Annotated in this window: 47 protein-coding genes and 1 pseudogene (2 of these 48 cut by a window edge); 17 read left to right on the top strand and 31 right to left on the bottom strand. The window is 45.3% G+C overall.

Features of this window, described 5'->3' with window-relative positions:
- The 6 genes from ATB78_RS07570 to pstS all read right to left on the bottom strand — a co-directional run.
- On the bottom strand, nucleotides 1–1,709 hold the start of the coding sequence (locus ATB78_RS07570; protein ID WP_155647778.1) for a DUF11 domain-containing protein. Its footprint begins 8,830 nt before the window's first position; only the first 1,709 of its 10,539 coding nucleotides appear in the window; the start codon lies at nucleotides 1,707–1,709; its stop codon lies off the left edge, out of view.
- Between the two features lie 382 nt (nucleotides 1,710–2,091).
- Nucleotides 2,092–2,817 (bottom strand): SDR family oxidoreductase, encoded by a 726-nt coding sequence (locus ATB78_RS07565; RefSeq protein ID WP_061008275.1) that lies wholly within the window; start codon nucleotides 2,815–2,817, stop codon nucleotides 2,092–2,094.
- Between the two features lie 125 nt (nucleotides 2,818–2,942).
- A complete protein-coding gene (gene pstB, locus ATB78_RS07560) occupies nucleotides 2,943–3,803 on the bottom strand; it encodes a phosphate ABC transporter ATP-binding protein PstB (protein WP_179946998.1) in 861 nt (286 codons plus the stop codon).
- Nucleotides 3,800–4,636, bottom strand: coding sequence for a phosphate ABC transporter permease PstA (gene pstA, locus ATB78_RS07555; RefSeq protein WP_061008274.1), 837 nt, complete (start codon nucleotides 4,634–4,636; stop codon nucleotides 3,800–3,802). The genes pstB (ATB78_RS07560) and pstA (ATB78_RS07555) overlap by 4 nt, the downstream gene beginning before the upstream one ends.
- Complete coding sequence (pstC, locus tag ATB78_RS07550; RefSeq protein WP_045417344.1) at nucleotides 4,633–5,562, bottom strand: phosphate ABC transporter permease subunit PstC; 930 nt, start codon at nucleotides 5,560–5,562, stop codon at nucleotides 4,633–4,635. The genes pstA (ATB78_RS07555) and pstC (ATB78_RS07550) overlap by 4 nt, the downstream gene beginning before the upstream one ends.
- 51 nt (nucleotides 5,563–5,613) lie before the next feature.
- Entirely contained in the window at nucleotides 5,614–6,648 is a 1,035-nt protein-coding gene (pstS, locus tag ATB78_RS07545; RefSeq protein ID WP_038893623.1) for a phosphate ABC transporter substrate-binding protein PstS, read from the bottom strand.
- Nucleotides 6,649–7,017: 369 nt separating this feature from the next.
- Between pstS and ATB78_RS07540 the strand changes: the two genes are divergently transcribed.
- Nucleotides 7,018–8,412, top strand: coding sequence for a HAMP domain-containing sensor histidine kinase (locus tag ATB78_RS07540; RefSeq protein ID WP_061008273.1), 1,395 nt, complete (start codon nucleotides 7,018–7,020; stop codon nucleotides 8,410–8,412).
- Complete coding sequence (locus ATB78_RS07535) at nucleotides 8,409–9,038, top strand: response regulator (RefSeq protein ID WP_061008272.1); 630 nt, start codon at nucleotides 8,409–8,411, stop codon at nucleotides 9,036–9,038. The genes ATB78_RS07540 and ATB78_RS07535 overlap by 4 nt, the downstream gene beginning before the upstream one ends.
- 89 nt (nucleotides 9,039–9,127) lie before the next feature.
- Here the strand turns inward: ATB78_RS07535 and ATB78_RS07530 are convergent, their stop codons facing one another.
- The 8 genes and pseudogenes from ATB78_RS07530 to ATB78_RS07495 all read right to left on the bottom strand — a co-directional run bounded on the left by ATB78_RS07530 (nucleotide 9,128) and on the right by ATB78_RS07495 (nucleotide 17,616).
- Entirely contained in the window at nucleotides 9,128–9,688 is a 561-nt protein-coding gene (locus ATB78_RS07530) for a sugar O-acetyltransferase (protein ID WP_020197144.1), read from the bottom strand.
- Nucleotides 9,689–9,824: 136 nt separating this feature from the next.
- Complete coding sequence (locus ATB78_RS07525; RefSeq protein ID WP_061008271.1) at nucleotides 9,825–11,165, bottom strand: HlyD family type I secretion periplasmic adaptor subunit; 1,341 nt, start codon at nucleotides 11,163–11,165, stop codon at nucleotides 9,825–9,827.
- The gene (locus ATB78_RS07520; RefSeq protein ID WP_061008270.1) at nucleotides 11,140–12,858 is read right to left on the bottom strand and encodes a type I secretion system permease/ATPase; all 1,719 of its coding nucleotides are present in this window, start codon (nucleotides 12,856–12,858) and stop codon (nucleotides 11,140–11,142) included. The genes ATB78_RS07525 and ATB78_RS07520 overlap by 26 nt, the downstream gene beginning before the upstream one ends.
- 61 nt (nucleotides 12,859–12,919) lie before the next feature.
- Nucleotides 12,920–13,504 carry a calcium-binding protein gene (locus ATB78_RS07515; protein WP_039986917.1) on the bottom strand — a complete coding sequence of 195 codons (585 nt, stop codon included), beginning with the start codon at nucleotides 13,502–13,504 and terminating at the stop codon, nucleotides 12,920–12,922.
- 202 nt (nucleotides 13,505–13,706) lie between these two features.
- Nucleotides 13,707–14,363 (bottom strand): LuxR C-terminal-related transcriptional regulator, encoded by a 657-nt coding sequence (locus ATB78_RS07510; RefSeq protein WP_005441041.1) that lies wholly within the window; start codon nucleotides 14,361–14,363, stop codon nucleotides 13,707–13,709.
- A gap of 230 nt (nucleotides 14,364–14,593) precedes the next feature.
- Nucleotides 14,594–15,262 (bottom strand): LuxR C-terminal-related transcriptional regulator, encoded by a 669-nt coding sequence (locus tag ATB78_RS07505; protein WP_061008269.1) that lies wholly within the window; start codon nucleotides 15,260–15,262, stop codon nucleotides 14,594–14,596.
- A 177-nt stretch (nucleotides 15,263–15,439) separates the two neighbouring features.
- Nucleotides 15,440–15,640: a chromosome segregation ATPase gene (locus ATB78_RS07500; protein ID WP_009704926.1), complete on the bottom strand. Its 201-nt coding sequence runs from the start codon at nucleotides 15,638–15,640 to the stop codon at nucleotides 15,440–15,442.
- 59 nt (nucleotides 15,641–15,699) lie between these two features.
- A pseudogene (locus tag ATB78_RS07495) lies at nucleotides 15,700–17,616 on the bottom strand (methyl-accepting chemotaxis protein).
- Between the two features lie 317 nt (nucleotides 17,617–17,933).
- Between ATB78_RS07495 and ATB78_RS07490 the strand changes: the two are divergent.
- Genes ATB78_RS07490 through ATB78_RS07465 form a run of 6 tightly spaced genes read left to right on the top strand, consistent with a single transcriptional unit; the run spans nucleotide 17,934 to nucleotide 24,803 of the window.
- Complete coding sequence (locus ATB78_RS07490) at nucleotides 17,934–18,890, top strand: MoxR family ATPase (RefSeq protein WP_061008268.1); 957 nt, start codon at nucleotides 17,934–17,936, stop codon at nucleotides 18,888–18,890.
- A gap of 14 nt (nucleotides 18,891–18,904) precedes the next feature.
- On the top strand, nucleotides 18,905–19,831 hold the full coding sequence (locus ATB78_RS07485) for a DUF58 domain-containing protein (protein ID WP_061008267.1): 927 nt from the start codon (nucleotides 18,905–18,907) through the stop codon (nucleotides 19,829–19,831).
- A 43-nt stretch (nucleotides 19,832–19,874) separates the two neighbouring features.
- Nucleotides 19,875–20,351: a DUF4381 domain-containing protein gene (locus tag ATB78_RS07480; RefSeq protein ID WP_009704929.1), complete on the top strand. Its 477-nt coding sequence runs from the start codon at nucleotides 19,875–19,877 to the stop codon at nucleotides 20,349–20,351.
- Nucleotides 20,344–21,348 carry a VWA domain-containing protein gene (locus ATB78_RS07475; protein ID WP_009704930.1) on the top strand — a complete coding sequence of 335 codons (1,005 nt, stop codon included), beginning with the start codon at nucleotides 20,344–20,346 and terminating at the stop codon, nucleotides 21,346–21,348. Before ATB78_RS07480 ends, ATB78_RS07475 begins: the two co-directional genes overlap by 8 nt.
- On the top strand, nucleotides 21,341–23,152 hold the full coding sequence (locus tag ATB78_RS07470) for a VWA domain-containing protein (protein ID WP_061008266.1): 1,812 nt from the start codon (nucleotides 21,341–21,343) through the stop codon (nucleotides 23,150–23,152). Before ATB78_RS07475 ends, ATB78_RS07470 begins: the two co-directional genes overlap by 8 nt.
- Before the next feature lie 4 nt (nucleotides 23,153–23,156).
- Nucleotides 23,157–24,803 (top strand): BatD family protein, encoded by a 1,647-nt coding sequence (locus tag ATB78_RS07465; protein WP_061008265.1) that lies wholly within the window; start codon nucleotides 23,157–23,159, stop codon nucleotides 24,801–24,803.
- Between the two features lie 81 nt (nucleotides 24,804–24,884).
- Here the strand turns inward: ATB78_RS07465 and ATB78_RS07460 are convergent, their stop codons facing one another.
- The 5 genes from ATB78_RS07460 to ATB78_RS07440 form a co-directional block, all read right to left on the bottom strand.
- Nucleotides 24,885–26,951, bottom strand: coding sequence for a GGDEF domain-containing protein (locus ATB78_RS07460; RefSeq protein WP_020197854.1), 2,067 nt, complete (start codon nucleotides 26,949–26,951; stop codon nucleotides 24,885–24,887).
- A gap of 372 nt (nucleotides 26,952–27,323) precedes the next feature.
- Complete coding sequence (gene pstB, locus ATB78_RS07455; protein WP_005441058.1) at nucleotides 27,324–28,073, bottom strand: phosphate ABC transporter ATP-binding protein PstB; 750 nt, start codon at nucleotides 28,071–28,073, stop codon at nucleotides 27,324–27,326.
- 60 nt (nucleotides 28,074–28,133) lie between these two features.
- Complete coding sequence (gene pstA, locus ATB78_RS07450) at nucleotides 28,134–28,997, bottom strand: phosphate ABC transporter permease PstA (protein WP_005441059.1); 864 nt, start codon at nucleotides 28,995–28,997, stop codon at nucleotides 28,134–28,136.
- A 22-nt stretch (nucleotides 28,998–29,019) separates the two neighbouring features.
- A complete protein-coding gene (gene pstC, locus ATB78_RS07445; protein ID WP_020197853.1) occupies nucleotides 29,020–29,952 on the bottom strand; it encodes a phosphate ABC transporter permease subunit PstC in 933 nt (310 codons plus the stop codon).
- 98 nt (nucleotides 29,953–30,050) lie between these two features.
- Nucleotides 30,051–30,872 (bottom strand): phosphate ABC transporter substrate-binding protein, encoded by an 822-nt coding sequence (locus ATB78_RS07440; RefSeq protein WP_005441064.1) that lies wholly within the window; start codon nucleotides 30,870–30,872, stop codon nucleotides 30,051–30,053.
- A gap of 333 nt (nucleotides 30,873–31,205) precedes the next feature.
- On the opposite strand from ATB78_RS07440, the gene ATB78_RS07435 reads away from it, so the two are divergent.
- A complete protein-coding gene (locus ATB78_RS07435) occupies nucleotides 31,206–32,849 on the top strand; it encodes a methyl-accepting chemotaxis protein (protein WP_033006382.1) in 1,644 nt (547 codons plus the stop codon).
- A gap of 102 nt (nucleotides 32,850–32,951) precedes the next feature.
- On the opposite strand, the gene ATB78_RS07430 is transcribed toward ATB78_RS07435, so the two are convergent.
- The 7 genes from ATB78_RS07430 to ATB78_RS07405 all read right to left on the bottom strand — a co-directional run bounded on the left by ATB78_RS07430 (nucleotide 32,952) and on the right by ATB78_RS07405 (nucleotide 43,486).
- Nucleotides 32,952–33,524, bottom strand: coding sequence for a DUF1566 domain-containing protein (locus ATB78_RS07430; protein ID WP_006741924.1), 573 nt, complete (start codon nucleotides 33,522–33,524; stop codon nucleotides 32,952–32,954).
- Nucleotide 33,525: 1 nt separating this feature from the next.
- Nucleotides 33,526–34,959 (bottom strand): DUF1566 domain-containing protein, encoded by a 1,434-nt coding sequence (locus ATB78_RS07425; protein ID WP_061008264.1) that lies wholly within the window; start codon nucleotides 34,957–34,959, stop codon nucleotides 33,526–33,528.
- Between the two features lie 25 nt (nucleotides 34,960–34,984).
- A complete protein-coding gene (locus tag ATB78_RS07420; protein WP_061008263.1) occupies nucleotides 34,985–37,237 on the bottom strand; it encodes a proprotein convertase P-domain-containing protein in 2,253 nt (750 codons plus the stop codon).
- A 9-nt stretch (nucleotides 37,238–37,246) separates the two neighbouring features.
- Nucleotides 37,247–39,388: a TonB-dependent hemoglobin/transferrin/lactoferrin family receptor gene (locus ATB78_RS07415; RefSeq protein ID WP_061008262.1), complete on the bottom strand. Its 2,142-nt coding sequence runs from the start codon at nucleotides 39,386–39,388 to the stop codon at nucleotides 37,247–37,249.
- Nucleotides 39,389–41,401 (bottom strand): prolyl oligopeptidase family serine peptidase, encoded by a 2,013-nt coding sequence (locus ATB78_RS07410; protein WP_061008261.1) that lies wholly within the window; start codon nucleotides 41,399–41,401, stop codon nucleotides 39,389–39,391.
- Between the two features lie 383 nt (nucleotides 41,402–41,784).
- A complete protein-coding gene (locus ATB78_RS29830) occupies nucleotides 41,785–41,958 on the bottom strand; it encodes a hypothetical protein (protein WP_179946997.1) in 174 nt (57 codons plus the stop codon).
- Nucleotides 41,959–42,142: 184 nt separating this feature from the next.
- Complete coding sequence (locus ATB78_RS07405) at nucleotides 42,143–43,486, bottom strand: DEAD/DEAH box helicase (protein WP_061008260.1); 1,344 nt, start codon at nucleotides 43,484–43,486, stop codon at nucleotides 42,143–42,145.
- A gap of 422 nt (nucleotides 43,487–43,908) precedes the next feature.
- On the opposite strand from ATB78_RS07405, the gene ATB78_RS07400 reads away from it, so the two are divergent.
- On the top strand, nucleotides 43,909–44,157 hold the full coding sequence (locus tag ATB78_RS07400; RefSeq protein WP_005441096.1) for an Lpp/OprI family alanine-zipper lipoprotein: 249 nt from the start codon (nucleotides 43,909–43,911) through the stop codon (nucleotides 44,155–44,157).
- A 26-nt stretch (nucleotides 44,158–44,183) separates the two neighbouring features.
- Here ATB78_RS07400 and ATB78_RS07395 read toward each other — a convergent pair whose 3' ends face one another.
- From ATB78_RS07395 to ATB78_RS07380, 4 genes are read right to left on the bottom strand one after another with little or no spacing between them, the layout of a single operon-like run.
- Nucleotides 44,184–45,110 carry a L,D-transpeptidase family protein gene (locus tag ATB78_RS07395; protein ID WP_005441098.1) on the bottom strand — a complete coding sequence of 309 codons (927 nt, stop codon included), beginning with the start codon at nucleotides 45,108–45,110 and terminating at the stop codon, nucleotides 44,184–44,186.
- Nucleotides 45,111–45,116: 6 nt separating this feature from the next.
- Nucleotides 45,117–46,532: a deoxyribodipyrimidine photo-lyase gene (phrB, locus tag ATB78_RS07390; RefSeq protein ID WP_061008259.1), complete on the bottom strand. Its 1,416-nt coding sequence runs from the start codon at nucleotides 46,530–46,532 to the stop codon at nucleotides 45,117–45,119.
- Nucleotides 46,533–46,555: 23 nt separating this feature from the next.
- Nucleotides 46,556–47,359, bottom strand: a complete 804-nt coding sequence (locus ATB78_RS07385; protein ID WP_061008258.1) for a MerR family transcriptional regulator — start codon at nucleotides 47,357–47,359, stop codon at nucleotides 46,556–46,558.
- The gene (locus ATB78_RS07380) at nucleotides 47,349–48,299 is read right to left on the bottom strand and encodes a DUF523 and DUF1722 domain-containing protein (RefSeq protein ID WP_020197886.1); all 951 of its coding nucleotides are present in this window, start codon (nucleotides 48,297–48,299) and stop codon (nucleotides 47,349–47,351) included. Before ATB78_RS07380 ends, ATB78_RS07385 begins: the two co-directional genes overlap by 11 nt.
- A 398-nt stretch (nucleotides 48,300–48,697) precedes the next feature.
- On the opposite strand from ATB78_RS07380, the gene deoD reads away from it, so the two are divergent.
- The 4 genes from deoD to ATB78_RS07360 all read left to right on the top strand — a co-directional run bounded on the left by deoD (nucleotide 48,698) and on the right by ATB78_RS07360 (nucleotide 54,167).
- Entirely contained in the window at nucleotides 48,698–49,408 is a 711-nt protein-coding gene (deoD, locus tag ATB78_RS07375) for a purine-nucleoside phosphorylase (RefSeq protein ID WP_005441106.1), read from the top strand.
- A gap of 68 nt (nucleotides 49,409–49,476) precedes the next feature.
- Nucleotides 49,477–50,946, top strand: a complete 1,470-nt coding sequence (locus tag ATB78_RS07370; protein ID WP_061008257.1) for a hypothetical protein — start codon at nucleotides 49,477–49,479, stop codon at nucleotides 50,944–50,946.
- A 169-nt stretch (nucleotides 50,947–51,115) separates the two neighbouring features.
- Nucleotides 51,116–52,600, top strand: a complete 1,485-nt coding sequence (locus tag ATB78_RS07365) for a hypothetical protein (protein WP_061008256.1) — start codon at nucleotides 51,116–51,118, stop codon at nucleotides 52,598–52,600.
- Nucleotides 52,584–54,167, top strand: a complete 1,584-nt coding sequence (locus ATB78_RS07360; protein ID WP_045479721.1) for a GGDEF domain-containing protein — start codon at nucleotides 52,584–52,586, stop codon at nucleotides 54,165–54,167. Before ATB78_RS07365 ends, ATB78_RS07360 begins: the two co-directional genes overlap by 17 nt.
- 119 nt (nucleotides 54,168–54,286) lie before the next feature.
- Here ATB78_RS07360 and ATB78_RS07355 read toward each other — a convergent pair whose 3' ends face one another.
- Nucleotides 54,287–55,177 carry a DMT family transporter gene (locus ATB78_RS07355; protein WP_061008255.1) on the bottom strand — a complete coding sequence of 297 codons (891 nt, stop codon included), beginning with the start codon at nucleotides 55,175–55,177 and terminating at the stop codon, nucleotides 54,287–54,289.
- 146 nt (nucleotides 55,178–55,323) lie between these two features.
- On the opposite strand from ATB78_RS07355, the gene ATB78_RS07350 reads away from it, so the two are divergent.
- From ATB78_RS07350 to ATB78_RS07340, 3 genes are all read left to right on the top strand, one after another.
- A complete protein-coding gene (locus ATB78_RS07350) occupies nucleotides 55,324–55,710 on the top strand; it encodes a DUF3302 domain-containing protein (RefSeq protein ID WP_005438987.1) in 387 nt (128 codons plus the stop codon).
- Nucleotides 55,710–56,840: an HlyD family secretion protein gene (locus tag ATB78_RS07345; RefSeq protein WP_005438989.1), complete on the top strand. Its 1,131-nt coding sequence runs from the start codon at nucleotides 55,710–55,712 to the stop codon at nucleotides 56,838–56,840. Before ATB78_RS07350 ends, ATB78_RS07345 begins: the two co-directional genes overlap by 1 nt.
- Before the next feature lie 310 nt (nucleotides 56,841–57,150).
- Nucleotides 57,151–57,671, top strand: the 5' portion of a protein-coding gene (locus ATB78_RS07340) for an ECF-type riboflavin transporter substrate-binding protein (RefSeq protein ID WP_005432209.1). The gene runs 28 nt beyond the window's last position; 521 of the gene's 549 nt are visible here — the first part of the coding sequence; it begins with the start codon at nucleotides 57,151–57,153; the stop codon falls past the right edge of the window.

Here is a 57,671-nt window from a genome sequence, read left to right as displayed (position 1 = left end):
GGAGCCAAATCGACTTTTAGGTCAATGTCGTCGGTGGTCCAAGCGCCATAGTTAAAAGAGCCGTAGTTAGAGCCTTCGCCACGGCTATCCGCAACTTCAAGTTTCCATTCAGAAAAAGCAGATCCAGACGAACCATCAACTTGCTCAGTAACGTTACACGCAAACTTGTCTAGCACGATGACATCATTGACAAAGTATTTCGAATCCGCGTTCGAGATTTCGATGTCGTAAACCACTTCATTCTCACCAGAAACACCTGGCACATACGTCGTGTCTTTAGTTCGCTTGTTTCGTTTAATTTGGCTCGATGATGAATCGAGAACATCTTCCGTGTTTAGCGTATTTGCAAGCACGCCAGCTGAATCAGCGCCGCCTTCGTCGTTAAGAACTTTCGCCTCCAACTGAGGGATCTTACCGATAGAAACGGGACTTGCATGCACCACAATGGAATAAACGATCTCTTCACCAGGGTAGATAGACACTTTATCATCGAGTGATTTGTCGGTTTGCTTGCCCGATGCTTGTAGCTCAGAGAGGCTGTTCGAGCCAATTGATACCACTTCATTGGTCCAAGTCGAGTACGGGTTACCCGTTGTGTCATCGGCATTTTTGTCGTTGCTGATGTCGTTGCCTAGATCCGACTTCAACGAGTCCATCAACTGCTGAACAGTGTAGTTGTGAGCGATACCTGCACCTGAAGCGTTACGCACTGTGATGGTGTATGAGAAATCTTCGCTAACAAGGTAATCATCCGTTTTGTTGAGCGAGTGCGAGAGTGTGACATCAGCGTCTTTTGGCGGCGTTGTGATACCACCGGCTGATTGGTTGTCGTCACGTGTTTTTGCTTCAGCGCTGTCATTGATGATGTCGCCGACCAACGTTGAATCGATTTGACCTCGAATGGTGTAGGTAACCGAACCACCAACTGCGATAGATACATCCTTCGCATCCAAGTTGTCGCTTGTTGAGAACGTCCCCGCGTTACTCCCTGATCCCGAAGTAGAAGCACTGTTCGAGACAGACGTAAAAGCTGGAATCATTGCACCATTGATGTCTTCGGCCTCAATATCGGCCACAAGGTCGGTAACAGTCATACCTTGGATTTTTGCAGAGCCTGTGTTCGATACTTTTAGGGTGTAAACCAGAGCCTGCCCTGTGCCATATTTATCAACCGACGCAGAAAGATCGATGCTGTGTTCATACACCACTCTCTGGTGGGTAGTTGTGTTTGAATCTTCTCGTGAAAGCGCACCAGAGCGAACATTGGCAACGTTGTTAATATCGCCCGCCGCCTGCTCAGAAACGGTTGCTTTGATGGTGTAAGACACCGTGCCGTTATTGCGAATTCGAACATCAGTGGCAGTTAGGTTGCCATTTCTGTCGTAGTCACCAGCAGAAGATAGAAAAGAAGCGGACGCGGAGATCTCTGCGCTTTCAAATGCATTCACTGAACCGCCGGAATCACCGGAAGTCATGATGTTCATGATCTCATCATTGACCTCTAACCCAGAAAGTATGGAACCAGAGGTGTTGGTTAAGGTCAACGTGTATTCAATCTGGCTGCCGTTGTCGTATTGGCCACTTACTGGTGACAACTGGACATCAAGCCCGGCTATATCCGCTTTCGCAGGCATAGCAATCAATACCATTAGGAACGACAAAAACGCACCACCTAGGGTGCGAATCAAACGACTAAAATCTTTCGACATGCTTACTTCTACTACCCAAATCAGCTAGTTAAGGAGAATTAAGATTAATTAAGGCGAATTAATCAGCAGAAAAGTTTAGCGAAGCGAATGTGATTACAGTCGGCATCTTTTGAGCGAAGAGTTTTTTAAATGCCTATTACGACCATGAAGAAAAACAATATGTAAGGCAGGATTTAAGGGGGGTAGCATTCAAAGCATTGATATATCGCTACAACTCGCCAAATCAGAACCAATGATTTTATAACTCTTTAGTTGATAAAAACTTATAAAATCGGTCAATAAGCAATCAATTTAAAATTGGAAAGGGAAATTTTTTGTTGACATGAAAGACTAGGAACGCGCTATTTCAGAGCATTCCTAGTCGATAGAAATGGGGCTTTTCTTAATCTAGCAAGCTGTCTTGGTAAATCATTTTTTTACTCATTCCGCCATCAACGACCAAGTTATGGCCATTAATGAAGTCATTCTCTGGGTGCGTTAAAAAAAGACACGCATTAACAATATCTTTTGCTTTCCCGACTCGACCTGATGGATGCTGCTGATGATCAAAGCTATCAAGCTCACCATACCCTTCAACCTGAATCCAACCGGGGCTAACCGCGTTGACGGTAATTGGCGTATCTGACAACGAAATGGCCATCGATTGTGTCATAGAGACCACGCCACCTTTTGATGCACCGTAAGCATCCCAACCAGATTCATTTTGATTCCAGCGCGTAGAAGCAATGTTGATGATTCGTCCATAAGGCTGAGTATGATTCAAAGCGATAAATCGTCGGGAACAAGCAAACGCGCCTTTGAGGTTAACGTCAATCACACGTGAAAACTCTTCAAAAGTCAGCTGCTGAATGGGTTTGTTAAAGTTGGCGATCGCACCATTGTTGATGAGAACATCAACTTTGCCGTACTTTCCTTGGATCTCATCAAAAGCCTGTTCAATCTGCTCTGGTCGCCCTAAATCAACGAGGTGAAAATCCATATCTGAATTCTTATTAGGCGCAATGTCTAGCACGATAACTTTTGCTTGTTGCTCAAGGTAGGCAAGAGCAAGATGTTGACCGATACCTTGGCTACCGCCAGTAATAACGACCACTTTATCTTTATACATACAGAGTTCTTAATTGTTTTTAATAACCCCAATTTTAGAGCTCAAACGCATAAAAAAATAGGCACGATTCTCGCAAAATCGTGCCTAAAGAGTGCTGAGTCAACAGCCGCTATTGTTGTTATTGGTTATCCAAAATCACCAGAGATGTATCGCTTAGTACGATCATTATCTGGGCGGTGGAAAATTTTATCGGTCGTGCCATATTCTTCTAACTTACCGAGGTACATAAAGCCGGTGTAATCAGAGATACGCATCGCTTGCTGCATGTTATGCGTAACGATGACAATGGTGTATTTTTCGCGCAGTTCAGTAATCAAGGTTTCAATCGCTGCAGTCGCAATTGGGTCAAGCGCAGAAGTCGGTTCATCCATTAGGATTACTTCAGGCTCTAGAGCAATCGTGCGTGCGATACATAAACGCTGCTGCTGACCACCAGATAGGCCATTTGCATCAGCATCCAGCTTGTCTTTCACCTCTTCCCATAAATGCGCGCGTTTTAATGCAGACTCAACACGAGCTTTGATTTCTGCTTTGCTGAACGTACCTTGGATTTTTAGACCAAACGCCATGTTCTCGTAAATCGACATTGGGAATGGTGTCGGTTTTTGGAAAACCATACCGACTTTAGAACGCAACTCATTAACATCGGTGTTGTTAAAGATGCTTTCGCCATCCAACAGGATTTCACCTTCTGCATACTGATGACCGTACAAATCGTAAATTCGGTTCAAGGTACGAAGAAGCGTGGATTTGCCACAACCCGATGGGCCAATAAGTGCTGTCACACGGTTTTTGTAAATCGGCATGGATACCGATTTCAGTGCTGCATCTGCGCCTTTGTTGTAGTAAAAATTTAAGTTTTGAATATCCATACGATGAGTCAGATTTGCTGTCACATCGTTGGTATTAATGCTGTCTACCAAAGTGCTCATAATAGGTCCGTTCATGTTGTTTGTAGTGACTGGGTTTAAAGTTGCCGTGTTCATGCTCTTCTCGCTTTAAATAGCTGCGGCAACGAGGTCGCCAGTACGTTAACAATCAAAATAAAGGTCGTGACAATCAGTGCGCCAGCCCATGCTAGCTCCTGCCACGATGTGTAAGGACTCATCGCAAACTGGTAAATCGTTACTGGCAAGTTTGCCATCGGTTTGCTCATGTCCGTGGTCATAAAACTGCTGTTTAGCGCAGTAAACAGCAAGGGTGCTGTTTCGCCCGAGATACGTGCGATAGATAATAGAATCGCGGTAATAATACCCGGTGCGGCAGCTCGATAACTCAGTTGGGTAATCACGCGCCATTTAGGTGCGCCTACGCCACTGCCTGCTTCTTTGAGTGTTGGTGGAACAAGACGAAGCATCTCTTCTGTTGATGCCACAATCACTGGCAATGCAAGGACCGCGAGTGCAATTGCCCCCGCCCAACCCGAGTAACCACCAGTTGGAACCACAATCAAAGCGTAAACAAACAGACCGACGAGAATTGATGGTGCGCTCATTAGCATGCCGTTAAGGAAGCGCAAAGACTCCGCGATCTTGTTGTCTTTACTTGCCTCAGCAAGCCAAGTACCAGCCAGAATACCAATCGGTGCTGCGATTAAAATGCCCAAACCAGTCAGCATCAAGCTACCAATTAGAGCATTTTTCAAACCACCTTGGCTCCCAGGGCCAGGAGTCAGTTCGGTGAAGGTAGCCAAACTCAAGCCCTTCACACCTTCACCAACAAGCGTGTACAAAATACTGGCAAGAACAAAGACTCCGAATGCGGCTGACAAAGAACAAAACGCTAAGAAACTAAAGTTCTTTAATTTTCTAGTATTCATGATGACTTCCTTAGTAAACGTCGAGCAAAGCCCATCACGAAGAAAGTGATAATAAAGAGCACAACGCCAAGCCCAATAAGTGAAGCGATATGAATTGGGTCTGTCGCTTCATTAAATTGCTGAGCAATCGTCGATGAAATTGAGCTCGCTGGCATAAAGAATGAGAACTCAATACGACTCGCACCACCGATAACAAAAGCCACCGCCATTGTTTCGCCAAGTGCTCTCCCCAGACCTAAGATGCCAGCACTCACCGTTGCATTTTTCACTTTTGGGATAAGAACTTTGGTGATCACCTCAAATGGTGTCGCACCTGTTCCATACGCCGCTTCACGAAGAACATCAGGAACCGATTTAAGTGCGTCACGCGTCAATGACGTCATGATTGGCAGAATCATAAATGAAAGGATAATGCCCGCCGCTAACAAACCGATACCAATCGGTGGCCCATTAAACCAGCTACCGATCAAAGGAATATCAACTAAATGCATGCCTGCCCACATTTGGAACCCTTCAGAGAACCAAGGAACAAAAACAAACAATCCCCACATACCATAGATAATGCTTGGTACGGCAGCGAGTAGCTCAATGGCTTTACTCACTGGCTGACTTAGCCATTTAGGTGCTAGTTCAGCGAGGAACACTGCCGTACCTAACGCGATAGGTGCAGCAATAACAATAGCGATGAAAGAAGTAACAAGTGTGCCGTAAATTGCAGAGGCAGCACCAAATTGACCATTAATAGGATCCCAAATATCTCTAAATACAAAGCCAAGGCCAAATTCTTTAAAAGCAGGCCATCCACCTTCAATTAGTGATAATAAAATACCAGTTAGAGTCACAAAAATTAATAAAGCACTCGCGAAACTCAATTTATTAAAAACCGAATCACCATTTACTTTATTTTTAATAGCTAATGTAGTCATAATATTTTATTCAGTTGTCTGGTGAACATATTCCCCAGACAACTTAATGAATTATTGAATAATCGCTTGGCCGTCTGATTTCAAACCATTTTTCCAAGTTTCGTTAACCATGTTAACTACCTTGCTTGGCATTGGGATGTAATCTAACTCTTCCGCAAGCTCACCTTGCTCATAGCTCCACTCGAAGAACTTCACGATTTCTTTTGCTTTGTTCGCATCCGATTGGTCTGTGTGCATTAGGATGAACGTAGCTGCCGTCATTGGCCAAGAATCAGCACCTGGCTGGTCGTTGAGTAGCAGGTGGTAACCTGGTGCATTTTCCCAATCAGCATTCGCTGCAGCAGATTGGAAAGTGTCCATACTTGGGTTTAGGAACTTGCCTTCTTTAGATTGCATTTGTGTGTAAGCAAGGTCGTTTTGCTTAGCAAATGCGTATTCCACATAACCGATCGCACCGCGAGTACGGTTTACAAAGTTTGCGACACCTGCATTACCGTTACCGCCAATTGTTGTTGCTTTCTTTGGCCATGTGATGTCTTTACCAACACCAATAGACTCATGCCATTCAGGGCTTACGCGGTCTAGGTAATCAGTAAAGTTGTAAGTCGTACCAGAACCGTCCGAACGGTGCACTACGTAGATAGGTTGGTTTGGTAACTCCACGCCTTCGTTTAGCGCTGCAATCGCCGGATCATTCCAGTTCTTGATATTGCCTAGGTAGATGTCAGCAAGCACTTTACCTGTTAGCTTAACTTCACCAGCATCGATGCCAGGGATGTTTACTACAGGAACAATTGCCCCCATCACCATTGGGAACTGAATCATGCCCTCTTTGTTCAACTCTTCAATAGTCAACGGCGCATCTGTCGCACCAAAGTCTACTGTGTTTGCTGTGATCTGACGGATACCACCACCAGAGCCAATCGCTTGGTAGTTGATCTGAACGCCCGTTTCCTTTTGGTACTGCTCAGCCCACTTCGCATAAATTGGATGAGGGAATGTCGCACCAGCGCCATTGATCGTTGTTTTGGCAGCAACGCCAAATGATGCTGCAACCAGAACTGAAGACACTAGAGCTGATTTCATGAATTTCACAATATATCTCCGATATAATTTAGCGATTAAGTTGGGCTAATAAAAAGCAACATCTAATTAGCCCAGATTAGTTTTAGTGTTCAAGTAAAACTAGGTATTGAAATAAATCCAACAATCAATCGGTGCTCACCAATCGACGGGGGCAGATTAGAAATTCAATATGACAGTTTTATTAAACATCGAAACTAAAGCGCACCATGTGAATAACAATTATCTCGGCAGAATTAATTATGATAAGAAAACTTCACACAACTTTTATAAAGTAAGTGAAGATGTAAAAGGATATGTATGCAATGCACCATAATAAGATTGCAAATATTAAATATTGATGAAGGGTACGGAGTCATTTAGACTCAAACCATGGACATGTTACTCATCTTTAAGATCTACCTCTTCTATGGCTTAGCTTTCTTCGCCATCTTTTTTGCCATTCTTTTTCGAGACTTACGCAAAAGCCGGATCGCTATCGCTTCTGCTTTACCTATTCTTGCATTATTTGGGTTCATTCACGGTTTCCACGAATGGTCAGAACTTTACTTGGTCATGTATGAGCATGAGTTCACGCTCACCAAGGGAATAGAGACTTTTAAGGTATTCAAGCTCTGGTTCTCATTTATTGCGCTTGGCGCTTTTGCATGGAAGATGCTGGATCTCACGGACTGGAAGTACATTAAAGCCATCAAATATGGTGCACTCACTGTTCTTACCTTGTTTGTTATCAGCTTAATCGTTCGGTTCGGAAGTAACGAGTACGCAATTTACATTCACAACACCGCAAACCAAGTCCGATGGATATTCGGCTTAGGCGCTGGCGCCATCTCTGGGTTAGCAATGATGAGCTACGCGAACATCCTAGAAAAAGAAGGTCATGGCGCATCACTCCCATTTAAGTTAACCGGCCTTGCTTTGATCGCTTATGGCATTGCGGCAGGTGTACTGACCTCCGATTTAGGGCTTTGGGTGCTTGGCGTCAGAATGGTTTGTGCCATTTGTATTTTATGCACCTTATGGATCGCACTGCGCGTGTTTGATGATGAAAAAAGCAAACAACTTGAAAGTAACATTCAACTCTCTCAACAAGATGCCAAACTTAAAGAGCTTGGTGAACTGACTTCCGCGGTCGCCCATGAAATCAAAACACCGCTTTCCAGCGCAACAATGAGTTGTGATTTGTTGGAGAAACATTTACCAGACAACGAGGCCAGTCACAGGCATCTAGCACGTATTCGTCACGGCTTAGAACGTGCTGCAGAGATCAGCCATGAAGTGTTGAATTACGCTCACCATAAGCCAATCCAACGCGAAGTGGTCTCTTTGAAAAAGATTGTGGACCAAGCACTTTCCTTAAACCAATACCGCTTAGAGGGTTTCATTGTAAGTACTTCCCTCGATAACACGCTTAATGTCTTAGGCGATGCAGGCCAACTAGAAGAAGTGGTGACCAATATCATCGGCAATGCGATTGATGCTAGCCAAGAACACAAGCAACTCTACATAGAAACGTATCAAGACAAACTGGTGGCGATTCTCTCCATTTCCGACTGGGGAACTGGCATGCCACTAGACAAAATTGCCAAAGCGAAAACACCTTTCTACACCACAAAGCCAAGGGGGGAAGGCACAGGTATGGGATTGGCAATCAGTAATCAAATTATCTTACAACACGGTGGCGAGCTAAACTTGAGGAACTCAAAGAAGAGTGACCACATTACTGGCTTAACAGTTGAAATCCGCTTACCAAGGAATATTGAATGACACTAAAACTCTTACTTGCAGAAGACGATGTTGAATTGCGAGAGGTCCTCATTGAGGCATTAACCTTGGAATCGTTTGAAGTGGTCGCGTGTGATAACGCTGAAGATGCGCTGGATATTGCCAGCGAGCAACATTTTGACTTAGCTTTGTTTGATGTCGTGATGACAGGCATGACAGGGATTCAAGCCCTTTCTGCCCTAAGACGTCTACATCCAAACATTGGTATCATCATTACTACCGCTTTCGCTACTGTTGATGTCGCTGTCGATGCGATGAAGAAGGGTGCTGATGAATTTCTTACTAAGCCCTTCAACCTTGCTGCATTGTCTGTCACGTTAAAGCGTGTCCACGCAGAGCGGTCACCAAAGTCACCGCTTGATGAAAGAAAGCATGACCAGATTTTTAGTGCGCTATCCAACCCGATTCGTCGCTCGGTTATAAAGCAGCTCAAGATCCATCGAAAAATGAAGTTCATGGACCTCTGCCGTGTGGTTGGTATTGAGGACCACACCAAGTTCAACTTCCACCTAAAACAACTGGTCAACAGCGGTTTGGTTATTAAAGAAGATGGGCGAATTTACTCGCTGACAGAGCAAGGGCAACAGGTTCACTCCAGCATGCTTTAACACACCTTTAAAATGCATAAAAAGCCGACTGAATGTCGGCTTCTTAATTTTAATTCGCTGTCCCGTCCACAGATAAGTAACCAATTGGATTACTTTTGTTCGATTGGACGAATCACTTTACATGGATTTCCAGCAGCAACAACGTTTGGTGGCACATCTTTCGTAACAACACTGCCCGCACCAATCACCGAGTTTTCACCGATAGTCACACCTGGGCAAACAATCACGCCACCACCTAGCCAGACGTTATCGCCAATCGTAATCGGCGTGCCAAACTCAACGCCCTCTTCTACACGGCCTTTAACATCCAAAGGATGCCCCGCAGTATAAATCTGCACATTAGGGGCAAATAGAACATTGTCTCCAATATGTACTTCTGCCACGTCTAGTACGACACAGTTAAAGTTCGCATAGAAGTTCTTTCCTAGTTTGATGTTTGAGCCATAATCGCATCGGAAAGGCGGTTCTAAATACGCCCCTTCAGAGTCAGGAATAAGCTCGTCAATTGCACTACGCCATTCCTCAGTATCTGGAATGCTGTTGTTGATTTTCTGCAGTACTTTTCTGCATTCAATACGTGCTTGGTAAAGTTCTTTATCCCATGCATTGTATGGCTCACCAGCCAACATTTTTTCTTTTTCTGTTCTCATTGTTCACGTCATCTCACACAAAATAAAGGCGCATCAAAACACATCCCAATCTCACAAAATGTGACCTCGTTAATGGATCATTTATTTACGTTATTTACGTGCGTTCAATGATGAGATTTCGAACAGAAGTTATCCATTAGTCTTCTCGGAATGCGCGATTCATACTCTCGGTTAATGGTTTAACAAGGTAACTCAGCGGTGTTCTTGGCTCTGATAGAATCAACACTTCAGCGTTCATCCCAGAAGTCAACCGATGCTTCGCAACGTCCTCTTGAGCTAAAGCAATACGGGCAAGATAAAAATCATCTTGGTTTTGCTCTGAGAGCTTATCCGCGGAGATAGTTAATACGGTGCCATCGAGAGGTGCTAGAGTTCTTGCATTCAGAGCCGTTAAACGAACTTGAGCATGCTGACCTGGCGTAATCAAATCGATGTCTTGTGGGCTCACACGAGCCTCCACCAACAGCTTGTCATCTTGAGGAACGAGCTCAAGCAAGGTCTCGCCCGAGCCAATCACCCCCTTTTCAGTAAATACTTGCATGTTCACGACTCTGCCGGAGATTGGAGCGACAATCGCTGTTCTTGCGACGACATCTTTTGCAGAACCATACTCCTCTTTGATCGAAACAAGCTCTGTCTTAGTGTTACGCAACTCTTCGACAATTTGATTGAGTCGCTCGAGCTTCAATTCTTCGATTTTTGCTTGGTTTTCATCTAATCGCTTGGCCACGGTCAAAGATTGACGATCCAATTGGCTGAGCGTACTGCGGACTTCTGCGGCAAGACGTTTAAGCTGAAGTAGAGCTGACTTTCCTGAAAAGCCTTTTTGTACTAACGCCTGATTACTGGCAATTTCTTCCTCAATGAATTTCAAGCGCTCACGTTCGATTACTTTCGTTGCATTGAGGTTATCCAATTCCAAATTCGCGCCTGAGATGCTCTGTGCAATGATGTTTAGTTTGCTGTCGAAAAAGCGCTTTCTCGCCTCAAAGATCTTACGTTGTACCGATTTCGCTTCAGCAACAATCTCTGCGTTTTTAATCGTCTCGATATCTTGCGCCCAATTAATCTCAGGTAATTCATCGAGTTCGGCATTCAATCGATTTTCTTTGGCTAGAGTATGAATGTACTGACCACCAAGAGAATCTAATTTTGCATTTGCTTGACGCTTCGAAAGCTGGATAAGTAACTGTCCTTTTTCGACCAAGTCACCTTCTTGAACGTAAAGCTTTTCAATAATGCCCCCCTCCAAATGTTGAATCTCTTGGCGCTTACTCAATACAGATAAATCACCGTAAGCGATAGCAGCACTCTCTAGTTTTGAGGTGGCAGCCCAGTAGCCTAATCCGCCCAAGAATAAACTCAACGTCAACACAACGAGTAGAATGGGACCTTTAAGTTTAAGCTCGGCCGTTGGCATAAAACGGAAAACGCTTTCCGCCGTCAGTTTGTTATCGGTTGGCAGTTGATTGCTCATTTCGCACCCTCGGTATATCTGTTCTTTCTTCTCCCATTAGGCGCTTTAACACCTCATCTCTCACTCCATACAATTTGACGCGACCTTCAGCGAGATACAGTAATCGGTCCATCTGGCGCAACGTACTTGGGTTATGAGCGATCACAATGACAGTGGCCCCTTCCGACTTAAGGTGTGCGATCAAACGCTGATACGACGCTTCACCCTCCCCATCAAGGTTCGCATTGGCTTCATCAAATACAACAACGGATGGATTGCCGTAAACGGCGCGAGCCAGAGCAATACGCTGACGCTCTCCACCTGACAATCCACGTCCATTTTCGCCAATGACAAAATCATAGCCTTTGTTTTTCTTGAGGATAAGCTCGTGACAACCGGCTAACTGAGCGGCTTGAATGACTTTTGCAGGGTCTTCATCTTTAAATCGCGCGATGTTATCTCTAATCGTCCCCGGAAACAGTTCCACTTCTTGCGCGAGATAACCAAAGTGGGCTCCTCTATCTTCAGATGCCCACGAAGAAACCTCCATCCCATCTAGAGTAACCTTGCCCGCGAGCGGTTTGATGTTACCGAGAAGCAGTCTTGCAAAGGTCGACTTTCCTGTACCAGAGGGACCAATTACCCCCACGGAGACACCGGGAGGGATTGATAAAGAGATGGATGATAAAACAGGCTCTGTCGCGCCAGGGTGACGATAAGCTAAACCCGTAAATTCAAAATGTCCTTTCGGACGAGGCAGGGGCATGTCCGATTCATCTTGTTTAACAATCCTATCAATTTCCCACAACCGCTTATAAGCATTCCTAGCAGACATCGCACTGCGCCATGTTCCTATGGCTTGTTCCATTGGCGATAACGCTCTGCTCATCAAAATGGAACTGGCAATCATGGCGCCTGCAGTAATCTCGTGCTGGATCACCAACCATGCACCTCCTCCTAACAAGCATATTTGCAACGAACCACGAACAAACTTTGAAAAATTAGCGAGATAGATCGACTTCCCCGTCACCGTCTGTTCTAACAAGTTGGATTCGTTTGCTTTCGCGTACCATCGTTCTAAGAACGCATTCATCATCCCCATTGCGACAATCGAGTTTGCGTTTTGAGTGGCGATTTCAGCGTGATTGATATGCGAAATTGAGCGAACTTCACTCTCTTGTAACACCTTTCTTGTCACCAATTCATTGATGATTCCAAGGCTAAATAGAACAATCGAACCGCCTAAAGCAATGTGACCTAAAACAGGATGCAACAAATAAACGAAAAGGATAAAAACCGGCGTCCAAGGCGCGTCCAACAAAGGATAAGGTGCCTGACTACTTAAAAAACTCTTGATGTTTTGTATATCCCTCAATACTTGGGATGTGTAGCTTTTACCAGTATGGGTTTGATATTGGATACTACGCTTGAGCATAAATGCCGACAGTTTTGCATCCAGCCAATAGCCAAATGACTTACTCATTTGCGCACGAGCAATTTCTATCAAAGACATCGTAAGTAATGCCGCAAGGACAATCACGGTCAGTAAGAAAAGTGTATCGATTGAATAAGAAGAGATAACGCGGTTGTACACTTGGAGCATGTACAGAGGAATAGCAAGTACTAATAAATTTATGAATAAACTAAAACCAACCAGCAAGCCTATGAGCGTGCATAGTTTTTGTTTAACTTCTTTGAAAACCGTTTGTTGCACGATTATTTCCACATATTTTTATACATTAGGCGCTAGACTCGCTAGCGCCCAAAAAGGTGACTTAGATAATGAATAAGTCGCTGCCGTATGAGTTGATGTCCTCTTGCGTAACACCAATCAATTTAACCGTTAGATCCGCGCCATCAGTAAAGACAGCATTGCCTTTAGCGTCGTAAGTAAAGGTCAGATCGGCATATGACGTAACAGAATCACTAATGATATGCAGTGAATCTTCACCAATAGTGAAATCAACGACTTTCGCTTCGCCATGACCGCCAAATTTGTCGGTAAAGATAAACTTGTCTGCGCCACTGCCACCAACCATTACGTTGTCGCCAGAACCCGCAACCAGTAAGTCATCACCAGTACCACCGTTTAGCTTGTTGTCACCCAGCAAGCCGAGCAACAAATCGCTACCCGTACCACCGCCGAGATAGTCATTACCTGTGCCAGCCATTAGAATGTCGTCACCTGCACCACCGGTTAGACGGTCATTTCCCGCACCTCCGACAACGAAGTCGTTACCACCGCCGCCAACGAAAGAATCGTTGCCGCCAAAACCGATAAATACGTCATTGCCACCGTCAAAGTCAGCGACCTGATGGTTATCACCCGCATCACCGTAGTAAGTGTCATTTGTGCTCATTTTATGTCCCTCTTGGCTTTCTATTTGAATAGACCTTTTGTGTCTGAACTAACTCCAGCAGACTCGAGAAAGTCTAATAAACAAAAGCATAAGAACGAGTTTGAATATGGATTGATATTTCAAACTAACAATTTTATTAGCACATAAAAAACTGGTACTTTTAGATATAAAAGGCACTTAAAACATAAGGTTAAATCTAGTACTACAGGTTTCTTTTCGCCCAACTTGTGGCTTGCGTTCGGTTTTTAACTTCTATTTTTCGGAATATGTTGTAAAGGTGAGATTTGATGGTGTGCTCACTAATAAATAGTGAATCTGCTATTTCCATATTAGAACCACCATCTTTCAACATTTGAAGAACTTGAACCTCTCGTCGTGTTAATTCGACTTCTTCTGCTGGCTCAATCGAGTAGGTTGATTCCTTACCTTTATAATAAGTTAATAGCTGTTCCAGCAATCTTCGCGATAACCAATTATCACCATCAATAATGGCCTTTAAGCCTTGGCACAATTTGTCCATTGAATCACTAGGGCCAAAAATACCTTTAACATGTGGCCATGATGCTAATTCTTCAGTATCGAGCTCATGTCCTAAATTCAACATTATTGTCCCTAATACTTTTTCATTATCTTTTAAGTAAACTAAAGTATCAGATGGTGTATCTACTGAAAAATCTACCAATAAGAAATACTGTTCTGGAATAAGCTCATGGTAGCTTGGGTTTTTACTGTCGATAATTGTAATTTTGGTTTCTGTATTTCTAGAAAGCATCTCCTTGAAGTTTTCACTCTGCAGGCTTTGTTGAGTGATCATTAGGATCTCAGGCCTATCAATATTCTGTTCCATAATGTTTCTCATACTTTCACTAACTTAACACTCTGAATTTAATAACTATTAATCAGCACCTAATCTCATATCTAAGTGCTAGACGATAGAGTAGATTTATTTGCTACTTTTTTAAATTGCAAATTCGTTAAATTCATAAACAAAAAAAGTGTTTCTCATAAAAGAAACACTTCTTACATACAAATAATTTATACAAGATCTGCATCGCAATTTAACTTGCTTCGACCTAATTCACTTACTTTTTATACCGCTATCGACAATCCAGAAATATTTTCTTTCGCCCAAATTAATGCTTGCACTCTATTTTTTACGTCAATCTTCTTAAAAATGTTGTGGAGATGGGTCTTAACAGTATTTTCACTCACAAATAGCTGTTCTGCGATTTGTTGGTTCGAAGCCCCCATAGATAAGAAGGTGATAATTTGCTGTTCACGCTTAGTCAAAATTGCGGACACGCTCTTATTAACTGGTCTGCTGTGCCTGCGTAAATGAGTTATATATTGCTGCGAAAACTTGCGGCTAAACCACATGTCACCCTGTAATACTTTGCCAATTCCGACCTGTAACGTAGTAATGTCATCCGACGTGTAGAATATTCCCGCTAGCGTTTGCCATACAAAAAGCTCTTCTGTCGAGATGGTCTTATCACAGTTTAGAAGTACTTCAATCGAATCTTTTAGCTCTGCCTTTTTAAACTCCATATAACGGGAGAACACTTCATCAGTTATCACACTGTAATCTAATAGAATTGCAGGTACGGGTAAGGCTGGAACGGTGTAATCGGCGAGCTTTTCAGGGGCAATCAGGCTGACGTTGATGTTGAGTTTGGTTTCAAGGACATCTTTCAACAAAGAAGACTGCAAACTATCCTCAGTAATTAAAATTACGTTCCCTGTATCTCTATGTGCCATCTCGTTTGCAGTCCTTAGTCATTTTGTTTGAAATAAGCAATAGATTTAGTTAGAGCGGCAGTATTGTCAAGTATGAAAAAAAGTAGTAACAACTAATAACTTATTGATTAGTAAATAGTTGCAAGGCATGAGTTAAATGGCGGGTATTAAAAAAGGGAGTATGAAACTCCCTCTTTATTAGTGCACTGGCACCGAACTTTTCTGATTGAACTTACCAAAGTATTGCTCAAGGATTTCTGGTGTCAGCTTTCCTTCAGCCTCTAGCTTTTTAAGCTCTGCTACGATTTCCTGTTGTTCTTCAAGAGATGGCAGCTTTACCTCTGGCTCGTCACCAGCTTCTTGTGAGATCAGTTCTAGTTCTTTTTCGAAATCATTCATAGTACTTACCTAAAATATCGAGTCATTAAACTTGTAAACTAGCCCTATTCTATCCAACTCTACAGCTTGAAGCTACCAACCATCTTATCTAGGCGAGATGACAGCTCTTGTAGATCTCGGCTTGCTCCAGCCAATTCTTCTGCTGTGGCTGTTGTCATCTCATTGATAGCGTTAATTTCTTCAATGTTTTGGTTGATAGTGTGAACCACTGTCGATTGCTCTTCTGTTGCTGTTGCAACTTGGGTATTTCTATCTGAAATATCCGCAATACGCTCAGAGATATTCATCAGAACGTCAACCGCTTCATCTGTTGATGCCACACCTTCAAACGTTACCGCTTTACCAGCTTCCATCGCGGTCACTGCGTCTTGAGCGTCACTTTGGAGTTGGTTGATCATCTTCTGAATCTCTTCAGTTGAATCTGCAGTACGAGATGCGAGATTACGCACTTCATCCGCTACCACTGCAAAGCCTCGCCCTTGCTCACCCGCGCGAGCCGCTTCGATCGCTGCGTTCAGCGCAAGTAAGTTGGTTTGCTCAGAGATATCGCGAATCACGTCCAAGATAGAGCCAATGTCTTTGGTGGTAGTTGCCAGTTGCGTCACTACCATGCTGGTCGTTTCTACGTCATCAGCAAGACGACTAATCACTTCCTTCGCTTGCGTTACGACTTGGCGACCTGTCTGTGTGTTGTCAGATGCTTGGTTTGCCGTATCCGCCGCTGTTGCTGCGTTTGAAGCAATCTCACTGATTGTCGCACCCATTTGGTTAATTGCTGTCACGACTTGGATCGTTTGGTCACGTTGTTCTTGGCTGTTGTCATGAGTCGAAGTCGCTTTGCTAGATACACTATCCGCAGCCTCACTTAACGCACCACTGGTTAGAGACACTTCTTTCATGGTTGCATGGATCTTCTCAATAAAGCCATTAAAGCCTTTTGATAGCTGAGCGATCTCGTCGTTACCCTTGATTTCAATACGTTGAGCAAGATCGCCCTCACCTTCACCAAGATCGGTAAAGCGATCTGCAATTTGACGAATTGGGTTAGTAATGCTGTTTGCTAGCAGAACACCCATTGCGATGAAGATCAGCGCGACGATGGCTGTCGTGAACAACATTTTCTCTGCGGTTGCATCAAGATCAGCAAAAACTTCACCGACAGGTACAACACCAACGACAAACCAATCCATCGAAGGTACATACAAGCTAGACACGAACATGTCTTGGCCTTCAAACTCTGTTGTCACTAGATTGAAGTGACCTTTGTTAAGTAGCTGAGAAGCTTCACGTCCAAACAATTGGCTGATAGAGGTTTTGTTTTTACCTTGCTGACGGTGGATCTGGATATCACCTTTGCTATTGGTCAGAAAAACATAGCCTGTTTTCTCAATCTTAAAGCCATTCAGTAGCGACACCATATCATCCATCGACTTCGACAAACCTGACATCGATACGCCATTCACATCTTGGTAGTTAGTGAACATTTTCACGTCGCCATTCGCTTCTTGGAAAACGCTTACCGATGTGTTTTGACCGGAAGACGTAAAACCAAAGAACCACGCATCTTGCGAACGATTAAGTTGGCGCAAGAAGCCATTTTGGTTCCAGTAGTATGCTGTTTGTCGGTTTGCTACCGAAGCGTCGTTCAACTAATATTGGGACTTCACATTGTTAAGCTGTTGAACAAGTTGCGCTTCTACCATTGGGTTACGATCTGTCGTCGAGAGCGCTTCAATGATGAATTCGTTTGTGGCAAGTTGCTTTGCCGCTTGCTGCATTTGTACAACTTCACGGTCAATTTCAGTATTAATCTGCTGCAACATTGCAGGTAATTCGATATCGATTAATCGATGACTTAGCACTTCACGTGCGTGTCGCTGTGCCATGACACCGACAATGATGGTAGAAGCGAGCACGGCAAAAGTAATACCGATGACAACCTTCTGTTTGATACTCAGGGAGTTAAGTTTCAACATATCTGGACCTTTAAAAAGAATCACTCGTTATCTGTATTCTGAACAGGATAAAACTGGATGCATAACAACTCGTTATGCACGGCTTGAAACTTATATCGGCCTTCCCCTACAAAACTAGAGAAAATTCTCACAAATTAATGCAAATGTGATGTAACAGACTGTCGAACAAGGTAATTCACGGTTTTCAATGGCTTGCAATCACTTTACTCGCCCCAATATTGAAAAGATAAATTACACGGACGTACTGGAACTTTTCCCCTTGAGAAAGTGACCAATACTCAAAACAAGAATCATATGGATACCAGAGAGTCCAAAAAATGCACAAAACAAACTTCGAAACTCTTAAAAGTTACTTAGAGTCTCAGATCATTGGTCAGCATGATCTGGTAAAACAGTTACTTATTGCTCTACTTGCCGATGGGCATATCTTGGTTGAAGGTCCTCCAGGATTGGCTAAGACCCGTGCGGTGAAATCTCTATCGGATTGTGTGGAAGGTGATTTCCACCGTATTCAGTTCACACCAGACCTACTGCCAGCCGATTTGACGGGTACCGATATCTTCCGTCCAGAAACGGGCGAATTTACTTTCCAGTCTGGTCCTATTTTTAACTCACTGATCCTTGCTGATGAGATCAACCGTGCGCCAGCTAAAGTACAAGCCGCGATGCTTGAAGCAATGGCAGAGAAGCAAGTTACAGCAGGACGAAACACATACGCACTCCCAGAGCTATTTTTGGTGATGGCAACTCAAAACCCAATTGAGCAAGAAGGTACTTACCCGCTGCCAGAAGCGCAGCTTGACCGTTTCTTGCTGCACCTTGATGTGGATTATCCAGATGCGGAACACGAGTTGGCTATTTTGCGCATCAACCGTGGTGAGGCAAAAGGCGAAGCAGCGATTGAGCGTCCAAGCTTGAGCCAAGAAGACATCTTCACCGCTCGCAAAGAAGTGCTCAACATTCACATGGCAGACGCGATTGAGCAATACATCGTTCGTCTTGTGATGGCCACTCGACAACCAAGCGATTACGACTCAGAGCTTGCGAAATGGCTATCTATGGGGGTAAGCCCGCGTGCAACGATTGCCCTTGACCGTTGTGCTCGTGCTCATGCGTGGCTGGCAGGTCGTGACTTCGTTTCACCAGAAGACGTTCAAGCCATGGCTTACCCTGTGCTACGTCACCGTCTGCTGCTTAGCTACCACGCTCAGGCAGAAGGCATTACAGCAAATCAGGTTATCGACAAGCTTCTTAATCTTGTAGGTAGCGCATAACGTAGGTAGGTGACATGTCTGCATCATATGCATTGCCGCCTCATGCGAATGGGGTGACATTAACCCTTGAAGAGCTGCTTCAATATCGCAGTCAATCGGTTCGTTGGTTGCCACCAGCCCAGAGTATTTGGTCGCAAATGAGCGGTAACCATACCAGCCGTCAAAAAGGTCGTGGCATGGACTTCATGGAAGTGCGCCAATACCAAGCGGGTGATGACATTCGCAGCATCGATTGGCGAGTCACGGCTCGAACGGGAAAAGCGCACACCAAGTTGTTTGCTGAAGACAAAGAGCAAGCGGTGATCTTGTACATCGACTTGAGCCCAAGCATGCACTTTGGATCGCAATATGTATTGAAGTCGGTTCAACTGGCGCACTTCGCTAGCGTCTTGATTTGGCTGACGTTAGCCAAGAAAGACCGCATCGGCGCAGTGATAGATGATGGTTCGCAGTGTATTGAGTTCCGCCCTTCTTCTCTTCAAAAGCAAGGGCTGAGAATTCTTGACGCGATAGTGAATACTCACAATCAATTACTTACGAATCAACAAGCTGACAGCACACGCACGTTGCCATACATGAGCGCAATTGAAACGCTACACAACCTGACGCCGAAAGGCAGTGAGCTTATTCTGCTGAGCGACTTTGCTCAAGTGGAAGAGAAAGAGCTGGTTCAACTGCGTCGATTAAAGCAACACAACAGCGTTCGTGCAGTGCAGTTTTATGATCCTCTAGAGCGAGGTGAAACCGACTTCCGAGGCCAAGCGAAAGCATCCGATGGTCATCGAAGTCAGTGGTTTAATTTCGGTTCAAAAGGACAGCGCCAAGAGTTGGAATCTCACTTCGTTAAGCATCAACAAGCCATTAAACAGCAGTGTCATTCAATGGCAATTCCATTTAACAGTCTGTCGAGCGGGTTACCGCTAGTTCAGCAGTTAAGCTAATCAAAGCAACAACATACAAATCATTCAAGCAGTAGTAATAATAATGACAACGAATAATCAAAGCCTAAACCTTGAACCTTTAATCCTACCGAATGCACCTGATTGGTTCCCACTTGCTTGGGGGTGGTGGGCTGTTCTGGGCGGTGTAGTTCTCTCCATCTTAATCGTCGTACTGTACTTAAGATGGCGTACAAAGCGTCTTGTTGCTAAGAAGACCGCATTGAGATTGTTGACCAATCCGATCACACCACACACACCGTCTTCTGCATTAGAGGTTCTTCGTCAAGCGGCTTTGAGTTACTTCCCTCGTGAAGAAATCGCGCCATTAACAGGTTCTGCTTGGTACGAGTTTCTTGATAGTTACACTAAAGAAACTCGATTTGTCGACAAACAACAACAGTGGCAAGCGGCGTTGTATCAAAAGTCTGGTCAAGAGCAGCATCAAGCCTTAATTGATGATTGCGCTTTCTGGATTGAAACCGCATTGCCACCAAAGAAAAAGGCAAAAACTCGTGACTGAGGCAACTCTCGTTTCGAGCCTCTCTCAGTGGTTGAACATTGAGTTTGTCTGGTGGTGGGCATTATTATTACTGCCCCTACCTTGGCTGATTTATAAGTTCTTCCCTGAAGAGACTCAGCAAGCTGAAATTAAGCTGGCGTACCTGCCAGACAACAAACACAGCAACAAACCAAAACAGGTCGTGCAAAAATTCCTGTCTATTGGCGTATGGGCTTTGTTGGTTGTCGCTTGTGCTCGCCCAGTTTGGTACGGCGATCCGGTTGAGTTCCAACCAAAATACCGCGACATGATGCTAGTGGTCGACTTATCTGGCTCTATGCAGAAAGAAGACATGAATGACAACGGTGAATACATAGACCGTCTAACCGCTGTCAAAAGAGTCTTATCTGATTTCGTAGAAAAACGCCAAGGTGATCGATTAGGTGTGGTTCTATTTGGTGATCATGCATATCTACAAACACCGCTGACCGCTGACCGTAAAACCGTGATGCAACAGATCAATCAAACCGTCATTGGCTTGGTTGGCCAGCGCACCGCGATTGGTGATGGTATCGGCTTAGGCACCAAAACCTTTGTAGACAGTGACGCACCACAACGCGTGATGATCTTGCTCAGTGATGGTAGCAATACTGCTGGTGTACTTGATCCGCTTGAAGCCGCTGAAATCGCAAAAAAATACAACGCAACCATCTACACCGTAGGTGTGGGCGCTGGTGAAATGATGGTGAAAGACTTCTTCATGACGCGCAAAGTCAATACCGCCTCAGATCTTGATGAGCAAACGCTGACCAAGATTGCAGAGATGACAGGTGGTAAATACTTCCGAGCGCGTGATGCCAAAGAACTTGAAACTATCTACGACACCATTAATCAACTAGAGCCAGTTTCTAGCGATACGCAAACTTGGCGTCCTCAGTCGGAATGGTTCCCTTACCCACTAGGTGCTGCCCTTGTGCTTTCCGTGTTCCTGTTTGTTCTAAGGAGAAAACATGGCTGAGTTTACTTTCCTAAATCCGTATTGGTTGTTGGGTTTGCTCGTCATTCCTGTCGTCCTTGCGATTAACAGCCAATACAGAACCAAAAAGTCATCGTTGATTGCGCCCCATTTAGCCAAAATGCTTGGTCATTCAGTGAAAACCAAGCACTACTTCGCCATTTGGGGATTAGCATGGGCGATCGCTTGTATTGCTCTGGCAGGTCCAAGTTGGCAATCCAACACTCGCCCGAGCTTTGAACTAAGCCAAAACCGAGTGTTAGTTCTGGATATGTCGCGCTCTATGTACGCAACGGATGTGAAGCCAAATCGGCTGTCACAAACGCGCTATAAAGCGTTGGATCTATTGCCGAAATGGAAAGAAGGCTCAACAGGTTTGGTCGCGTACGCAGGCGATGCGTATACGTTAAGTCCACTGACGACAGATTCCAGCACACTCGCTGGCATCATCGAAAACTTATCCCCTGAGTTAATGCCTTATCAAGGCTCCAACTTACCATCAGCGATTGAAACCGCGCTTGGTCAGTTTACTCAAGCGGGTGTAAATAAAGGTGACATCGTCGTGCTGGCAGATGATTTGGATGACTCCGAATTGTCTCGCTCATTAGCGCTATTAAACGGTAAAGACATTCGTGTGTCAGTACTCGCTATCGGTACATCAACTGGCGCACCGATTGCTCTTCCGGATGGTTCGTTAATGAAGAGTCGACAAGGCAACACCGTGGTAGCGAAGACTAACCTGAAAAACTTACAGAAGTTAGCCAAAGAGACCGGCGGATTATTTGTGCCAATTCAACACAATAACCGTGATGTTGAGAACATTGCCGCGTTTACTAATAACGCGAGTAACAACCTTCCCGCCAAACAAAGTGACGACGTGAAAACCGACTCTCGCTTGAACGGTGGTTTCTGGTTGCTACCTCTGCTGTTGATTCCTGCAGCCCTACTCTTCCGACGCGGCATGATTTGGGTACTGGTCGCGGCCGTATTACCGATGAGTTGGACACCGAAAGCAGAAGCCAATGCGTTCTTGAATCAAAACCAACAAGGCGAACAGCTTTATCAACAAGGTGAATACGAAAAAGCCCAAAGTACCTTTACTGATCCTAACTGGAAAGGCGCAGCAAGCTACCAAGCTGGGGATTACGAAAGTGCGATAGAAGCATTCTCCCATAATCCAAGCCTTGATGGCCGTTACAACTTGGCAAACGCACTTGCTAAGAACGGGCAGCTTGAGGATGCGGCTGAGCTTTATAAAAACGTAATTCAAGAAAAGCCTGACTTTGAAGCTGCGAAAAAGAACCTGTCGGTTGTAGAGGAGAAACTGAAGCAACAGCAGCAACAGCAGCAACAGCAGCAACAGCAGCAACAGCAGCAACAGCAGCAACAGCAGCAACAGCAGCAACAGCAGCAACAGCAGCAACAGCAGCAACAGCAGCAACAGCAGCAACAGCAGCAACAGCAGCAACAGCAGCAACAGCAGCAACAGCAGCAACAAAAGTCTCAGAGTGATGCTAAACAAGAGCAAGGGCAACAGTCACAAAACCAGCAAGAGCCTGAAAATAAAAAAGAAAATCAGAAAGCTGAACGACAAAAAGCCAAACAAGAAGAAGAGAAACAAGGCAAGCAAAAAGGTGAACCTATGCAGGCTCAAGCTCAGCCAGAGAAAACGCCTCAGGACGATCCTGAGTTCCGTCGCTTAGAAGCGGTAGAAAGCGCGCGTGACCCTAGTTTCTTGATTCGAGCTCAAATGCAGCTTCAAGCACAACAAAAACAACGTCCACAACAATCTAATAAGGAGTGGTAAGTCCATGATGAAAAAAGGCGCAAAACTGGTCTTTGTTCTGATGGCCAGCCTACTGACTAGCTTTTCGGTTTTTGCACAAACCCTACAAGCTAGTGTAAACAAAACTCAGGTGGCGAAGAACGAAGTGATCAACCTAAGGATCATGGCAGATACCGAGCTTGGCTCAGATGCGATCGACTTTGACGCATTGAAACAGGACTTCTTTTTAGGACAGCCTCGCTACGGCCGTTCAAGTAATAACATTAACGGCCACAAAACCGTTCGCACAGAATGGAGCATCTCGATTGCACCGATGAAAGAAGGCGTCATCACCATACCGAGCTTTTCTGCAGATGGGATGAAAACCGAGCCAATTAAGCTGCGTGTGACAAAAGACAAAGGTGAGCCGAATCTAGACGATTTGTTTAGCTTCAACATGAGCGTGGATAGCCACACTTTGTACCCACAACAGTCAGCAACACTACGTATGCAGTTGGCGATCAAAGTAGACCCTCGCCGTTTGGATAATCCACAAGTCGTGCCGCCAAGCATTGATGGGATGAAAATTGAGCCAGCCAGTGACATGAAGCAGGCACAACGCATCATTGATGGCTTGGAAGTGACGGTAGTAGAGCAAGCTTTCCGCATTACAGCAGAGCAACCTGGCACCTACACGCTAAATGGCCCTAAATTGACGGGTTCTTACATCTATGGTGACAGCCTAACCGGCTCAACCAAGATCATGCCAATCAATACTAAAACTGAGCAAATGCCGATTACCGTAAAGCCTATCCCTAAAGACTTTAAAGGTAACTGGCTGCCAGCTTCTGCTTTAGAATTAACGCAAAGCTGGCAAGATGAACAAGGCAATCCGCTATCAGCAAATGCCGTCAGCACAGTGAAACAAGGCTCTTCAATTACTCGCACGATTCGTATTCGAGCTCGTGGTACACAAGCGGAATATCTACCTCGTATTGGTATTGTCTATCCAAGCACACTGCGTGTTTATCCTGAACAACCTCAGTTCGAGACATCGCGTGATGGCACTGTCACCATGACAGTGAAACAGGTTTTGATTCCCACAGAAGCAGGTGATCTTACCCTGCCGAGCTACAGCCTAAATTGGTGGGACAGTAACCGTGACCAAGCGAGAAAAGCCGACATTTCAGCGTTAAAGCTAAAGGTAGAGAAAAGTGACAGTGGCTTAATCACGCTGCCAGAAAGTGCGTTGCCAGCACAACCAGCGACAACCCCAGCACCTGTGGTTCAAAGTGGTGTGGATACTATCTGGAAAACACTGACGTTCGTGTTTGGTGCACTTTGGCTTGTCTCATCAGCAATTGCGTTTGGGCTTTGGAAAAAGCGCGGAACCGTAAAGCCTGAGAAAGTCGAGACTTCAACGCACGGCTCATCTCTGCAAGATTTGGAGAACATCATCAAACAAGGTGATAGTGCCAAGATTGAAAGAGCGGTTAACGACTACTTAAACACCCATCACTTCAACAGTGAATCCGAAGCGACAAAAGCGGTGAAAGAAGAATTGAATGTGATGAATCAAGCCCGCTTTAGCGCTACTCAGCAAGAATGGAAACCAGACTCTCTGCTCGCCAAGCTCAAGCAACTCGCTAAAGAGAAGAAGAGTAAGCCTAACCACCAGCTAGAAAAGCTCTAGTCGAAGGCGAGGCGTGATTAATGAAAATGGCAGCTCTTATTGAGCTGCCATTTTTGTATCTATCCGTTCAGTCTCGATGTTTTAAGCGACAATTTGACTTGTCAGCTCACAGGTTCGAACACAGTTTCGGCCACTGTTTTTTGCTAGATAGAGTGCTTTATCAGCCAGTTGGTATAAGTGATCAAAATTAAAGTCTTTGCCTTGCGCTTGATAACGCGAGTAACCCACTGAGACAGTAAGCAATTCTCCTTCTGGGTTATGGCAATGTCTTATGCCTTCTTCTTCAATGCATTGGCGAATACATTCAGCTCTCAACCTGACCTCTTCTTGGTTTGACCCAATCATCAACAAAACAAACTCTTCCCCGCCAATTCGGCAAAAAACTTCGTCTTCACTTTTTGTATGATGGTCGAGAATGTTGCCAATACGCATCAACGCAATGTCGCCTTCTAAATGCCCATAATGATTGTTAAACAAGCCAAAATGGTCAATATCGATAAGAATCAACCCAAACGACATCACTTCGTTATGCTCAAGAGAACAGTACTTTTGCATAACGTGTTCTAGCATACGTCGGTTACCCAGTCTCGTTAAGGGGTCGAGCTTCGACAACACTTCCAACTGGCGATTGGCTTCTTCCAACTCTTTAGTTCGGTTCTGCACTTCGAGTTCTAGATTCTCATTGAGCTCTCTGATTGCCTCCTGTGCTTGTGTACGTTGTAAGACTTCAACCAAGCTAGAAGCAAACATCCGAATCACTTCACGTAGTTGAGAGGTCAAAGGCGCACGGGTTAACAAGTTATCGACCGCGATGAACGCAATTGGCCCACTACTGTTTGACGTCAGTACCGTCATGGCCGCCCAACCAAAGCCGACGATGTTGCAATCATGGTAAATCGGAACGGATTCTTCGAACGCCACCTCATTAGGCATAGATTTAGCTAAGTTAATCAAAGAGAAGTCTTGGGTTTCCCCAAAAAAATACGACTCATCAACCACATTGCCTTGAATATCGGTTCCCCAAGTCCCTTGCATATAAGAGCAATTTTCATCGGTCAAAAACACCGCCATACGGTCAATGCCTAGATTTTTAATGGCAAACGTCACGGCAGATTTGCAAACATCGCTTACCGTTGTACAGCGTGATAACTCAACCATGCTCGAATGCAGCATACGTACGTTTTGTTCTTGGCGTTTGCGAATAAAGATTTGAGAGAAAAGCGAACCGAATGATTCCAGCATCTGTTTTTGATAGGCAGTGACGGGTTTACGGTGGATAAAGTTATCAAGAGCAAACCAACCAAATGGCTCGTTTCCATCTCTTAAAATCAGCATTGCATTCCAGCCCTGCCCCACAACTTTACCTGCGGTATAGATAGGCGCATCTTCTACAATAACAAGGTTACGATCCAAACTGGATAGTGATGCAATGTACTCTTCACTCAACTGATGAAGGTCATATTGGGTGTGGAATTCATCAATGGTGATGCCATCCTCGTTCGTTCCATAAGTGCCACTGAAACTGCGCTTCTTCATGTCCAGCAACATTAACGTGGAGCGGTCGAAACCTAGATGTTCTCGAAGTGCTTCCACCGCTTTCAAATAAAGATCTTTCAGAGAATCAGGGTTAGAGATATCTAACGCAACCTGTTGAACAAGCTTCATGTTTTCGATAAAACGTTCGCGTTGTCCAAGCTCATCGACATACTGCGCTTCTCGTACATCGCGATGCTTCATTTCTAACGAGGCGTGTTTTTCTGCGCGGACACACTGCCAACGCGCCGCCGAGAGTTGCATTGCGTCATAGCTTTCTTCATAAATATTGTGTGCGCTGCGAGCTTGAACGTTTTGGATCAGTAGGTAGGTACGTTTAATCGGCGTGTTGTCGAGCATCATGATATAGCTCTCGCCACCGAGGTCTTGGACGTGATTCCAATTGCAGGTATTGATGGCCAGAGGAATGATGCTTTCTGAAGTATCGAATTGGTTAGCCCAATCCCAGAATGCTTCTGGATAATTTTGGAGAGGAAAGAGGTCACCCCGCGAGAATCGAACCGTCCAAGAAGGGTTGGTCAGCGGATCATCAAAGATCGCTATCGCACTGGGGGAAAAATGCTGCTCTAGATGTTCGAATATGGCTTCAGCCAATAACCTATGGTCCCTTGTGGAAGAGACCGTTCTTGTAAAACTCTTTAAACTCACCTGACCAACCTAATCTACTTTTTTATCCTCGATAAAAAACTACTTAGGGGTGGATATGCAATCAATGGAATCCAAGTTGAGCTGTTAAGTCATTCGCAAAAAATATGGACTTAATTTCACATTCGAGAACCCTTCAACATTTTTAGACAGGTGTTTCATCCGGATTACATACTGCAAAAATATGCGCAAAAATGAATCAACATGAACATTCTTAATATTGGTGTTTTTCAAGTCCAAAAATAAAAAAGGCCCCTCATCAAGAGGGGCAAGAGTACCATCGCTTATAGTTATTCGTGTATATGCCAGTAAATGTGTGGATTAACCGAAGTCACCGTTTACGTAACCTTGAGTACGGTCGTCTTGCGGGTTGCTGAAGATAACTTGTGTATCATCGTGCTCAACCAGTTCACCCATTAGGAAGAACGCAGTGCGGTCAGAAATACGACGCGCCTGTTGCATTGAGTGAGTCACGATAACGATGGTGTAGTTTTTCTTCAGCTCTTCCATCAATTCTTCGATTTTGTGTGTTGCAATAGGGTCAAGTGCCGATGTTGGTTCATCCATCAGAATCACATCAGGTTCCATCGCGATTGTACGTGCGATACATAGACGTTGCTGCTGACCACCAGATAGACCAAATGCATGCGACTTAAGACGGTCTTTCACTTCGTCCCAAAGCGCTGCGCCGCGAAGTGAGCTCTCAACCACTTCATCAATGTGCTTCTTATCTTTGATGCCTTGAGCGCGTAGACCGTAAGCCACGTTCTCGTAGATGCTCATCGGGAATGGGTTTGGCTTTTGGAATACCATGCCCACTTTGATGCGAAGGTCAGCAACGTCAATGTTGCCGTAAATGTCTTCACCATCCATTGACAGCTTACCCGTGATCTTTACGCCTTCAATAAGATCATTCATGCGGTTCAAACAACGTAGTAGTGTTGATTTACCACAACCAGAAGGACCGATAAGCGCCGTCACTTGGCGTACAGGAATAGGCAGGTTGATTGATTTCAGTGCTTGGTTGTCACCGTAAAACAGGTCTAGGTTTTCAATATCAAACTTGTTCATTTTCTTAATCTCTTAAATCTTGAATTCGTGTCTTTTAACGTGCGTTCTTAATTCGTTTTGTTAGTAAGTTGCGGTGTTAAAACGTCGTGCAATCAGTTTTGTAAACATGTTGATCAGTAGAACAACAACAATCAGAACTGTCGCAGTACCGTAAGCCTGATTCCATTCTTCAATGGTAAACAGTTCGGTAGTCAGTTTGTATAGGTGAACGGTTAGCGTACGACCTGAATCCAATAAAGAATCCGGAATACGTGCAACCATACCTGCTGTCAGGAATACTGGAGCAGACTCACCAATGACACGACCAATACTTAGAATGACCGAGGTTAAGATACCTGGCATTGCGCTCGGAAGAATCAAACGCCAGATAGTGTAAATCTTAGATGCACCTAGGCCGTAAGAGCCTTCACGGTACGTTTGTGGTACTGCCATCAACGCTTCTTCCGTAGTACGGATGATAACTGGCAGGATAAGGATACTTAGCGTCAATGCACCCGATAGAATCGAGAAACCAAGGCCAAGAATCGCGACGAAGAAAGTCATACCGAACAGACCGAAGATGATCGACGGGATACCCGCCAACGACTCAGTACAGAATCGGATGATTTTCACCAAACGACTGCCCACTTTCGCGTATTCGGTCAAGTAGATTGCCGTCATGATACCGAGTGGCGCTGCCACTGCGATAGAAGCGATAACCATGTAAATTGTCGCCACAATCATTGGGAAGATGCCGTGCTCTTCACCTGTGCGCGTGTAGTTATCAGTAATGAAGTTCCAATCTACGTGTTGTAGACCGTTTGATAGGATGTACCAGATAATCCAGAACAAGAAACCCACCGTTAGTGCTGCCGAGATCCAGACAAATGCGTTAAAGACATTATCTTTGAACTGGCGTGCTTTTTTCAGTTTTGCGCGATCCATAATAGTCACCTTTAACGAGCGATTACTTCGCTTTTTCTCGGTTTAGGTACAGTAGTACAGCGTTCAACGACATGATGAAGACCAGAAGTACCACACCTGTAGCGTAAAGTGCGTTCGCGTGAACACCACTTGCGTAAGACATTTCAATAGCGATGTTTGCGGTTAGCGTACGAGCCGAATCAAGGATGCCTTCTGGCATTGCCGGCGCGTTACCCATTACCATGATGATCGCCATGGTCTCACCCAACGCACGACCGATACCCAGAATCACACCTGTCATGATGCCTGAGCGAGCCGCTGGAACGAGCAATTTAAAGATGGTGTAGATTTTCGATGCGCCCAGTGCCAAAGAACCTTCTTTGTAAGTACGAGGAACAGCGCGGATAGAGGTTTCAGATACCGTAATTACCGTTGGTAGAATCATCACACCAAGAACAATGATACCGGCCAAGATAGTGTTACCTGCTGGTACATCAAATACGTTCTGAATCAATGGAACGATAATAACCAGACCAAAGAAACCGTAAACCACCGAAGGAATACCGGCTAGCAGCTCAACCGCTGGGCGGATGATGTCAGCTAAACGCTTTGGTGCAATTTCAGCGATGAAGATAGCGGTTAAGACACCAACTGGAACACCGACTAAAACAGCGCCTGCTGTCGAAACGATAGAAGCAACAATCATGGTTGCAACACCGTACAGTGCCGGTGGTAGCCAGTTTTGGCCTAGAACGATGCCCGAGACGCCCGCTTCTTGGAATGCTGGGATACTCTCTCGGACGATGAAGTATGCGATAACTGCTAATGATACGATGCCGATTACAGCACTCGTTAGGAACAAGCCGTGGAAGATGCGCTCTCTCCAGTCTACGCGGCGTTTTTCGCGTAGGCCTGGCTTGCTGATCGCTTTTGCGTCAGTAGTCATAAGCTTTTCACTATTTGTTGCGATGGTCATAAAAATCTCACGGTTCTTGGCAATGGCGTCGAACACAATGGATAGAAAAGGCTCAGCCCGAAACGTTGGGCTGAGCAAACTTTAGAGTCCCGATAGGATTAGTTAACTGAGATGTAACCTTTTTGGTCAACTAGCGCTTGCGCTTCGTCAGTTAGCATCCAGTCTAGGAATTTTTGAGTTTCAGCTGATGGCTTGCCTTCTTTGTAAAGAACAAGGAATGGACGAGCAACTTTGTAAGAACCGTTCTTCACGTTGTCTACAGAAGCTTGGATGCCATCAATTGGAAGTGCGTTTACAGATGAATCAACCGTACCTAGAGAGATGTAGCCGATTGCGTATGGGTTAGAAGCAACCATTGTCTTCAGTGCGCCGTTACCGTTAGCAACTTGAGCACGTTGAGAGATTGCAGAAACTTTTTTACCAGAAATCTTCATTTTTAGAGACATGATGTCTTCGAATGCGCCACGAGTACCAGAAGCCGTGTCACGAGTGATAGCAACGATTGGCTTGTCTGCACCACCAACGTCTTTCCAGTTTGTTACTTCACCTTTGTAGATTGCAGTAACTTGCTCAGCTGTAAGGCCAGTAAGTTTGTTTTGTGGGTTTACAACAACTGCGATACCGTCTAGAGCAACCGCTTCTTCTTTTAGCGTTGGCTCTTTTTCAGAATCTTTTAGGTTACGAGAAGACATACCTAGGTCAGCAGAACCGTTCTTCGCTGCTTTAACACCTGCAGATGAACCAGGGCCTTGAACTTCGATAAATACGTTCGGGTTTGTCTTCATGTATGTTTCAGAGAAAACTTCCATCAGTGGAGTTACGCTGCTAGAACCCACTGCAGAGATAGTTTCTTTAGCAGAAACAGGAGTCACTGCCATTGCGCCTAGAAGTGCGATTGCACCGATTACTGTCTTTTTCATCACAATTTCCTTTAAGTGGCCTTATTGCCGTTGTGTTTCACTTGAACGGTGCTCACTTTAGAATCCAAATATGACAGTTGTGTTTCACTTAGTTGAAAGCTCTATGACACGTTGTCATTTCTGCTTAATAAATCGGCAATCAAACTTTATTTACTTTCGAGCTCAAAATACTTTGCAATGATTTGGTTATAACAAAATGCCAAGTACATCGCTTTTAATATATTTCATAACAAATAAACATCGTTAAATGATTGATATATCAAGCCTAATAATTAGAATCGGGACGCTTTATTTACAAAAATGATAATAGTTCCAATCTTTAGAGGGTCAATCATGCGTCAATTACTTAGTACGCTGTCTATTAAGTCACAGGTTTTCGTGCCCGTACTTTTTACTGTCATACTTCTCATCGTCGGTTTGAGCATAGGCATAGGAAAGTTAGAACAAGCATTCGACAAGGTGACGGTTTCCACCAATAACCTTATCGTGCATAAAGAAGAGTTAAGCTCCATCGTAGACAACACTTACGCGATGCGCATTAAGGCAATCTACAGTCTCTTCAGGGCTGAAGATGTCAAAACACTTAACCAACAATTACAACAACGCCAGGCAACCAACAGAGAATTTCTCAACTCCATCGACCAGATTGAAGGCATTCAAACGGAAGTTAACGCCATGCGCGACGCCATGAATCATTACGTCGATTTTACTCGTGTCACCATGACGCCACTTCTTAATACCAAGCATTCTTCTGATTACACCACGTCCGATTTTGACCGAGAGTATGAAACCGCAATGGGTCAATACCGCCTTGCCGGTGAAGCGATGATTAACGCTATCGACAACTTGTCTAAGAAGCTCAATCAAATCGTTACTGACGAAGTCGAAGAAAACGGTGTTCTTCACTCAACCACATTGACCTACAGTACGGTCTCTCTGGTGATTATTCTTTCTGTTGCTTCTTTGATCAGCTGGCTATTGGCGAGCTACATTGTGGCCCCAATCCGTAACCTGCAAGAAACCATGCGAGAAGTCGCAAAAGGTAACTTATTGGTAGAAGCCGACGAAGTGGGCAAGAACGAAGTCTCACAACTGGCGCATGACGTAAACCAAACCATCCACCAGCTTCGCGGTACGGTCGATTCTCTGGTTCGAATAAGTGAAGATGTCGCATCAGCGTCGACCGAACTGGCAACAGTTATGACACAAAGCAGCGCAAACTCCGATCAAGAGAAGCAAGAAGTCGAACAGGTTGCTTCTGCAATTAACCAGCTTGAATCCACAGCGGCTGAGGTTTCAAGTAACGCACAACAAGCAGATAGCGCGTCGAATGAAGCAAGTAAGCTGACTTCTCAAAGCTTAAGCATGTTTGAAGAAAGCACGCGCGCGAGTACCAAAATGGCGGATCAACTGAATGAAGCCGCACACGTCGTAACGTCTCTTAAAGACCAGTCCGAGCAGATTGGTAAAGTAATTGAAGTTATTGAAAGCATCTCTGAGCAAACCAACCTACTTGCGTTGAATGCGGCGATTGAAGCGGCACGAGCGGGTGAAAGTGGTCGAGGCTTTGCCGTGGTAGCTGACGAAGTACGTATGCTCGCAGCGAGAACTCAAGAATCAACCAAAGAGATCCAAACCATCATTGAAGAGCTACAGCAGCAGTCTGGCCACGCCAATGAAAGCATGCATTCAAGCTTAGCCATGTTAGAAGACAACCAAGCGCTTGCTGCAGAAGTAAGTCGTTCACTGAGCGACATCAACAGTGCGATATCAGATTTGAATGCGATCAACACCCAAGTTGCGACCGCTTCTGAAGAACAAAAGCAAGTAACGTCGGACATCAACAACAACCTGAGCACCATCTATGAATTAGTGAGCCAGAACGTTACTGGTATCACTCAATCAGCCGCGGCGGCGCAAGAGTTGTCTGGCTTAGCAGAAAACCAAAAGCACCAACTTAAGCAGTTCCAAGTTTAAAGGTTTTGCTTAACACGATAAGTTTCAAAGGTTAGAAAAGAAAAAAGCTCCGCACTGGCGGAGCTTTTTAATATCTGGATTAGAGAAAATCCAACGGTGTGATTATTCTTCGTCAGTGACTAGTAGAACAGAGAAAGTGTTCGTTGGCTCTAGTGGGCTCCAGTTGTAAACCTCACCATTCACTGAATCAAACACCATGACGTTTGAACCATCGCCGTTCGGAGTGTTACTCCAGATGTAACCTGCGTAGTCACCCACCTCTAGCGTGTAGCCACTTGCGAATGCAGTACCGTTCATCGCAGGGCTGTGGCAAGCACGTTCTGTCAACGCGACCAACTCCTTAATGTTTGGTAAGCGCCAATTCTTTTTGCCAGCGAAGTCATGTAAAGCATGGTTACCTGATTCATTGCGGATTTGCTCAGCGGTTGATAGCGCTAACTGCCATGACATCTTAGTTGCAGCACCATCACAGGCTTCATTTGCCGCATTCCACGTTGAGCCAACAGGGCAACGCATCCAAGTTAGGCCCGTTTTTAAATCCGTAACCGTCCCAGCATCGGAGTAGGTGTAACGAGAGTTTGGTGCTGTTTTTCCAAAATCAGTAGAACACTCTTGTGCCGCCATGGCTACTTGAGAAGCCAACACAAGAGATAGCGCGGTGATTAGTTTCTTCATCTTATTGGCCCTTAACTGCTACTAGACGGATTGGGAATTGGTATGACGTGCCTGTGTCACGCTCCACTTTGTCTGAATAAATTTCAACAAAGCTAACGTAACCACGGTCAGCACCTTTCGTTGCAACTACTGCAAATTGAAGCGCACCTTCGTAGTTATAAGTAGAGTAATTGTTAAATGTGAAATCACTTAGCCAAATAGCACCTGATTCAACATCTGGGCTGCCCTTGCCCTGTTGAGGGAAGTAAGCTGTCGTCATACCATAGACATTGCCGTCGGCATCTTTCTCTGTCTCGCCTAAGTCGAGAACATCGTAGAACTCTTGGTATGTTGGTAGGCGCCAGTCACTAATGCCACATAGTGATTGCTTGTTTATATGTTCAACATATTGGCTTGTTGAACAGATGCCATCAGCAGCATCCACACAACCAACGACTTCAAGATCTTCGTAATACGGTTTGAATGTTGCTGACTCATACACGAATGTACGATCTTTAAATTGAACCGAGCTCGCATCCGCACTCTTGTTTTCCCAAACAAGACCTGTACGCTCGTCCATAGTACAAGCCCACTCAGTCGCATCTGCAGCTAAAGCAGCACCTTGTGCATCTAGCTTAACGAACTTAAAGCCAGCACCTGTCGACGTTTGCTTGTCCTCTTTGTCGAAGCCGTATTCCGCATCTTGACCAGGGTAAGAAGCTTGAACCTCAGCAACATCTGCTGCGCCATCAGCAAAATGAAGAACGGCGCCCGTATCGTTGCTGCCAACCGTTTGTTCAGCAACCGCTGCAATTTCTTCAGCAAATGCACTCACTTCCGCTTCAGACAGAAGATCAGAGGCCAACGATTTACCTTGGAAGCTAAGGCTTTGAGCAAGCAACGCTACGCCTTTGGTCATTTGTTGTGGTTGCATCGCAGCTAATAGCGCAACCGTGTTTTGCTCTAGCTTGTCTAGCTCACTGGCTTCTGCGTTAGACATCACCGTATCAGACAGAGAAACGCCGGCATCGGTGAGTTGCGCTTTCACAATCTCTTCAGCTTGAGCAACGGTTTTACCGTCAACCACAAGACCTGCGAGCAGCGTTGTTACACCATTGACCGTGTTACCCGTTGCTAAATTTTGCCCCGGAGCCGCAAGACGCAACGTTTGGTTTGAACCTTGATCAACTTGAGCAAGAATGGTGCTGGTTAGTACGTTTTTATCGCTTGAAGTCAGGCTAAATTTACCGGCATTATCCGTTTTAGCACTCGGTTCAGTAGTATCACAAACGTAGTTTTGGTTTAAATCGATGCACACTGGCGTATCAAGAAGTGTACCTGCAGAAACGATGGTGCCAGCTACATCATAGGTCGGTGCCGACGTGTCACCACCAGACCCACCGCCACAACCAGCTAGGGCTAGTGACATAGCAACGAAAGAATATTGAAACTTCATAGATTTTATCTTCTTTTGATTTTAATTAACGAGAGCGAATCACTCTCACCATTGAAAGCAGGAAAAGTCCTAACAAAGTCCAAGGCGAGCCACTGCCACCTGAACCACCACCACTGCTTTCTTTAGTGGTATCAGCACTACACTGATACTGAGCAAAGTGACTCACACCCCACTCTTTCAACACCCCTGAGTTACCTGACACACGGTCAGACACTTCGAGACGCCAAGTACCCCAACTCGGTTGACCGACAAGCGCTTGTAACTCCTCGTCATACTGAGCTGTGAAGTAACCTTTAAATCCATTGGTATTGCTTGATTGATGGCTAAGTAACACGACCGATTTGCCTTGTGGAGACACTAGCGTCACTTGCAGATCCTGCAGTGAGTCATGTTCGATGTTCAGGTAAACCGCAAACGAATCATCAATCGTGCGCGACTTGTCCGATAGCGTCTGAGAGAACAGTCTGTCGCCCTGCTCCGGCAAAGCGGAATTCACTGATTGAGGCTGGATATCGAGCTCTGGCGTACCATTAACCAGCATCACCTTTTCACTCCACTGGTGAGTCTTTAAGCCTTCTGCAAATTGGTAATCCAATGAAATAGAAGAATCGAACTGCGTGCCACACGTCAGACCGCTTGGTAACACCACCTTCATTGAGGTCGAATCAGAAAGCGTTTCATCAAAGTCGAAAACGGATGCGTTGTTTAGCTGCCATTGCCCTTTGATGCTCGCTTCGCGGCCAGTTTGGCTCAGGCTCACACCAACGTCTTGACCTTGTGCGATGTATCGAGCGTCATAGCGAACGCGAAGAGGCGCTTTAAGTAAGTTGTGTTTGTTGAAACTGTCCGTCAGGAATTGGGCGTAATCTTTATTTGGGAACAAGGTGTTTGCGGCAAACACGGTCGATTCCGCCAGATCATGCATTTTCACGCCACGACCAATGCCATACATGCCTTCAAGAACAATGGCGTCAAACTCACGGAACACGTTATCGGTATCATCACCGTATCGCTCAACCGATGCTTTAAGTGCTTGGAACAGTGGCGTTGACCATAGCTCGTCGCCTAGTTCACCGCCCACACTAACGTGCGCTGGATACTCTGAGCCCTCGAAGTAACGCGCTCTTTGGTTCCATAAGCTACGAGTTGTTTTGCGTGTTCCGAACACACCGTCCCAGTTGAACACCGTATCTAACTCGAATTCTTGACCACGACGCGAAACATCCAAATATTGAGTGCGGTAGCTCGCGCTGCCCGCCCAGTAATCAGCAAAACCTTCTGCGATAGCACCAGTGTGACCGTACGCCCAATCCGGTACGATTTGGTAATGAATGCCATGCCCAAGCTCATGTATCACGACATCAGCATCGACTGCATCCGGAGAAACACCACCGACACCCAGCATGAGTGCTTTCGGACCGTAATAGTAAGTAGAGTTATCTTTTGATAAACCGCGAGCATCAAAACGAAGCGGTTCGTCAAACAAGTCGTAAGTCAGGCTTGTCAGATATTGGATCGAGCTATCAAGATGATAAAAAGCCATCAGCTGTGGGAACGCATTGTCACCAAACTCGGTGCTTTGCATCTCATCAACACTGTCAAATACTTGAATCCCTTCTGCGCTGAGAAAGTCCAACGTATCAAGTACAGGTGCTTCACCAGGTGCTGGGGCTGCAAATAAACCCGTTGCATCCACTTGCTTTAATCTTGGGTTAGAGAGGTAGAACTTACCGCCGGACTTTAAAACCTCAATCGACTTGGTGACGTACTCGATCGGCTGAGGGTAATCGGACAGTGCTGACCACGTCGATTCTGGTGCCGCTTGCTGTTGCATGGTGCGAAGATCTGGGTTGAATAAAGAAACCTCAACATCAACCAGACTTCCAGAGCTCAAAGCCGGTGGCTCTTGTGCTTGCAGTTGGCGAGGCGATTCCAATTCCATTGCAACCGTTGGTTTACCGTTGCGAATGATCGTATCTTCAAGGCTCTTAAACACTCGCACAACGTGATGATTTTTATCGGTTGTTACTACTAGGGCACGCTGTGCTTGATATTCACCGTTTACCCAAACATCAAAATTGTAATGCTCACCAAGCTGAGACTGGGTTTTGTAACGGAACTTAAACTCGCCCGCTTCTGAGTAGTGGCTGTCTAGATAAGTTTTCGCTTGCGCTTCATTCGTTACCACAGAGTCCGTTGCGGGATAATCCCACTCTGCAGACTGCACCGCAGGGGTACAAGCAATAAGCAGCGAAAACGCCAATGGTTTTAGCTTCATGATTTCGTCCTAGAATTCGTATTTTGCATTTAGCGTGAAGTAGCGCCCAGGCTCCGTTGAGTAGTGTTTATTTTCCTCAGCGATACCCGCTACGTCTTGGTATCGGATGTACTCTTTGTCGAAGAGGTTGACGATGTTTGCGCTAACACGAAGGTCTTTGGAAACGTAGTAAGTTGCGCCAATATCAAACGTATTCCACGCGCTTGTCTGCGCACACTCTGTCGCTAGGCCAAGCGTGGTCTGGCATTTAGGAACGCGATCCATAGCAGCGGCCCAGTTCCAAGCCACGTAAGCATTGAAGTCTTGGTTGGCGTATTTCAGTTGAGCGTTACCTTCGAATGGCGTAATGCTTCGAACGTATTCGCCTTCCGCGTCTTTGCCATCTACGTAGCCAAACTTAGTGCTGATGTCCCATTGTTTGGTGAGCGCGTAACCCGCAGAAAGCTCTGCGCCATAAGTCTCTACGCCATCAAGGTTTTGGTACTGTTTGATGTAATTACCAGTGCTTGAATCAAAGCCTGTGGTCACAACATCGATGAAGTTTTCAAACTTGTTGTAGAACACAGACGCATAGACATACGCACGACCGTTATCGAACTTGTTACCGATTTCAAATGAGTCTGAAGTCTCAGCTTCTAGGTCTAAGTTAGGTGCGATAACAAAAGGCGTCAGCGGCACGAAATCATGGTTCACGAAGCCATATGCTTTGTCGTATTCCGGAGCACGGTAACCGTGGTTGTACGACACATAAACGATGTTGTTGGCAAACATTTCACGAGAAACCGACAGGCTTGGAGATACCTCTGAGCTATCCATGTCTTTTAATGGGAAGCCGCCCACTTCGCCCTCACCGTCCGGCGTTAAACGGTGCGCATCAAAGCGTAGGCCGCCAGTGATGGTCCATTTATCCAGTTCCACCATGTCTCGAACGTACAAACCAATGTTATAAGCACGAGCAGGAGCGAAAGGTTGTTTGGTCGAAGGCGTTACCCCGTTCCAATCAATCTTGGAATCGCTATCTGTGCGTTCATAATAGTCAGTAGAAAGCTCGACACCGTAAGCCAACTGGTGCTCTGCATTTGCTGCATAAATCGTATTGGTAAAGTCACCACGGAAGCCAATTGTCTCGTCAATGAAGGTTTTGTGTTCCAGCTCGCGACGTTTGGTGATCAAACCATTGTGATCCACTTGGCGCATTAAACGGTTGGTGTCTTCCACGACTTCGGTGTGACGCCAGTAAACTTTGGTATCCAACTCTTCGAACCAAGTTGGATTAATCGGTGTCACCTCTGCACCAATGTAAGCGCTGTACTCTTCGGAGGTTTCATCTTCAGCAAAGTCTTCAATATGCCAGATGCCATCAGGTTGAATGGACGGTGAACCCTCCAAACGCTCTTGATTCTGGGTGTAGAGTTCCGCTTTGGCTTTCAACATCACCTCTTCATTGAAAAAGTGGTTGATTGTATAAGCACCGCTGTAACCATCTAGGTCGCGGTTATACAAATCTTCATCAAAGTTACGTGTCTCTTGCCCTTGCCAGTATGAAACGTTAAACAAACTCTCTGTATCCCCGGAGCGGAAAGCTAGATTACTCGTGCCTTTGTACTTGTTGCTGATATCGGTGTAAGTACCGGAAACATCGGTGTAGAAGTCTTTGTCTTTTAAGAAATCACCCGGCTTACTGGATTCTAAAATCACCACACCGCCGATCGCGCCAGAGCCATGCACCGAAGAGCTTGCACCTTTAATGATTTGCAGCGATTCAAAATTGGATAAATCAAAAGTATCTCGCCCAACTGCATCATTAATGTCACTCGCACCGAAGCCATCCGCAGAACGAATGCCATCACGAACGATCATAATGCGGTTACCTGTCATACCACGGATGGTAATGTTTTGCGGACGTCCTGCACCTCCCGTCACGCTTACACCAGGTTCGTTACGCAGCACGTCATAAAGCTCGGTTTCGCCTCGTTCTTCGATTTGCTCGTTTGTGATAACCGCGACACTACCTGCCACTTTTGACAATGGCTGATCGATTTTATTGGCGGTTACAACCACCTCTTCCATTGAGAAAACCTTAGATTCGGCGTGCACTTGACTGGCAGCAAGTACCGAAAGTACTGCCGCTGACACTGGGGTAAGCTTCATTTACTGCTCCGCTTTAGATGTTTTAATTAGTGATAGTAGAAATGCGTATTCCTTCGCTTGTTGCTCTCTTGCCTGCCTTGGATCCATGCGGTGGCCAGAGTTAAAATCCGTTTGCAACAAATAAGGGCCTGTCGATTCACTGGTCGACGAAATTTGAGCGAGATACTTCGCGCCTTCCCAATAAGGCACACGTTGGTCGTTCAATCCGACTTGAACCAACATGGGTGGGTAAGCATCTTTATGGATATTGAGGATAGGATCATAAGCTTGCATCGCTTTGAGCTGCTCCGGGAGTGTCGGATTCCCCCATTCTCCATATTGTTGTGCGGTAAGTGGTAACGTCGTATCGGACATGCTAGCAACGACATCGACAAACGGAACCTTCATCACCGCGCCAGCAAACAAGTCAGGAGCTTGGTTGATCGAGCCGGCAACTAAAGTGCCACCAGCACTCGATCCAATCGCGTAGACATCACGTTCACCACCATCAAAGTGTTTAAGTGCTTGCGCAGCTGCCGTGAAATCATTGATAGAGTTAGCTTTAAGAACGCCTCGGCCTTGCTCGTGCCAGTCAGCACCAAAGTAACCGCCACCACGAACATGCGCTATCGCGTAGATAACGCCTTGATCTAGTAAGCTCACGGTTTGAGGCATGAAGTAAGGTTTCATGGTAAATCCGTAAGCGCCATAGCCGTACAGCACAACAGGAGCGTTGTCGCTGAGCTTATCTTTGCGATAAGCAAGAGAAACCGGCACTTCCACACCATGACTTTTGACCATAATGCGTTGAGAAACATAATCTTGGCTAGAGAAGCCGTGATAAACATCTTGCGAGAGATTTGTCTTTGTCAGTGCTTTAACATCAAACTCTTCCCACAACGGCGGTGTCGTCATCGACATACTACGAATGCGGATTTTGTTAGAGCGGTAATCACCAAGAGTGCTCAACCAAGCAACGCGACCTTCCGACTCTAACGGAAGAGATTTTTTCTCCTTGCCATCATAAGAGTAAACCGAGATTGTCGTTTGATTATCTTGCTTGGTTAATGCCACAAGTCCCGCATCGTACAAGTAAAATTGTTCTACGCCATTTTCTGAGCGTAAGAAAGACTTCCAATTAGACTCAACAGTGTCCGCATGTTTCTCGGGCATCGCAGTTTCAAACAAACCAAACGGACCATTAAGATTGCTGTAGATAAAGACTCTGTCTTGAGCAACATCCGCATAATACTCCACACCGGATTCTGGTTTACGTAGCGAAGCCGTCAGCTCGCCAGAATCAAGGTTTAAGATCTTTTGTTCGGTGGTCGATTCATTGTTAGTTTGTACCAGTGCGAAACGCGCGTCGGCTGCTGGATAGAAGGACATGAGCCAATCGGTCTTGTCCTCTTGCCAAAGTACTTTCTGCTCATTGGTTTGAGTATTAATTCGAACGATTTGGTAAGGACGTTGAGTTCTCGCTTCTTTTGAGACAGCGAAAGCAAACTTGCCATTTGGTGAAAGCAGAACCCCATTATCAATGTTGCTGATAAGCTCGCGTGCTGCACCACTCTTTAGATCAACCAACACAGCACGGTACTGCTCGCTGCCATCAATATCTTCTGTAAACAACAAAGAGTCGTCTTGAATACGCCATTGACCAATTTGGAAGTATTGACGCTCTTCTTGGCGAGAAGAGAAATCGTAAACCACTTTCTCTTGCGCGTTGTTATCAGCTCGCGAAAGCAAAACAAAGTTGCCTTGTCGACGAGTGAGATTCCATTCTTGACCGTTTTTCATCGCCCAAGGCTTCTCGCCTTTTTCTGCTGCCATGGCTTCCCATTGACTCAACAGATTTTGGGTAATCTCGTCATAGCGTTTCTGAAATTGTTCTGTTTTTTGGTTCTGTTGCTTGAGGTAAGAGAGAACTCGCTCATCTTGTCTGGAGTCGTCTCTCAGCCAATCAAAGTTATCCGCGGCAACACTGGGCATAGAGGTGACTAAAAGCCCCAAAAAAACATGACTAAATTTCATATAAATGGCACAACTATTTATAGGATTAATATTATGTCGCGTATTCTGCCTTTAAATAAAAATGAGATCAATTATCATTTACATATTTTCGTGACATTTTTATCGGTTTTTATTATGCCAAACGTTTAAATCATGGATGAATGCACTGTGATGCAAAGCTATTGTCAGATAAGTCATCTATTGCGATGCAATTAAGAATCTAGAAATGAAAACGTCACCTGAAGAAGGTGACGAGGGTAACTTTTTTACTTTAGTCAGTAGCTCAAAAGAGGTAGAAAAACTAGAAAAGATGACTAGTTACAACCCAAAGTAAAGCAAGAAATCCAACAAAATAGAGGGAGGAAAAAACGACCGATTTAATCAATTCACCCATTTGAGACTTTTCAGTAATCATGTGAGCCTCCGCTATTGTGTACTAAGGTACAACTCACCAACGCTACGTAGAGAAACGCCAACATCTCCACCCAGACGCCTTTCTTTCCCCAACCTAACGATTTGCACTGTTGTTCTGTAAGGCTCAGATCGATGTCTTCTAACCACTGTTCTTCTTGATACATATTTTGTCTCCTCTTCTGTAAACCTATGCTAAGCAAAATTGGCGTTCAGAAAAATCAAAGACTATTTAACCCTTGTTTAGAACTGCTAAACAATAGCCCGTGAGAAGGCAAATTTCAGATATAAAAAATCCGAGCTCGTAAGCTCGGATTTGAATTCAGTTAACCTCTAGCGCTGAGTTGAAGATTAATCTTCAGCTTTTGGTTCCGCTGGTTTTTTCTTAGGAATAAACACGTTTTCACCCACTGCCACGTTTTGGTAGAAACCTTTATCGCGCTTAGCAGGTTTCTTCGCGACTTTTTTCGCTTGTGGGCGTGCTTTTTTGGTTTCTGTCTTCTTACCACGGAAATCAGGTTTACGTGGTTTCAAGCCCTTGAATTTACCTTTTAAATCTTCAAATACAGAGAAGTTCAAATCTTGCTGTAGGTAAGTTTCAACACGCTTAAAGCTGTCCCAGTCTTTAGGGCCAACAAGAGACACTGCGTCACCTTTGTTACCCGCACGACCAGTACGACCAACACGGTGCACGTATTCTTCTGTGTGCTTCGGCATATCGAAGTTGATAACGTGCGTTACTGTTGCGATATCAAGACCACGAGATGCAACGTCTGTCGTTACTAGAATCTTAAATACAGCACGCTCAAACTGACTCATGATGGTGTTACGTTGAGTCTGGTTCAAGTTACCGCTCAGCGCGACCGCTTTAAGCTTCTTCTCATTCAGCTTGTTCGTTAGACGCTCAGTGTCATCACGAGTTGCAGTAAAGATGATCACCTGACGGTATTCGGCCTCTTCAAGAACACGCTCAAGGATCGCTTCTTTGTGATCTAGGTGATCACACAAGTAGAATTTTTGAGTGATGTCTTTGTGCTCTTCGTTTGATACGCCGATAGCAATACGTTTTGGCGCATTCAGCATCTCTGATGCAATGTCATTCACTTCTGCGTGATCAAGCGTTGCTGAGAACATCAGAGTTTGACGACGACGGTGTTTCGCCGCTTTGTGGATACGACGAAGCTCTGGTGCAAAACCTAGATCAAGCATACGGTCAGCTTCATCTAAAATCAGCGTTTCCAAACCATCAAGAAACAGAGAGCGATGCTCTAGGTGGTCAGCCAAACGTCCAGGTGTTGCCACGATGAACTTCGGGTAGCGGCGTAGCGCTTTTACCTGATCGTTAAAGTTCTCACCACCAAGAATCAATGCTGCGTCATAACTCAGACCACCAAGCATTGAACGAAGCTCGCCATATACTTGTTTTGCTAGCTCACGCGTAGGAGCAAGGATGACTGCACGAGGGTCTTTTGCAGAAAACGACTTCGTCTTTAGTGACTTGTGAAGCATTGGTAATACAAATGCCAAAGTCTTACCCGAACCCGTTTTCGAAGATGCCAATAGATCCTTGCCTGCAATCGCAACAGGAATCGCCTGCTTCTGAATGTCAGTCGCATTTTTGAAATCGTAGTGTTTTAGGTTCTTCAACAATCGGTTGTCTAGGCCTAGATCTTTAAATTGCAAAGTATTCTCCAATAAATAGTCATCGTTTGAGCGCTTTTTCAGTGTCGTTTCCGCTCTAACGCAGCAAAAAATAAAAGCTCGGTATAATACCGCAAATCATAGGAGTATAGATAGAGATCACACAAACTAATTCCATTAGAAAAAATAAAGATTCATCTAAGAAACTTTCATTTGTGTAAATTTCGTCTAAATTATTGATATCAGGGATGTGGTAAAAGAGCTGCTGTACTACCCGATACTGGCGTTAAAGGTGAGTAAACGCTCACTTATGTAAACTAAAGGTTAGCGTCCGTATCAGGTACTCTATGAAATCCTTGGATTTTTTTGACTTTTGCTACATCATGTACTGATAGAATGTATTCACATTTACCACTATGACTATATGACACAAAACGTATAGCGTAGGAATTTAACTATAGGCAAGGAGTTCTAAAATGAACAAAACGTTGATCGCAGCTGCAGCAACTTCAGTACTTCTACTAGCAGGTTGTGCTTCTTCTGACGAAGCAGCAACAGCTACTAAACTAGACGAACTAAGCAACCAAGTTAGCCAACTAAGCCAAGACGTTCAGTCTCTACAATCTGACGTTCAAAAGTCTAACGACGCGGCTATGGCAGCTCAAGAAGAAGCTGCACGTGCTAACGAGCGTATCGACAACATCGCTCAGTCTTACACTAAGTAAGATGTGATTCCGCGCTTTAACGCTTGTTAAGGCGCGGTTATTTCTACTGGTACACCATTCTGAGCAGCAATCGTTGCTTTAGCTTTCGCATTCGTCATCCCATATTCATCCAACCACCAATTCAACTCTTGTGGAATTTGTAAGTGATCTTTCTCGCCGTTACTGCGAGTCAATGGTTCATGCGCCTCAACAAATACACTGCGGTCTGGTTCTAGCGTGACTTTAACCGGCTGATTGATGATCTTCACTTTTTCACCACGACGTACTTTGTCGAATAGCCACTCGATATCGTTAGGGTCCATACGAATACAACCCGCACTTACACGCATGCCAATACCAAAGTCTTTGTTAGTACCGTGGATCAAGTACTCACCATGACCATACGCCAAGCGCAGCGCAAACATACCGAGTGGGTTATCAGGCCCAGCTGGTACGACTGCAGGTAGGTCAATGCCCTTCGCCTTGTATTCCGCACGGATAGATGAAGGAGGTGTCCAGGTTGGATTCGGGCGCTTCTGGCTGATGCTCGTTGTCATCTCTGGCGTGTCTCGACCAATACGGCCAATACCTACCGGGAATACATGAACCACATTTTCTTTAGCCGGAAAGTAGTAAAGACGCAGCTCTGCCAAGTTAATAACGATGCCTTTATGGGGAACGTCTGGGAGAATAAGCTGAGTAGGAATTGTCAGAACGTGGCCTTCTTTTGGTAGAAAAGGGTCCACGCCTTTGTTGGCCGCCATTAACGCCAGCATGCCAACATCGTACTGCTTCGCAATGTTTGCCATGGTTTCGCCTTGTTCAACCACATGGTTTTCCATGCGGCCTATGACGCGCGCCCCGTCCTCCGGCAATTCGTACATCTTTGCGAATGACAAACCACTCACTAAAGATAGCGATACAGACAACAGGGTTCGTTTAGCGATACTCATCGGACGCTTCTTGCTAGGCATCTCTCTCTATTCCTTGGCGTTTTTGAAGAGCCGTAAGGTTATCTCTCTTTCCACCTTGTGATCAACCATCGGCTTGTGATAATCCAGTAAATTAAAACCACTCCATAGCCAAGGGTTATGAATAAACTTATTCGGTACCTCTTTAATTTCCGGTACCCAATGGCGAACAAAGGTGCCATCAGAATCAAACTTTTCGCCCTGACTAATAGGGTTAAAAATTCGGAAGTAAGGTTGACCATCACAGCCCGTAGACGCCGACCATTGCCATCCACCATTGTTGGCAGCGAAATCGCCATCCACCAGCTTACTCATGAAGTATGCCTCTCCCCAACGCCAGTCAATATGCAGGTCTTTCGTTAAGAAGCTAGCCACAACCATGCGTAGGCGATTGTGCATCCAACCCGTGGTGTTCAGTTGGCGCATTGCAGCATCAACAATAGGGTACCCTGTTGTACCTGTTTTCCAGCGCTCGAAAGCTTGCTCATCGTAAGACCATTGGATCTTTTCTTCCCATGGAATGAAGCCCTTTCCTCTAACAAGCTTTGGTTCAAACACCAATAAGTGTTGGTAAAACTCTCTCCAGATAATTTCACTCAACCAAGTGGCTTTCCCTTCGGTGAGATCAGGAAGCGGGTTTTCTGCATAAAGCCTTGCGATACATTGTCTCGGCGACAGCGCACCAATTGCGAGATAGGGAGATAACTGACTCGTGCCATCGACAGCAGGTAGATCTCTTTCTGCTTGATACGCATCGCTGCGCTCCCGGGCGAACTCTCTTAGTTGTTGGACAATATCTGTGGTTGAAGCATGCCAACGTTCGCTGGATTCGCGTGGGTAAGAAAAAGGCACATCGGCATGATAACGATCGGCTTCAACTGCCTGAAGCACGTCTTTGGACAGCTCGGCTTGCGGTTGTGGTTTGGACACCATTGGCATTTGGAATTTCAGCAACCAAGCACGCTTGAATGGCGTGAATACCTTGAAGTATTCACCTTGCTTGTTTAATACCGTGGTTGGCGCATGAACACACTTGTCGTGGAAAGCTTCGAACGCGACCTCGCTTTTAGCAAGAACCTCTGAAACCTCTCGGTCTAGCGCTTGTTCATTGACCTCGTAATGGATGTTCGCCATGACGCTTTCTACGTTCAATGATAATGCCCAACCCTTAATAACCTCGGTCACGTCAGAAAATTTGGGTACTTCTTTGTACAGAAGCGGGACATTCAGCTCTGCAAGCTCTTCTTCAAGGTGCATTAAACGTCGCGCAATGAGATCCGCCTGCATGGGTGCCATGTGATGCTCTTGCCATTGCTCTGGCGTTGCAACAAAACCGGCAACAACAGGCTGCCCAGAATCGAGAGCAGCCTTAAGCGCTGTGTGGTCTAACGTTCTTAGGTCACGTCGAAACCAAACCAGAATCATGTCGTCTCCTTACGAGGGTATTTTTAGGCAGCAAAGTGCAGCTTTTCTATCACTTCAGAAAACTGAACCTTTTCTGGAAGCTGCGTTTGCAGTGTGGTTAGCACTTCCACCTGCTTGATAGGCAGTGCTTTGTTTGAAAAGAAGTGGACGAATTGATAACGAGAGAGCACGTCATGGTCAATCAGGCCAGAAACATCTTCTACTTTATCGATCAAAGTAATGTGATAGCCCTGTTCACACAGTTTTACTGCTTGTACCCAACTCTCTGAATCACGTGCTTGGTCAAAGCTAAGCAGTAAGCATTTGCCTTTTGAAGACGCTTTGTTTTCAGAATCGACAACCAAGGCCAATCGAGTGATCAAACAGGTTTGAAACAGCCCCAGTTGCAGGGAGCGCTGCGACACTTTCACTAAGTCTAACGCTTCGAAAATTGGGTTTATCAGCTGTTCTATAACAATGTTAAGTGGGTATTCCTTTAATACACCAGATAACAAGGTTTCCGTTTTGCCACGGTTGAGTTCGGACAGGGCTTTCAGCATGGCTTCGGCTTCTTCCAAACGCTGAACGTCAGAGGCGACGTCAACATCGGACTCTTGACCCAATAATCCCTTAACTTTGCCAATCGCCACACCCTTGGCAAGCCACCCTTGGATCTCACGGATCGTATCTAGGTCTTGTTGGCGGTATAGGCGATGGCCTTTTTCTGTTCTCTGAGGTTGAATCAAGTTATAGCGTCTTTGCCAAGCTCTCAGGGTGACGGGTTTTACGCCCGTCAACTCTGATACATCTCTAATTGCGTATAGTTTTTCTTCTTGGCTACAATCCATAACGTAGTCTCATCTCCTGCGGGTATGGTTCTAAATATTTTTGTTTTTGTAGGTACTCATCTGGGTACGCATTGAGATAGTGCTTAATTAAGGTTAACGGGGCAAGCAATGGTAACAGGCCAGTTCGGTAGTCACTGATAACCGTCGCTAACTCTGCTTTTTCATCACTGTTCAGCGAACGCTTAAAGTAGCCTTGTAAGTGCATCAACACGTTGGTGTTATTTTTACGACTCGCTCGGTTTTGCAGTGCCTTCATTAGGCCAAGGCGATATTCGTTGTAGAAGTCTTCGATTTCATAGTTCGCAACATCAGCCACCAATCGACCTAGAGATCGGTAAGATTCTGGGTGGTGCGCCATCAGTGTTAACTTGTAACGTGAGTGGAACTCGATGATCTTGCCACGGGTTGGCTCGCCGCCCATCGACTCATAAAAGTCGTTCAGGCAGTAAACGCGAGTAATGAAGTTCTCTTTCAATACAGGATCATTAAGGCGACCGTCTTCTTCTACTGGTAACCACGGCATTTTTTCCATCAAAGTTTTGGTGTACAAGCCAATGCCTTCTTTCGCAGCACTGTTCTTGCTGTAAACCTTCACACGTTCCATGCCGCAAGTTGGAGACTTAGCACATACGATGTAGCCGCACAGGTGTTCCCCTTGGAGTTCGTTCACTTTGTTTTCTGAGTACGTCAGCATTTTATCGGTATGGTCGTTTTCAGGATTCTTTGTTTCGACCAATGCAATACGCTCTTCGTTGCTCACTAGACGAATGGTTGGGCGAGGCACTGTCATGCCAACACCGACTTCCGGGCATACAGGCACGAAGCTGAAGTACCCATCTAATTCTTTAGTAACGAAGTTGCTGATTTTGTGCCCAGAGTCGAAACGTACACGTTCACCTAACACACAAGAGCTGATACCTACTTTGATTGACGATTCCATGATGACGCATCCCTATACAAAATGTTTTGTTGTATAACTTATAGCAAGCCTTTCCAGATTGTACAAGAAAATAAATTGTACAATTTAACCGTTTTACTCACTTGTACAGGAATTCGATCAGCACAATTTCAGAAAAAATTTAGGTGAAGAAAGGAAGAATTTGTGCGCGCAATCGACAAACTGCTCAAAAGCAAATCGATTGCCTTTTTGCTTTCAACAGATTTAGTTATCAACAGAATATTTAAACACTAAAACCGACCGTTTTGTGACTTAACTCTCAAGTCCCCTTACCCTGTCCCGATATTATGGCCTCAACGAAAACGAACAAGTTCAACAGAATTGGTAATAGCATTCTATAATTGATGCGTTTTACCTGAACAAAACTTTGGAGAGCACTTATGGCAACCCCACACATTAACGCACAACCAGGTGATTTCGCTGAAACAGTTCTAATGCCAGGCGACCCGTTGCGCGCTAAATACATCGCAGAAACGTTCCTAGAAGATGTGAAACAAGTTTGTGACGTTCGCAACATGTTCGGCTTTACTGGCACTTACAAAGGCAAGAAAGTTTCTGTAATGGGCCACGGTATGGGTATCCCATCTTGCTGTATCTACGTACACGAACTAATCGCTGAATACGGCGTGAAAAACGTTATCCGTGTAGGTAGCTGTGGTGCAGTACGTGACGACGTTAAACTAATGGACGTTGTTATCGGTATGGGTGCATCTACAGACTCAAAAGTTAACCGTATCCGTTTCAACAACCACGACTTCGCTGCAATCGCTGACTACGGTCTTCTAGAAGAAGCGGTTAACCAAGCGCGTGCTCAAGAAGTACCAGTTAAAGTTGGTAACGTATTCTCTGCAGACCTGTTCTACACACCAGAAGCAGACCTGTTCGAGAAAATGGAAAAACTAGGCATCCTAGGTGTAGACATGGAAGCGGCTGGTATCTACGGCGTTGCTGCTGACCTAGGCGCGAAAGCTCTAACTATCCTAACAGTTTCTGACCACATCATCCGTGGCGAAAAACTAAGCTCTGAAGAGCGTCAAAAGTCGTTCAACGACATGATGAAAGTTGCTCTAGAAACAGCAATCAACATCTAAGAAACAACTAAGTAGTAAATAGCAGCCGGGGCCTGACCGGCTGCAAGAATTATCCCGAGGGGGCGATTGTGTCTAACGGCGAACTGCCAAAGGACGCAGATGGGTTACAACTCAACTTTTGTAAAACATTGGCGTGTGACAACTTTGGATTGAGTGATGCAAAGCGATACGTTTTGCAACATGCTAACCCTAAACGTCCGGCGATGGTATGCCGTGAGTGTGGAGCTTTCCCCCCCTTACTTAATAACCGCGATGTAGTGAACGAACTTCATCGTCTGCGTCACGTCCACAGTGACGGGTTACCTGCTTGTCGCAACGATGACTGCGATAACTTTGGGCTTTCTGTCCATACTCATAAACACCTCTATCACGCTTTCGGTTACAGTGGCGATCGCCAACGTTACCGCTGCAAAGTGTGCCAAAGTACTTTTGTCGATAAATGGTCTGGTGCCAACAAAAAGCTTCAATTCCAAGAGAATTTAATGGGCTTATTGTTTACTGGTTATTCCGTTCGCGAAATCTGCCGTAAACTCAGCATCAACCCAAAAACCTTTTACGATCATGTTGACCACATCGCTAGCCGTTGCCGACGCAAACTGGCAACGATTGATGCACGCTGGGTAAACCACGCTGAGCATTATGAGCTCGCATCAAACTACGTCGCGCTGCAGCCAAACAGCAATAATGGCGTTTACTGGATCGCTTCGGGTGAAGCGCATTCGGGTTACATTCTTTGTCAGCATGTGAACTACTCTTCTGATGATGAGCCAGTCGCTACACTGGATCACAACCCATACGATGAAGTGTCTCGCTTTGTCTCGCAAGAATACACAGCAGAAGCGAGTGAACCGCCACCAGCACCGTCTAAGAAACTGCGTGAGCGCATCGATCAGAAATATCAAACCATCTTGGCTCGTGGCAACGTTGAAGATCCTTTGGGTAACCTTTCGGTGTTCCATTACCCATCCAAGGGCGCTTTGATTCGTCCACCATACACTTCTTATGCGCACTATCTTCATGTGCTAGATATGTGCTGCCCTGAGAAGCGCGTTTCTATTTACATGCCTCAAGATCCCCTGCTCCGCTCTGCTGCGTTGAGCGTTTGTTTATCTCGTATCCAAGAGAAAAATGTGGATCTGATGTACGTAGAAGAAGATGCGATTTGGGACATGAATGCGCCATTTGGCAAAGTAGACATTGCCTACATGAGTTGGTGGCGAGATCGCTGGGCGATTTCTAGCCAGTATGAGTGTAACAAGGGTATTTGCTATTTAGCTGGCGATAAAAACGAGCCAGAAGCCTGGTTTAATGTGGCAACAACACGTCACATTCAGTTCTATCAAAACCGCTTCCAATTGCTGTTTGAGAGCTTCATCAACGAGCCACGTCGCAAATTACGACCTGCCGGGATATTGCCTCTTTTAGATATATTCAGAGCTTGGCATAATTTGTGCTATCAGGATAAGCAAGGACTTACTGCTGCTCAAAGACTGAAGGTCACAGACGCACCGCTAACGATCAAACAATTGTTGTCATGACTATTTAACAGTTTACTCATTTATGAGTGGTAAGTAAGTGTTGAACACGGTATACATTACAGTATCCGATTCCTTATTGGTGTGGCCATTTTCCACACCAAAACGATATACGCATCTAACCACTTGTTTTTAGGTGTAAATTCCAGTTCGATAGTCATGGATGTGAACGTTGGATAAAAGCCAAATTCAGCTCGACGCCGAGCTCAACGCCCTTGAAGGCCAGATAAAATCTGATCCCGAGCGAGCATTCCGAATCGCAGAACAGTGCCGTATTCGTGCAGAGCAAATTCTATTTGTCGATGGCGAGATCCGTGCACTTATCATCATGTCGCACGCATGCTGGTGTAGCATGGACTATCGTCATGGCCTAAAGCTGATTAAAGACGCTTACAATATTCAAATTCAACTCGACACTGACGATCACCTTCCAGAAATTCTCCACCTGTTCGCGCTTCAATATTGGGGACAAGCAAAGTATTATTCTGCTCAGCAATATTGGATTAACGCCCTTGAGCAATCGGCCTTGGTCGACGACATCGAGATTCAAATCGAAGCCTTAATCGGCCTAGGCAATGTTTGGCGAATCACTAACGAACATAAGCTTGCCGCTACCACGCACGAGCTTGCAGTAAAAGTGGCAAATAACGTCCGTATTGCTTGGCTAGAAGGGAAAGCGAGAATCCTGCTGGCTTGGGATTACTACCTACTCAACAACTTTGTTGAAATGCTCACCGTTTTAGACGGCGCAACCGAAGTCCTAAGAGATCATGAAGACAGCACTTGGCAAGCTGAGATATGGGACTTTAAAGGTCTTGCGCTTCTTGGCTTAGAACGTCTCGATGCCGCAGAAGAAGCAACCCAAAAAGCCCACCAGCTCGCGATAGAGCAAGACCTGACTTGGATGAAGGCCCACTCTTTCATCAGCCGAGCAAGACTCGAACTATTGCGTAAAAACACCGAGAGTGCTGCAAAACTTTTGCAATCCGCCGAACAATCCGCGCTCGCATTTGATAACGGTGAACTACTCAGCCAAATCTGCTTCCAACAATCAAGAGTTGCCGAAGAGCAAGGCAATTACGAGCTCGCTTTCCAAGCGTTTCAAAAATATCGCAAACATGCCCTCAAGATGCTTAAAGAGCAGACACACCGAGTCAGCATGGACAAAGCTCGCGGCTCAAAACGCCAGTTAGAGCAGCGAGCAAGAAAACTCATCAACCGTATTCGTGCTCAACATGAATACGACCCAGAAAAGCAGTTCTCAAATGTGGTGTCAGAAACCTATTGGTGGGAACAACTGGTTCTGTTTAAGACCGAACTAAAACGCTCTAATCATGCGATCATCATGATCCGCCACTCCGATCCGGCGTTTCTCGATATCTGTACCGAATTAGTCCATTCGCTCACCACGTCTAGTGATCTTATCTCGCGCTTGAGCAGCGACCGTCTGGCGATGTTGATTGCTGAAAAGGATCAAGCCGCTGAAGATCTCTACCGCACCGTCTGCGCTATGTTGGACATCTACCCTTGGAAACGTCGCGGTTTAACTGGCCCTAAGCCGACCCTTTATCTACAGGACATCCTAACCTTCCCGTTCACGTTAGAGCAGTTGGAAGAGAGCCACATTGAGGTAATGAAGAATGGAACAACTGCTTAGTAAGGTCACCGATGCAGGCATGGATCCCTCTTCAGTCACTGGTGAAGAGGCGTTGATCTTGTGGGAACACATTCGCCTACACATTGCTTCAACCAATCGAGAGAAAGCGCATTGCTATATCATCAGTGCCGAGTACCGCAGCAAGATTAAACAGTTAACAGAAAGCATTGAAGAGCTACGCCACGCGCTCGATTTACTCAAACTGCCAGAGGACGTTGAAGACATCCTTTCGGTGAAATCGAGCTTGAGCGATCGCTTGGTCGAGAAAGGCGACTACAACGCGGCATTAACCGAGTACATCTCTTCCTCCAATATATCGGTGGAATACGGTTACATTGACGAGTACGTGTTAGCTATCATTGGAATGGGCAATCTGTGTGACGCGTATGGCGATCATAATCGCGCTCTACGCTACTACCAAAAGATCGATGCAATTGATCATGCGATTGGTAGCCGCTCGCTGAGATTGCGTTACAAACTCTATATGTTGGCGTGTTACATCAGCCTTCAGCGTATCGGCGCGGCGACAGACTTACTCAGCGAATGTGAAGAACTCAGCATCTTGGTCAGTGATAAAAACCTAACCGGCCAGATTCATTTATACCGAGCCAAACTGCACCGTTTACAAAAAGAGTACAACGAAGCGCTGCTTGCCATCTCTCAAATCCAATACGCAACCGGTAAGCAGCACACATTCTGGCTCTCAACCATGGTAAAAATTGAGACGGCTTACTGCTTGAATGAAGTCGGTCACCAATCGCTGTCAAACCTACTGTTGGCCTCGACTGGCAAACGTATCAACGAACATTCTTCACCACTGATTGCGAACCGCTTTTACAATGCAATGAGCCAAGTGTGTTCATCGCAAGGTTTGTTCAAAGAAGCGCTCAATTACGAGAAGAAAGCGTTCCGCGTTGAATCTGACTTGGTGAAACACATTCCAATCAGCGAGTTAGGGCCTGCACAGTTGCGCCGCCTGACTCGATTTGAATTGCAACTCAAACTAATCCTTTCAGAGATTGAAAACAAAGAACTGAAAGAGACGACTCAACAACACAAAAATACGGTAGCCCAGTTGCAACAAGACGTGTTCACAGACCCTCTGACGTCTTTGCACAACCGACGTTGGTTGGAAGTGAAGCTCAAAGATTTGCTGCTGCACGACACGCCTTTTGCCTTACTGGTTATCGACATTGATCACTTCAAATCGATTAATGATGAGCTCAGCCACTTAGTGGGTGATAAAGCCATTGTGAACGTTTCGAAAGAACTCTCCAGTTACTTTAAATTCCGAGGGTCTTCATGTGTACGTTTTGGTGGAGAAGAGTTCTTGGTGATTCTTGAAAACACCGAAGTCGCTAAGGCTGAAATGCACGCTGAAAACTACCGTGAGCGTATTTACCAGTTTGGATGGCATGAAATCTTGGGAGAGCGCGGCTTGACCGTCTCCATCGGCATCACATTACATCGTGAAGGTGAAAATACTCAACGTACCTTCTATCGTGCCGACAAAGCTCTGTATCGCGCGAAAGCCAACGGCCGAAATCAAGTGTGTACCGAGCTATAAGCCAAGCCCTCAACGATAAACAAAGCTCTGCCCCACAAATCAAGCTCTGAACAATAAAAAACGCCCCAGCTCAAACTGGGGCGTTTTTACATCTTGCTTCCACTTGCTAGGAGAAAGGCTTAAAGAAAGAACAATGAAATACCGCCGAGCGCGACCAATGTTCCTATTACACTCTTCACGCCCACCTTTTCACCTTTAATGGCGTAAATTACTAAGATAAACAAAGGGCTTGTGGCGATTAAGGTTTGCGCTATCGCTGGGTTGGCGTACTTCAACGCAATCTGTTGTAGCCAAAGGGCAAGGAAGGTCCCGACAAAGATCGCCAGTAGCAACCATCCCATTGCTTTGTTGCCCATCTCTTGAATGTGCTGCTTGATGCCTTTAAACGGCGCAGGCTCAACGACTTTAATCACCAAGCAAACCGCTAACACACCAATGCTGAGCCTGATTAACGCACCAAGTAAGGGTGGAAGATCGCCTGCAACCAACGCATAGTGCGAAATCACCACACCCGAAGCTTGGCATACACTCGCCAACAGACCAAAACCAACGCCACTCCAATTTGTTTCTTCGCCTGAAGAAGAAGGTTGAAAGACCACAAAAGTTACTGCTGCGGTTGTCACCACCACGCCAAGCCAACTTTGTAATGTCAGTTCCGAACCAAGAAACACCAAAGCAAGCACACCCGATAGCGGAGGAGCAAGAGATTCCAGCAATAAGGTTTTATTCGGACCAATGCGCTTCAACGCAGCGAAGTAAGCACTGTCGCCAATGGCAATACCAATCACACCGGAAACCGCTAATACAGCGAGATGTAATGGTTCAATTTGTGTTGGTATACCCTGCGGCAAAAATGGCATGACCACCAGCATCATCGCCGACGCAATAATGCCTTTGACGATATTCAACTGCATCGCTGAAAAACGATGACTGAACTGACTGTATATCCATGTGGCAACCGCCCAAACGACCGCCGCGCAAATTGCAGCAATCTCACCTGAATATTGCACTGCTTACTCCTTCGTATTGCATGCCGTATCTCTCAATAACAGCGCATCGAGTTATAAATAACTTGATTCACTTATTGTTTCATCAAATACTTAAACAGTTAATTTACGTAAGTTTTTCTATTTAGCAACAAGCACAGGGAAGTAAGATGTTTCTAGACTATTTTGCACTTGGGTTACTCATTTTCGTTGCTTTGGTTATCTTCTACGGAATCATTGTGATTCACGATATTCCTTATGAAATAGCAAAAGAGCGCGAGCATCCTCACCAAGACGCTATTCATTACGCTGGCTGGGTAAGCCTTTTCACACTTCACGCCCTTTGGCCTTTCCTTTGGATTTGGGCGACATTATGGCGCAAAGAACGAGGCTGGGGCTTCAAACAACTCGAACAAGAAACGCATGATATCCATCATCGCCTCGAAGAGCTAATAGATGAAGTCAACGAATTGAAAAAAGAAGTCTCTACGCTGAAAGGCGAAAAGCCAGCGTCAAGCACTCCAGCACAAAAAGAACAAGGTAAGGAGGAACAATAATGGATTTACTACTGGTTCTGACTTACGCCGCGTTATGTATCGCGATTTTCAAAATCTTCAATATCCCATTGAACAAATGGACAGTTCCGACCGCTGTTCTTGGTGGTGTAGTGTTGGTCGGTACACTTATCTTGCTGATGAACTACAACCATCCGTTCACGCAAATTGGTAACCAAGTCTTCTCAACCACACCTGTCGTCTCTGGCGTTCGTGGCCGAGTGATTGAAGTGCCTGTTCAACCAAACCAACCTCTACAGAAAGGCGACGTGCTTTTCCGAATCGATCCCGTGCCTTTCCAAGCTGAAGTCGACCGACTAAGAGCAAAAGTGAAAGAAGCAAGTCAGGGTGCACTAGGTCTTGAATCGAATGTTCAAGAAGCAGAAGCTGCGGTATTAAAAGCCCTCGCTGAACGAGATAAAGCACAGCGTGAGTTTGACCGTTACCAACGTGGTTTCGATCGCGGCGCGTTTACAGAGCAACAATTGGATACTCGTCGACAAGCATTCAAAGCTGCGCAAGCTGCATTAGAAGTTGAACAATCGAGACAAAAGCAAGCGCAAATCGCACTCGAATCTGAAGTTGGTGGTGAAAATACTCAAGTTGCCTCTCTATTGGCTGAATTGAGAAAAGCAGAGTTCAACCTAGAGCAAACAGTCGTTACCGCACCAACCGACGGTTACGTCACTCAGCTTGCCTTGCGCCCAGGTGTAATGGCGGTACCTCTGCCTTTAGCGCCTGTAATGACCTTTGTTCATACCGAAGAAAAGCTATATACCGCCGCGTTCCGTCAAAACTCTCTGCAACGCCTAGAGCCGGGGTTTGAAGCGGAGTTCATGTTCCGTGCACTACCGGGTAATGTATTTAAAGGCGAAGTGGTTGAAGTTCTACCTGCGATTGGGGAGAGCCAATTCCAAGCTCGTGGTTCTCTACTTGGCACTGAAGCATTACGTACCAGTGGCCGTGTATTTGTGACTCTCAAAATCACCGATGATTTAGCTGAGTTCCACTTACCTATGGGTACCGCTGTAGAAGTTGCGGTTTATTCCGATAGTTTCACCCACGTTTCTATCATGCGAAAAGTCCTTATCCGTATGAAGAGCTGGCAAAACTACCTATACCTAGACCATTAATTTAATGGCGAAAAACGAATCAAAAAGTGTAATCAGGGGCTGACAGTCAGCCCCTGTTTTCATTCTAGCCATCCAGACAGATAGCATTCCCACTTTTATCAATATTCTGTATAATGCGCGCCTTATTTTTGATGCTTGCTGAAAAACTAAGCCAGTCAATGGGATGCGTGAATCCAATCACACATTTCTTGAAGAAAAACAGAGCAAACAATAAGCAGCTTGGTTGTTTCCTAACTTTGTTACACAATCAGCGCTATAAAACAAAGCAAGTGAACGTTCTTTAAAATCGACAATTGAACTGAGGTTATCTATGAATCTTTCTGCTAAAACCGTAGTGGTTATTGCAATCGGTGCTGCGCTATACGGCATCGGCGGTTTGCCAATGTTTGGCATTCCTGTGTTTGCAAACACGACGCTGAAACCAGCAATGGCGGTATTGGCATTGTTCTCAGTGTTATTCGGCCCTCTTGTAGGCTTCTTGGTTGGCTTCATTGGCCACTGGGTTACTGACCTATTTGCAGGCTGGGGCGTATGGCTAACTTGGGTACTTGGTTCAGGTATTGTCGGTTTAATTATCGGTCTTTTCCCTTCTCTAACACGCAACCGCTTAGAGAAAGGTGACTTCAATATGAAAGATTTCGCGTTGTTCGTGGTGCTTGCTCTATTGGGTAACGTATTTGGTTACGGCTGCTCAGCCTTCCTAGACACCATCTTGTATGCAGAACCGTTCACTAAGGTATTTACACAGCTGTCGATCATCGCACTGGGTAACACCATTCTTATTGCTATTGTTGGCTTCTTCATTCTTAAGTCTGTCGCAAAACGTAACAA

It is taken from the genome of Vibrio sp. CUB2, assembly GCF_001557945.1.
In the GTDB taxonomy this organism is placed as follows: domain Bacteria; phylum Pseudomonadota; class Gammaproteobacteria; order Enterobacterales; family Vibrionaceae; genus Vibrio; species Vibrio owensii.
Note: the sequence above shows the minus strand (reverse complement) of the source record. Positions and strands in the feature narration are given on the sequence as shown.

Bases quoted from the DNA above. Each gene is read 5' to 3' on its own strand.
- ATB78_RS07565 (WP_061008275.1), bottom strand. From the start codon at position 2,817: ATGTATAAAGATAAAGTGGTCGTTATTACTGGCGGTAGCCAAGGTATC.
- pstB (WP_179946998.1), bottom strand. From the start codon at position 3,803: ATGAACACGGCAACTTTAAACCCAGTCACTACAAACAACATGAACGGA.
- pstA (WP_061008274.1), bottom strand. From the start codon at position 4,636: ATGAATACTAGAAAATTAAAGAACTTTAGTTTCTTAGCGTTTTGTTCT.
- pstC (WP_045417344.1), bottom strand. From the start codon at position 5,562: ATGACTACATTAGCTATTAAAAATAAAGTAAATGGTGATTCGGTTTTT.
- pstS (WP_038893623.1), bottom strand. From the start codon at position 6,648: ATGAAATCAGCTCTAGTGTCTTCAGTTCTGGTTGCAGCATCATTTGGC.
- ATB78_RS07540 (WP_061008273.1), top strand. From the start codon at position 7,018: ATGGACATGTTACTCATCTTTAAGATCTACCTCTTCTATGGCTTAGCT.
- ATB78_RS07535 (WP_061008272.1), top strand. From the start codon at position 8,409: ATGACACTAAAACTCTTACTTGCAGAAGACGATGTTGAATTGCGAGAG.
- ATB78_RS07530 (WP_020197144.1), bottom strand. From the start codon at position 9,688: ATGAGAACAGAAAAAGAAAAAATGTTGGCTGGTGAGCCATACAATGCA.
- ATB78_RS07525 (WP_061008271.1), bottom strand. From the start codon at position 11,165: ATGAGCAATCAACTGCCAACCGATAACAAACTGACGGCGGAAAGCGTT.
- ATB78_RS07515 (WP_039986917.1), bottom strand. From the start codon at position 13,504: ATGAGCACAAATGACACTTACTACGGTGATGCGGGTGATAACCATCAG.
- ATB78_RS07510 (WP_005441041.1), bottom strand. From the start codon at position 14,363: ATGAGAAACATTATGGAACAGAATATTGATAGGCCTGAGATCCTAATG.
- ATB78_RS07505 (WP_061008269.1), bottom strand. From the start codon at position 15,262: ATGGCACATAGAGATACAGGGAACGTAATTTTAATTACTGAGGATAGT.
- ATB78_RS07500 (WP_009704926.1), bottom strand. From the start codon at position 15,640: ATGAATGATTTCGAAAAAGAACTAGAACTGATCTCACAAGAAGCTGGT.
- ATB78_RS07490 (WP_061008268.1), top strand. From the start codon at position 17,934: ATGCACAAAACAAACTTCGAAACTCTTAAAAGTTACTTAGAGTCTCAG.
- ATB78_RS07485 (WP_061008267.1), top strand. From the start codon at position 18,905: ATGTCTGCATCATATGCATTGCCGCCTCATGCGAATGGGGTGACATTA.
- ATB78_RS07480 (WP_009704929.1), top strand. From the start codon at position 19,875: ATGACAACGAATAATCAAAGCCTAAACCTTGAACCTTTAATCCTACCG.
- ATB78_RS07470 (WP_061008266.1), top strand. From the start codon at position 21,341: ATGGCTGAGTTTACTTTCCTAAATCCGTATTGGTTGTTGGGTTTGCTC.
- ATB78_RS07465 (WP_061008265.1), top strand. From the start codon at position 23,157: ATGATGAAAAAAGGCGCAAAACTGGTCTTTGTTCTGATGGCCAGCCTA.
- pstB (WP_005441058.1), bottom strand. From the start codon at position 28,073: ATGAACAAGTTTGATATTGAAAACCTAGACCTGTTTTACGGTGACAAC.
- pstA (WP_005441059.1), bottom strand. From the start codon at position 28,997: ATGGATCGCGCAAAACTGAAAAAAGCACGCCAGTTCAAAGATAATGTC.
- pstC (WP_020197853.1), bottom strand. From the start codon at position 29,952: ATGACCATCGCAACAAATAGTGAAAAGCTTATGACTACTGACGCAAAA.
- ATB78_RS07440 (WP_005441064.1), bottom strand. From the start codon at position 30,872: ATGAAAAAGACAGTAATCGGTGCAATCGCACTTCTAGGCGCAATGGCA.
- ATB78_RS07435 (WP_033006382.1), top strand. From the start codon at position 31,206: ATGCGTCAATTACTTAGTACGCTGTCTATTAAGTCACAGGTTTTCGTG.
- ATB78_RS07430 (WP_006741924.1), bottom strand. From the start codon at position 33,524: ATGAAGAAACTAATCACCGCGCTATCTCTTGTGTTGGCTTCTCAAGTA.
- ATB78_RS07425 (WP_061008264.1), bottom strand. From the start codon at position 34,959: ATGAAGTTTCAATATTCTTTCGTTGCTATGTCACTAGCCCTAGCTGGT.
- ATB78_RS07420 (WP_061008263.1), bottom strand. From the start codon at position 37,237: ATGAAGCTAAAACCATTGGCGTTTTCGCTGCTTATTGCTTGTACCCCT.
- ATB78_RS07415 (WP_061008262.1), bottom strand. From the start codon at position 39,388: ATGAAGCTTACCCCAGTGTCAGCGGCAGTACTTTCGGTACTTGCTGCC.
- ATB78_RS07410 (WP_061008261.1), bottom strand. From the start codon at position 41,401: ATGAAATTTAGTCATGTTTTTTTGGGGCTTTTAGTCACCTCTATGCCC.
- ATB78_RS29830 (WP_179946997.1), bottom strand. From the start codon at position 41,958: ATGTATCAAGAAGAACAGTGGTTAGAAGACATCGATCTGAGCCTTACA.
- ATB78_RS07400 (WP_005441096.1), top strand. From the start codon at position 43,909: ATGAACAAAACGTTGATCGCAGCTGCAGCAACTTCAGTACTTCTACTA.
- ATB78_RS07395 (WP_005441098.1), bottom strand. From the start codon at position 45,110: ATGCCTAGCAAGAAGCGTCCGATGAGTATCGCTAAACGAACCCTGTTG.
- phrB (WP_061008259.1), bottom strand. From the start codon at position 46,532: ATGATTCTGGTTTGGTTTCGACGTGACCTAAGAACGTTAGACCACACA.
- ATB78_RS07385 (WP_061008258.1), bottom strand. From the start codon at position 47,359: ATGGATTGTAGCCAAGAAGAAAAACTATACGCAATTAGAGATGTATCA.
- ATB78_RS07380 (WP_020197886.1), bottom strand. From the start codon at position 48,299: ATGGAATCGTCAATCAAAGTAGGTATCAGCTCTTGTGTGTTAGGTGAA.
- deoD (WP_005441106.1), top strand. From the start codon at position 48,698: ATGGCAACCCCACACATTAACGCACAACCAGGTGATTTCGCTGAAACA.
- ATB78_RS07360 (WP_045479721.1), top strand. From the start codon at position 52,584: ATGGAACAACTGCTTAGTAAGGTCACCGATGCAGGCATGGATCCCTCT.
- ATB78_RS07350 (WP_005438987.1), top strand. From the start codon at position 55,324: ATGTTTCTAGACTATTTTGCACTTGGGTTACTCATTTTCGTTGCTTTG.
- ATB78_RS07345 (WP_005438989.1), top strand. From the start codon at position 55,710: ATGGATTTACTACTGGTTCTGACTTACGCCGCGTTATGTATCGCGATT.